Source organism: Massilia consociata (assembly GCF_042432755.1).
In the GTDB taxonomy this organism is placed as follows: domain Bacteria; phylum Pseudomonadota; class Gammaproteobacteria; order Burkholderiales; family Burkholderiaceae_D; genus Telluria; species Telluria consociata.
Genome location: NZ_JBHLWP010000007.1, coordinates 1 through 56503, shown reverse-complemented (window position 1 = coordinate 56503; position 56503 = coordinate 1). Strand labels below are relative to the sequence as shown.

51 protein-coding genes and 1 tRNA gene are annotated in these 56503 nt (G+C 66.0%); 37 read left to right on the top strand and 15 right to left on the bottom strand.

Annotated elements, in window-relative coordinates; genetic code table 11:
* The first annotated feature begins 97 nt into the window (after positions 1–97).
* The 5 genes from ACFFJK_RS06345 (at position 98) to msrQ (ending at position 6036) form a co-directional block, all read left to right on the top strand.
* A complete protein-coding gene (locus ACFFJK_RS06345; protein ID WP_379678331.1) occupies positions 98–772 on the top strand; it encodes a c-type cytochrome in 675 nt (224 codons plus the stop codon).
* A gap of 255 nt (positions 773–1027) precedes the next feature.
* The gene (locus tag ACFFJK_RS06340) at positions 1028–3124 is read left to right on the top strand and encodes a cytochrome c biogenesis protein ResB (RefSeq protein ID WP_379678330.1); all 2097 of its coding nucleotides are present in this window, start codon (positions 1028–1030) and stop codon (positions 3122–3124) included.
* 34 nt (positions 3125–3158) lie between these two features.
* Positions 3159–4322 (top strand): c-type cytochrome biogenesis protein CcsB, encoded by a 1164-nt coding sequence (ccsB, locus tag ACFFJK_RS06335; RefSeq protein WP_379678329.1) that lies wholly within the window; start codon positions 3159–3161, stop codon positions 4320–4322.
* Positions 4323–4430: 108 nt separating this feature from the next.
* On the top strand, positions 4431–5399 hold the full coding sequence (gene msrP / locus ACFFJK_RS06330) for a protein-methionine-sulfoxide reductase catalytic subunit MsrP (RefSeq protein ID WP_379678328.1): 969 nt from the start codon (positions 4431–4433) through the stop codon (positions 5397–5399).
* 13 nt (positions 5400–5412) lie between these two features.
* Positions 5413–6036, top strand: coding sequence for a protein-methionine-sulfoxide reductase heme-binding subunit MsrQ (msrQ, locus tag ACFFJK_RS06325; protein ID WP_379678327.1), 624 nt, complete (start codon positions 5413–5415; stop codon positions 6034–6036).
* Positions 6037–6095: 59 nt separating this feature from the next.
* Here the strand turns inward: msrQ and lysA are convergent, their stop codons facing one another.
* Complete coding sequence (gene lysA, locus ACFFJK_RS06320) at positions 6096–7373, bottom strand: diaminopimelate decarboxylase (RefSeq protein ID WP_379678326.1); 1278 nt, start codon at positions 7371–7373, stop codon at positions 6096–6098.
* Positions 7374–7384: 11 nt separating this feature from the next.
* The gene (lptM, locus tag ACFFJK_RS06315; protein WP_379678324.1) at positions 7385–7570 is read right to left on the bottom strand and encodes an LPS translocon maturation chaperone LptM; all 186 of its coding nucleotides are present in this window, start codon (positions 7568–7570) and stop codon (positions 7385–7387) included.
* 40 nt (positions 7571–7610) lie between these two features.
* Between lptM and cyaY the strand changes: the two genes are divergently transcribed.
* On the top strand, positions 7611–7940 hold the full coding sequence (gene cyaY / locus ACFFJK_RS06310) for an iron donor protein CyaY (RefSeq protein WP_379678323.1): 330 nt from the start codon (positions 7611–7613) through the stop codon (positions 7938–7940).
* A gap of 179 nt (positions 7941–8119) precedes the next feature.
* On the opposite strand, the gene ACFFJK_RS06305 is transcribed toward cyaY, so the two are convergent.
* Positions 8120–10453, bottom strand: a complete 2334-nt coding sequence (locus ACFFJK_RS06305) for a penicillin-binding protein 1A (protein ID WP_379678322.1) — start codon at positions 10451–10453, stop codon at positions 8120–8122.
* A gap of 366 nt (positions 10454–10819) precedes the next feature.
* Here ACFFJK_RS06305 and ACFFJK_RS06300 point away from each other — a divergent pair, with 366 nt between their 5' ends.
* The 8 genes from ACFFJK_RS06300 (at position 10820) to ACFFJK_RS06265 (ending at position 20883) form a co-directional block, all read left to right on the top strand.
* Positions 10820–11884 carry a pilus assembly protein PilM gene (locus ACFFJK_RS06300; RefSeq protein WP_379678321.1) on the top strand — a complete coding sequence of 355 codons (1065 nt, stop codon included), beginning with the start codon at positions 10820–10822 and terminating at the stop codon, positions 11882–11884.
* Positions 11884–12531 carry a PilN domain-containing protein gene (locus ACFFJK_RS06295; protein WP_379678320.1) on the top strand — a complete coding sequence of 216 codons (648 nt, stop codon included), beginning with the start codon at positions 11884–11886 and terminating at the stop codon, positions 12529–12531. The genes ACFFJK_RS06300 and ACFFJK_RS06295 overlap by 1 nt, the downstream gene beginning before the upstream one ends.
* A 4-nt stretch (positions 12532–12535) precedes the next feature.
* Positions 12536–13240, top strand: a complete 705-nt coding sequence (locus ACFFJK_RS06290; protein WP_379678319.1) for a type IV pilus inner membrane component PilO — start codon at positions 12536–12538, stop codon at positions 13238–13240.
* Positions 13237–13779, top strand: coding sequence for a pilus assembly protein PilP (locus tag ACFFJK_RS06285; protein WP_379678318.1), 543 nt, complete (start codon positions 13237–13239; stop codon positions 13777–13779). The genes ACFFJK_RS06290 and ACFFJK_RS06285 overlap by 4 nt, the downstream gene beginning before the upstream one ends.
* Positions 13776–15977: a type IV pilus secretin PilQ gene (locus ACFFJK_RS06280; protein WP_379678316.1), complete on the top strand. Its 2202-nt coding sequence runs from the start codon at positions 13776–13778 to the stop codon at positions 15975–15977. The genes ACFFJK_RS06285 and ACFFJK_RS06280 overlap by 4 nt, the downstream gene beginning before the upstream one ends.
* A 40-nt stretch (positions 15978–16017) precedes the next feature.
* Positions 16018–17985 (top strand): Ig-like domain-containing protein, encoded by a 1968-nt coding sequence (locus ACFFJK_RS06275; RefSeq protein WP_379678315.1) that lies wholly within the window; start codon positions 16018–16020, stop codon positions 17983–17985.
* Between the two features lie 136 nt (positions 17986–18121).
* Positions 18122–19744 carry a bifunctional shikimate kinase/3-dehydroquinate synthase AroKB gene (gene aroKB / locus ACFFJK_RS06270; protein WP_379678381.1) on the top strand — a complete coding sequence of 541 codons (1623 nt, stop codon included), beginning with the start codon at positions 18122–18124 and terminating at the stop codon, positions 19742–19744.
* Positions 19741–20883 (top strand): deoxyguanosinetriphosphate triphosphohydrolase, encoded by a 1143-nt coding sequence (locus ACFFJK_RS06265; RefSeq protein ID WP_379678314.1) that lies wholly within the window; start codon positions 19741–19743, stop codon positions 20881–20883. Before aroKB ends, ACFFJK_RS06265 begins: the two co-directional genes overlap by 4 nt.
* Positions 20884–21075: 192 nt before the next feature.
* Here the strand turns inward: ACFFJK_RS06265 and mutY are convergent, their stop codons facing one another.
* Genes mutY through mutM form a run of 3 tightly spaced genes read right to left on the bottom strand, consistent with a single transcriptional unit; the run spans position 21076 to position 24983 of the window.
* Complete coding sequence (gene mutY, locus ACFFJK_RS06260) at positions 21076–22179, bottom strand: A/G-specific adenine glycosylase (RefSeq protein WP_379678313.1); 1104 nt, start codon at positions 22177–22179, stop codon at positions 21076–21078.
* Complete coding sequence (locus ACFFJK_RS06255; RefSeq protein ID WP_379678312.1) at positions 22176–24092, bottom strand: dynamin family protein; 1917 nt, start codon at positions 24090–24092, stop codon at positions 22176–22178. The genes mutY and ACFFJK_RS06255 overlap by 4 nt, the downstream gene beginning before the upstream one ends.
* Before the next feature lie 45 nt (positions 24093–24137).
* Positions 24138–24983 (bottom strand): bifunctional DNA-formamidopyrimidine glycosylase/DNA-(apurinic or apyrimidinic site) lyase, encoded by an 846-nt coding sequence (gene mutM, locus ACFFJK_RS06250; protein WP_379678311.1) that lies wholly within the window; start codon positions 24981–24983, stop codon positions 24138–24140.
* Between the two features lie 129 nt (positions 24984–25112).
* Here mutM and ACFFJK_RS06245 point away from each other — a divergent pair, with 129 nt between their 5' ends.
* The 6 genes from ACFFJK_RS06245 to ACFFJK_RS06220 all read left to right on the top strand — a co-directional run bounded on the left by ACFFJK_RS06245 (position 25113) and on the right by ACFFJK_RS06220 (position 30844).
* A complete protein-coding gene (locus tag ACFFJK_RS06245) occupies positions 25113–26948 on the top strand; it encodes a tetratricopeptide repeat protein (protein WP_379678310.1) in 1836 nt (611 codons plus the stop codon).
* A gap of 77 nt (positions 26949–27025) precedes the next feature.
* Complete coding sequence (locus ACFFJK_RS06240) at positions 27026–27628, top strand: outer membrane lipoprotein LolB (protein ID WP_379678309.1); 603 nt, start codon at positions 27026–27028, stop codon at positions 27626–27628.
* A gap of 13 nt (positions 27629–27641) precedes the next feature.
* Positions 27642–28535, top strand: coding sequence for a 4-(cytidine 5'-diphospho)-2-C-methyl-D-erythritol kinase (ispE, locus tag ACFFJK_RS06235; protein ID WP_379678379.1), 894 nt, complete (start codon positions 27642–27644; stop codon positions 28533–28535).
* A gap of 73 nt (positions 28536–28608) precedes the next feature.
* Positions 28609–28685: transfer RNA gene (locus tag ACFFJK_RS06230), tRNA-Gln, on the top strand.
* 144 nt (positions 28686–28829) lie between these two features.
* Complete coding sequence (locus ACFFJK_RS06225; protein WP_379678308.1) at positions 28830–29780, top strand: ribose-phosphate pyrophosphokinase; 951 nt, start codon at positions 28830–28832, stop codon at positions 29778–29780.
* A gap of 479 nt (positions 29781–30259) precedes the next feature.
* Positions 30260–30844 (top strand): 50S ribosomal protein L25/general stress protein Ctc, encoded by a 585-nt coding sequence (locus ACFFJK_RS06220; protein ID WP_379678307.1) that lies wholly within the window; start codon positions 30260–30262, stop codon positions 30842–30844.
* A 226-nt stretch (positions 30845–31070) separates the two neighbouring features.
* Here the strand turns inward: ACFFJK_RS06220 and ACFFJK_RS06215 are convergent, their stop codons facing one another.
* From ACFFJK_RS06215 to ACFFJK_RS06205, 3 genes are read right to left on the bottom strand one after another with little or no spacing between them, the layout of a single operon-like run.
* Positions 31071–31658, bottom strand: coding sequence for a DUF2946 family protein (locus ACFFJK_RS06215; RefSeq protein WP_379678306.1), 588 nt, complete (start codon positions 31656–31658; stop codon positions 31071–31073).
* Positions 31659–31662: 4 nt separating this feature from the next.
* Entirely contained in the window at positions 31663–32652 is a 990-nt protein-coding gene (locus tag ACFFJK_RS06210; RefSeq protein WP_379678305.1) for a YheT family hydrolase, read from the bottom strand.
* Positions 32653–32693: 41 nt separating this feature from the next.
* Positions 32694–32888 carry a zinc-finger domain-containing protein gene (locus tag ACFFJK_RS06205; RefSeq protein ID WP_379678303.1) on the bottom strand — a complete coding sequence of 65 codons (195 nt, stop codon included), beginning with the start codon at positions 32886–32888 and terminating at the stop codon, positions 32694–32696.
* A gap of 218 nt (positions 32889–33106) precedes the next feature.
* Here ACFFJK_RS06205 and ACFFJK_RS06200 point away from each other — a divergent pair, with 218 nt between their 5' ends.
* From ACFFJK_RS06200 to ACFFJK_RS06140, 13 genes are all read left to right on the top strand, one after another.
* Positions 33107–33868: an AzlC family ABC transporter permease gene (locus ACFFJK_RS06200; protein ID WP_379678301.1), complete on the top strand. Its 762-nt coding sequence runs from the start codon at positions 33107–33109 to the stop codon at positions 33866–33868.
* Entirely contained in the window at positions 33861–34196 is a 336-nt protein-coding gene (locus ACFFJK_RS06195) for a branched-chain amino acid transport AzlD family protein (RefSeq protein ID WP_379678300.1), read from the top strand. Before ACFFJK_RS06200 ends, ACFFJK_RS06195 begins: the two co-directional genes overlap by 8 nt.
* A 141-nt stretch (positions 34197–34337) precedes the next feature.
* The gene (locus tag ACFFJK_RS06190; protein WP_379678299.1) at positions 34338–35543 is read left to right on the top strand and encodes a phosphoglycerate kinase; all 1206 of its coding nucleotides are present in this window, start codon (positions 34338–34340) and stop codon (positions 35541–35543) included.
* Positions 35544–35617: 74 nt separating this feature from the next.
* Entirely contained in the window at positions 35618–37078 is a 1461-nt protein-coding gene (pyk, locus tag ACFFJK_RS06185) for a pyruvate kinase (RefSeq protein ID WP_379678377.1), read from the top strand.
* A 19-nt stretch (positions 37079–37097) separates the two neighbouring features.
* Positions 37098–38162: a class II fructose-bisphosphate aldolase gene (fba, locus tag ACFFJK_RS06180; RefSeq protein WP_379678296.1), complete on the top strand. Its 1065-nt coding sequence runs from the start codon at positions 37098–37100 to the stop codon at positions 38160–38162.
* A 381-nt stretch (positions 38163–38543) separates the two neighbouring features.
* Positions 38544–39440, top strand: coding sequence for a phosphoribosylaminoimidazolesuccinocarboxamide synthase (locus ACFFJK_RS06175; RefSeq protein ID WP_379678295.1), 897 nt, complete (start codon positions 38544–38546; stop codon positions 39438–39440).
* 4 nt (positions 39441–39444) lie between these two features.
* Positions 39445–39942 (top strand): 5-(carboxyamino)imidazole ribonucleotide mutase, encoded by a 498-nt coding sequence (gene purE, locus ACFFJK_RS06170; RefSeq protein ID WP_379678294.1) that lies wholly within the window; start codon positions 39445–39447, stop codon positions 39940–39942.
* Positions 39943–39948: 6 nt separating this feature from the next.
* Positions 39949–41148 carry a 5-(carboxyamino)imidazole ribonucleotide synthase gene (locus ACFFJK_RS06165; RefSeq protein ID WP_379678293.1) on the top strand — a complete coding sequence of 400 codons (1200 nt, stop codon included), beginning with the start codon at positions 39949–39951 and terminating at the stop codon, positions 41146–41148.
* A 2-nt stretch (positions 41149–41150) separates the two neighbouring features.
* Positions 41151–42197, top strand: coding sequence for an L-threonylcarbamoyladenylate synthase (locus tag ACFFJK_RS06160; protein WP_379678292.1), 1047 nt, complete (start codon positions 41151–41153; stop codon positions 42195–42197).
* A gap of 242 nt (positions 42198–42439) precedes the next feature.
* Positions 42440–43810 carry an SGNH/GDSL hydrolase family protein gene (locus tag ACFFJK_RS06155; RefSeq protein WP_379678291.1) on the top strand — a complete coding sequence of 457 codons (1371 nt, stop codon included), beginning with the start codon at positions 42440–42442 and terminating at the stop codon, positions 43808–43810.
* A 69-nt stretch (positions 43811–43879) separates the two neighbouring features.
* Positions 43880–44422 carry an OmpW/AlkL family protein gene (locus ACFFJK_RS06150; protein ID WP_379678289.1) on the top strand — a complete coding sequence of 181 codons (543 nt, stop codon included), beginning with the start codon at positions 43880–43882 and terminating at the stop codon, positions 44420–44422.
* Entirely contained in the window at positions 44419–44562 is a 144-nt protein-coding gene (locus tag ACFFJK_RS06145) for a hypothetical protein (protein ID WP_379678288.1), read from the top strand. The genes ACFFJK_RS06150 and ACFFJK_RS06145 overlap by 4 nt, the downstream gene beginning before the upstream one ends.
* A 120-nt stretch (positions 44563–44682) precedes the next feature.
* Positions 44683–45576, top strand: coding sequence for a cupin-like domain-containing protein (locus tag ACFFJK_RS06140; protein WP_379678287.1), 894 nt, complete (start codon positions 44683–44685; stop codon positions 45574–45576).
* On the opposite strand, the gene ACFFJK_RS06135 is transcribed toward ACFFJK_RS06140, so the two are convergent.
* The 4 genes from ACFFJK_RS06135 to ACFFJK_RS06120 all read right to left on the bottom strand — a co-directional run bounded on the left by ACFFJK_RS06135 (position 45573) and on the right by ACFFJK_RS06120 (position 50582).
* Complete coding sequence (locus ACFFJK_RS06135; RefSeq protein ID WP_379678286.1) at positions 45573–47672, bottom strand: putative bifunctional diguanylate cyclase/phosphodiesterase; 2100 nt, start codon at positions 47670–47672, stop codon at positions 45573–45575. The genes ACFFJK_RS06140 and ACFFJK_RS06135 overlap by 4 nt on opposite strands.
* A 132-nt stretch (positions 47673–47804) precedes the next feature.
* Positions 47805–48593 (bottom strand): nucleotidyltransferase domain-containing protein, encoded by a 789-nt coding sequence (locus tag ACFFJK_RS06130; RefSeq protein WP_379678285.1) that lies wholly within the window; start codon positions 48591–48593, stop codon positions 47805–47807.
* Between the two features lie 55 nt (positions 48594–48648).
* Positions 48649–49842 carry an acyl-CoA dehydrogenase gene (locus tag ACFFJK_RS06125; RefSeq protein ID WP_379678284.1) on the bottom strand — a complete coding sequence of 398 codons (1194 nt, stop codon included), beginning with the start codon at positions 49840–49842 and terminating at the stop codon, positions 48649–48651.
* 230 nt (positions 49843–50072) lie between these two features.
* Entirely contained in the window at positions 50073–50582 is a 510-nt protein-coding gene (locus ACFFJK_RS06120; protein ID WP_379678283.1) for a flavin reductase family protein, read from the bottom strand.
* Between the two features lie 119 nt (positions 50583–50701).
* Between ACFFJK_RS06120 and msrA the strand changes: the two genes are divergently transcribed.
* Positions 50702–51241 carry a peptide-methionine (S)-S-oxide reductase MsrA gene (msrA, locus tag ACFFJK_RS06115; RefSeq protein WP_379678282.1) on the top strand — a complete coding sequence of 180 codons (540 nt, stop codon included), beginning with the start codon at positions 50702–50704 and terminating at the stop codon, positions 51239–51241.
* A gap of 2 nt (positions 51242–51243) precedes the next feature.
* Here msrA and ACFFJK_RS06110 read toward each other — a convergent pair whose 3' ends face one another.
* Together ACFFJK_RS06110 and pdxH are read right to left on the bottom strand one after the other, a co-directional pair.
* Complete coding sequence (locus ACFFJK_RS06110; RefSeq protein ID WP_379678281.1) at positions 51244–52479, bottom strand: class I SAM-dependent methyltransferase; 1236 nt, start codon at positions 52477–52479, stop codon at positions 51244–51246.
* A 50-nt stretch (positions 52480–52529) separates the two neighbouring features.
* Positions 52530–53726, bottom strand: a complete 1197-nt coding sequence (gene pdxH, locus ACFFJK_RS06105; RefSeq protein WP_379678280.1) for a pyridoxamine 5'-phosphate oxidase — start codon at positions 53724–53726, stop codon at positions 52530–52532.
* 88 nt (positions 53727–53814) lie between these two features.
* Between pdxH and tcdA the strand changes: the two genes are divergently transcribed.
* The 3 genes from tcdA (at position 53815) to cysK (ending at position 56300) form a co-directional block, all read left to right on the top strand.
* The gene (gene tcdA, locus ACFFJK_RS06100) at positions 53815–54705 is read left to right on the top strand and encodes a tRNA cyclic N6-threonylcarbamoyladenosine(37) synthase TcdA (RefSeq protein WP_379678279.1); all 891 of its coding nucleotides are present in this window, start codon (positions 53815–53817) and stop codon (positions 54703–54705) included.
* Between the two features lie 34 nt (positions 54706–54739).
* Positions 54740–55294: an FKBP-type peptidyl-prolyl cis-trans isomerase gene (locus tag ACFFJK_RS06095; RefSeq protein WP_379678278.1), complete on the top strand. Its 555-nt coding sequence runs from the start codon at positions 54740–54742 to the stop codon at positions 55292–55294.
* Positions 55295–55367: 73 nt separating this feature from the next.
* The gene (cysK, locus tag ACFFJK_RS06090; RefSeq protein ID WP_379678277.1) at positions 55368–56300 is read left to right on the top strand and encodes a cysteine synthase A; all 933 of its coding nucleotides are present in this window, start codon (positions 55368–55370) and stop codon (positions 56298–56300) included.
* The last annotated feature ends 203 nt before the right edge of the window (positions 56301–56503 follow it).

Genomic DNA, 56503 nt, shown 5'->3' with positions numbered 1-56503 from the left:
GTTCATTGCTGCTCCGCCCCAGGGGAGTACCAATAAGGCTGCTGCACGGTGTCACTGTAAATCCAAAATCTGTTTTTGACTTTTTCAGGGTGCTTGTATGAATCGTCTGACGTTTCCGCTTTTGAAGTCCTTGTTGGTTGCAACCCTGACTGTATGCGGTAGTGTGTCCACGGCCGCAGCCCAGTCCAACGCACCGGCGGTCGCCAACAAGGCCGACCCGGCCAAAGGCGGCACCCTCTACGATTCGGGCGACGCCGCGCGCGGCTTGCCGGCCTGCCTGTCCTGCCACGGCGCCGCCGGCAACTCGACCATTTTCGCCAACCCGAAACTGTCGGGCCAGATCGAAGCCTATACCCACAAGCAGCTGGTGGACTTCACCACGCCGAACCGCCAGAACCCGATCATGACGCCGTACTCGAAAATGCTGACCGAGGACGAGAAGCGCCACATCGCCGCCTACCTGGCCGTGCAGAAGGCCAAGCCGGGGGCGGCCAAGAACAAGGACACCGTGGAACTGGGGCGCAAGATCTACCGCGGCGGCATCGCCGAGAAGGGCGTCGCCGCCTGCGCCAGCTGCCATGGCGCAGCCGCCAACGGCATCCCGGCCCAGTACCCGCGCCTGGCCGGCCAGCACCAGGACTACACCTACGCCCAGCTCGACGCGTTCAAGAACGGCACCCGCAAGAACAGCCCGCAGATGACCACGCTGGCAGAACGCATGTCGCCGGAAGAAATGAAGGCGGTATCCGACTATATCGCGGGCCTGAAGTAAGCAGCGCCAGTCAGGAACCGCGGCGTTTCCGCTGCTGAATCGGTAGGGTGGTCGGCCGTGCCGGCCGCGCGTTCGGCAAGCAGTTGAGGAGCAGGGTGGTTTGCAGAGGCAGGCTGCACGCACGAACGATCACGCTGCCCGCCGGCACGACCGCGGCAGATCCTCCCCCCTTGCCACCGCGTGGGCGGCATAGCCGCCACCCTACAGTTGCTGTATGCTCTGGTGGATTTGCTGGCTTGACGGAAGCTGTAGAGAATGAGTACCACCGGAATTGAACTGAACACCCGCCGCCGCGCCCTGGCCGAGGCGGTCGAGCTGGTATCGTCGATGCGCTTCGCGATCAGCCTGCTCACGATCGTCTCCATCGCCTCGATCATCGGCACCGTGCTCAAGCAGAACGAGCCGATGCCGAACTACGTCAACCAGTTCGGCCCGTTCTGGTTCGAGGTGTTCGCCAAGCTCGGCCTGTACAACGTGTACACGAGCTGGTGGTTCCTGCTGATCCTCGTCGCCCTCATCGTCTCCACCGCCCTGTGCGTGGTGCGCAACGCGCCGAAGATGGTGCGCGACATGCGCAGCTGGCGCGAGCACGTGCGCGAAGAGTCGCTGCGCAATTTCCACCACAAAGCCGAATGGCAGGCGCCGCTGGACCGCGCAGCATTGGCGGACCAGACTGCCGCGCGCCTGCGCCATGCCGGCTACGGGGTGCGCATCGTCGAGAAGGATGGCGGCACCCTGGTGGCGGCCAAGAAGGGGGCGGGCAACAAGTTCGGCTACATCTTCGCGCACAGCGCGATCATCGTGATCCTGCTGGGCGGCATGCTCGACTCGGAGTTGCCGGTCAAGTTCCAACAGTGGTTCTTCGGCAAGACGCCATTTGGCGGCACTGGCGTGATCGCCGACATTCCGGCCCGGCACCGCCTCGGCGTGTCGAACCCGACCTTCCGCGGCAACACCCTGATCGCCGAGGGCCAGACCACGAATACCGCGCTGCTGCCCCAGGCCTCGGGCGTGCTGGTGCAGGAACTGCCGTTCTCGATCAAGCTCGAAAAGTTCCACATCGATTTCTACTCGACCGGCATGCCGAAGCTGTTCGCCAGCGACGTGATCGTGCGCGACCACGAGACCGGCAAGACCTTCCCGGCCACGATCAAGGTCAACCATCCGCTGATCTACAAGGGCGTGGCGGTGTACCAGTCGAGCTTCGAGGATGGTGGCAGCAAGCTCAAACTGACCGGTTTCCCGATGGCCGGCGCCACGGCGCAACCGTTCCAGATCGGCGGCGCGGTCGGCGCGGCAACCGAGCTGGTGCACGGGGGCGAGACCTATTCGGTGGAATGGTCGGGCTTCCGCCCATTCAACGTCGAGAACCTGGCGGCCAGCCAGGATGCGCGCGCCGTCGCGAAGAACGTCTCGTTCAATGAACAGCTGAGCGCCACGCTCGGCAAGGCGTCGGGCTCCGCGGCCAAGGTGGTCGACACCAAGGAACTCAAGAACGTCGGCCCCAGCGTGCAGTACAAACTGCGCGACAAGACCGGCCAGGCGCGCGAGTTCCTCAACTACATGCAGCCGTTGACGCTGGAGGGGGCGCAGGTCTACCTGGCCGGCGTGCGTTCGAGCCCGTCGGAGAACTTCAGCTTCCTGCGCATCCCGGCCGACGACCAGTACAGCGTGCGCACCTGGATGCGCCTGCGCGCGGCGCTGGCCGATCCGGCGCTGCGCGGCGAGGCGGCCAGGCGCTATGCCGAGCGGGCCCTGGCGCCCGAGCAGCGCCAGGGCGAGCTGGCGCGCCAGCTGGAAGAGTCGGCGGCACGCACGCTGGCGATCTTTGCCGGAGCGAACGAGGGCGAGCGCGGCGGCTTCGTGGGCGTGTCGCAGTTCCTGGAAAAGATTCCGCCGGCCGAGCAGGAAAAGGCCGCCAACATCTTCATGAAGATGCTCAACGGCGCCCTGTGGGAGCTGTGGCAGGCCGCCAACGCCCGTGCCGGCGCGCCGCCGGTCGAGCCGACCGAAGCCAATGGCCGTTTCCTGCAACTGGCCACCAATGCCCTGTCCGACAGCGTCTTCTACGACGCGCCGGTCTACCTGCAGCTCGACGAATTCGAGGAGGTCAAGGCCTCGGTGCTGCAGCTGACCCGCTCGCCGGGCAAGAACATCGTGTACTTCGGCTGCCTGTTGCTGGTAGCCGGCGTGTTCGCAATGTTCTATATTCGTGAACGGCGCATGTGGGTGTGGGTGCGCGACGGGGAGGGCGGCGCCCATGCCCTGATGGCCATGAGCACCCAGCGCAAGACGCTCGACTTCGAGCGCGAATTCGACGACCTGAAAGTGAAATTGCCGCAACGCGCGTGATCGTCCAGATCACCGGCGGCATCTGGAGAGAACGATGGAATTGTCGCAGTCCCAAGCAAGCAAGCCGCAGGCGTATGTCCAGGAACCCGGCTTCTTCCAGCGCCTGAACGCCCTCGACTGGCTGTACGGCGCCGGCCTCCTGGCGGCGGCCCTGTTCGCGCTGAACCGCTACGCGCACCACATGGACATCTACGAGCAGGTGATCCTGGTGCTGACCGCGCCGACCTTCGCGCTGCTCGGCTGGTACTGGAAGCCGATGCGCTGGCTGGTGCCGCTGGTGGCGGCGCTGTCCTTGTGGGCGATCGCGCTGTACGGCGGCAGCCTGGAGGCGGCCAACCAGACATTCTTCCTCAAGTACATGCTGTCGAGCCAGTCCGCCATTCTGTGGATGAGCGCGCTGTTCGTGTTCTCGACGGTGTTCTACTGGGTGGGCCTGTTCAGCCGCTCGGCCTTCGGCTCGGTCGGCAGCAAGATGTGCTGGGCCGCGGTGGTGCTGGGCTCGGTCGGCATGATGGTGCGCTGGTACGAGTCCTACCTGATGGGCCCGGACGTCGGCCATATTCCGGTGTCGAACCTGTACGAAGTGTTCATCCTGTTCGCGATCATCACCGCGATGTTCCACCTCTACTACGAAGAGCGCTATGCGACGCGCCAGCTCGGCCCCTTCGTGATGCTGATCATCGCGGCCGCGGTCGCCTTCCTGCTGTGGTACACGGTGTCGCGCGACGCCGCCCAGATCCAGCCGCTGGTGCCGGCGCTGCAGAGCTGGTGGATGAAGATCCACGTGCCGGCCAACTTCATCGGCTACGGCACCTTCGCGCTGGCTGCCATGGTCGGCACCGCCTACCTGCTCAAGTCGCACGGCATCCTGGCCGACCGCCTCCCGAGCCTCGAGTTGCTCGACGACGTCATGTACAAGTCGATCTCGGTCGGCTTCCTGTTCTTCACCGTCGCCACCATCCTGGGCGCGCTGTGGGCAGCCGAAGCCTGGGGCGGCTACTGGTCGTGGGACCCGAAGGAAACCTGGGCCTTGATCGTCTGGCTCAACTACGCGGCCTGGCTGCACATGCGTCTCATGTCGGGCCTGCGCGGGCGCGTCGCGGCCTGGTGGTCGGTGGTGGGCCTCCTGGTGACGACCTTCGCCTTCCTGGGCGTGAACATGTTCCTGTCGGGGCTGCACTCGTACGGCGAACTGTAATTGTCCCGGCAGGCCGGGGTGGGCGGCGCCGGCTGCGTGGGCGCCCTAACGCTGGCTTAAGGGAAAGTGGTGTAATGTGAAACCTCACATTGTCCGTGGGGTTGTGCCATGTTGATCAAGAGACCTGGCGAGGGCGGGATCATCCTGCCGTCCGAGATCACGCCGCAGGAGGTCTACGAAGACCGCCGCCGTTTCATCGCCCGCATGGCGGCCACCGCGGCCGTCGGCACCGGCATCTGGGAGATGGCCAACCGCGAAGCCTTCGCCCAGGGGCAGCAACTGGCCGCGGCCAGGAATGCCGCCTTGTCCACCCAGGAAAAGCAGACCTCGTTCAAGGACGCCAGCTCGTACAACAATTTTTATGAGTTCGGCCTGGATAAGGGCGACCCGGTCAAGAATGCGCACACGCTGCGCACCCGGCCCTGGACAGTGACCATCGACGGCGAAGTAAAAAAGCCCGTCACGCTCGACATCGACCGCATCCTGAAGCTGGCCCCGCTGGAAGAACGCATCTACCGCCTGCGCTGCGTCGAGGGCTGGTCGATGGTGATTCCGTGGGTCGGTTATTCGCTCTCGAACCTCTTGAAACAGGTCGAGCCGCTAGGTTCCGCGAAATACGTCGAATTCACCACCCTGGCCGACCGCCGCCAGATGCCGGGCCTGCGCAGCCCGGTGCTCGACTGGCCGTATGTGGAAGGCCTGCGCATGGACGAGGCCATGCACCCGCTCACGCTGCTGGGCCTCGGCATGTACGGCCAGGTACTACCGAACCAGAACGGCGCGCCGGTGCGCCTGGTCGTGCCCTGGAAATACGGTTTTAAATCGGCCAAGTCGATCGTGCGCGTGCGCCTGACCAGCCGCCAGCCGCGCACCGCGTGGAACGATTCGGCGCCGAGAGAGTACGGTTTTTATTCGAACGTGAACCCGAACGTCGACCACCCGCGCTGGTCACAGGCGAGCGAGCGCCGCATCGGCGAGGACGGCTTCTTCCAGCGCAAGCGCAAGACCCTGATGTTCAACGGCTACGACCAGGTGGCGTCGCTGTACAGCGGCATGGACCTCAAAAAGTTCTTCTGAAGGAGAGCAAGCCGTGGCGTTCAACCCGTCCAACAAGCAGGTCGGCTGGCTGAAAGCGGCGGTGTTCGTGCTGGCGCTGCTGCCTTTCCTGCGCATGGCCTGGCTGGTGGCGCAGGGCGTGCCGGTCGAACCGCTCGAATACCTCACGCGCGGCACCGGCGACTGGGCCCTGTATTTTCTCTGCATTACCTTGGGCGTGACGCCGCTGCGCCGCCTCACCGGCTGGAACTGGACCGTGCGCCTGCGCCGCATGCTGGGCTTGTTCGCGTTCTTCTACGCGCTGCTGCACTTCACCTGCTTCTTCTGGTTCGACCATTTTTTTGACGTCGCGGAAATGCTCAAGGACGTGGTGAAGCGACCGTTCATCACGGTCGGCTTCATCGCCTTCGTGCTGTTGATTCCGCTGGCGGCGACCAGCACCAATGCGATGATCAAGAAACTGGGCGGCAGGCGCTGGCAGTGGCTGCACCGGCTGGTCTACCTGATCGCGCCGCTGGGCATCCTGCATTTCTGGTGGATGAAGGCGGGGAAGAACGATTTCCAGGAGCCGATCATCTTTGGCGCGATCGTGGCGCTGCTACTGGGGTTGCGGGTGTACTGGAGCGCGGCGAAGAAGACACAGGCCGCGCGGGCGTAGGGTGGACGGCTCTGCCGGCCACCCTGCGGTGAACACTGTGCCACGAGCGTGGCACAGGTTTATTTCAGCATCGTTTCCAGCGCAAACAGGTCGGCCGGATTCTCGCGCTGGCGAATGACGTGGACCCCGTCGCCGTCGACGATCACCTCGGCCGCGCGCCCGCGCGTGTTGTAGTTCGAAGCCATCGTCATGCCGTAGGCACCCGCGGTCATGATCGCCAGCAGGTCGCCCGGTTCGACGGCCAGGTCGCGCTCGCGTGCCAGCCAGTCGCCCGATTCGCACACCGGGCCGACCACGTCATAGGTCAGCTGTTCGCCTTCGCGCGGCACCACCGGCTGCACGCCCATCCAGGCCTGGTACAGGGTCGGGCGCATCAGGTCGTTCATGGCGGCGTCGACGATGGCGAAGTTCTTTTCCACGCCCGGCTTCAGGAATTCGATCTTGGTGAGCAGTACGCCGGTGTCGGCCACGATCGAGCGGCCCGGCTCGAAGATCACCTTGATCGGCTTGCCGTCGTGCTTGTCAAGGCGCCAGGCGTCGATGCGCGCGAACAGGCGGCCCAGGTAGTCGCCCACCGGCACCGGTGGCTTGTCGCCTTCGGCGCCGTAGTTCACGCCCAGGCCGCCGCCGATGTCGAGGTGGTGCAGATTGACGCCGTCGGCGGCCAGGGTGTCGATCAGCTCGATCAGCTTGTCGAGCGCTTCGAGCAGCGGGGCGTCGTCCAGCAGCTGCGAGCCGATGTGGCAGTCGATGCCGACCACGTCCAGGTGCGGCAGCGACGCGGCGGTGCGGTAGGTCGCGAGCGCGTCGTCGAAGGCCACGCCGAACTTGTTGGCCTTCAGGCCGGTGGCGATGTACGGGTGGGTCTTGGCGTCCACGTTCGGGTTCACGCGCAGCGACACCGGGGCGCGCTTGCCCATGCTGCCGGCCACCTCGTTGAGGCGGTGCAGTTCGGGAATCGACTCCACGTTGAAGCACAGGATGCCCTTCTCCAGCGCCAGCTTCATTTCCTCGACGGTCTTGCCGACGCCCGAGAAGATGGTCTTGCCCGGGTCGCCGCCGGCGGCGATCACGCGCAGCAGCTCGCCGCCCGAGACGATGTCGAAGCCGGCGCCTTCGCGCGCCAGCAGGTCGAGGATGGCCAGGTTCGAGTTGGCTTTCATTGCGTAGCACACCAGCGCGTCACGGCCGGTGCAGGCATCGGCGTAGGAACGGAAATTCTCCAGCAGCGCGGCTTTCGAATAGACATAGGTCGGGCTGCCGAATTGTTCGGCGATGGCGGGCAGGGCGACGCCCTCGGCGTGCAGGACGCCGTTCTGGTACTGGAAGTGCGACATGTGGATAAGGATTACTTGGTCGGGGCCGGGGTCGAGGCGTTGTTGGATGGAACAGGTTGGGCCGGCTGCTCGGGAACAGCCACTGGAGCAGGCTTGGCGGGCGGGGTCGGCATGTACAGCGGACCCGTCTGGCCGCAGCCGGCCAGGGCGGCGGCGACGAGGCCGGCGCCGGAAAGCAGTGCGATGGTGGACTTCACGATTAGAATGGGGGTTTATTGGCAGACTTTGGAGTGTAGCATGACCGAATCCGAATTTTTGGCGCTGGCCGAAAGCACCCTGGACCGCATCGAAGAGGCGTTCGACCGCCTGAACGATGCCGACGTGGTCGACGTCGAATGCAAGCGCAGCGGCAACGTGCTGGAAATCGAATTCCTGCGCAATGGCTCGAAAATCATCGTCAACAGCCAGGCGCCCTTGCAGGAAATGTGGATGGCGGCGCGTGCCGGCGGCTACCACTACAAGCGCGTGGGCGAGGAGTGGCGCAACACGCGCGACGACACCGAGCTGTTCGCGGCGCTGTCCGAATGCGCGACCCAGCAGGGCGGCGCGCCGGTGGCGCTGGGCTGATATTGCAGGGTGGACGGCGTGTGATCCACCTCGCTGGGCCAGCGTGCTCAGCGCGTCCGGCGCGACGCTAAAAATCGTCGCGTCTGCTCAAGCGGGATGTGAACGCATGGTCGGCAGAGCCGACCTCCCTACAAAAATGGCGGCCCAAGGGCCGCCATTTTTTACCAATTGGTCAAAAATCAGAACAGCTCGTTCCTGACCGCGTCGCGCTGCTTCTGCTCGGCCGGCGCCGGCGGCGGGCCGACGTCGAGCGACTGCACGCCGGTGCCCGGCGGGTTCTCGGCGTAGTAGTACTCGCCGTTGTACAGCACCAGTCCCGGCGGTACCTCGCGCTCGACGTTTTCCTCGCCCTTGAGCGCCTTGCCCATGTAGTTGATCCAGATCGGCAGGGCCAGGCCGCCGCCGGTTTCGCGGTTGCCCAGGTTCTTGGGCTGGTCGTAACCCATCCAGGCGACACCCACGATCTTCGGGTTGTAGCCGGCGAACCAGGCATCGATCGAGTCGTTCGTGGTGCCGGTCTTGCCCGCCAGGTCGGTGCGCTTGAGCGACAGCGCCTTGGTCGCGGTACCGAAGCGCACCACGTCGCGCAGCATGCTGTCCATCAGGAAGGCGTTGCGCGCGTCGATCACGCGGTTGGCCTCGATGCCGGCGCGGTCCGGCCGGGCCTCGGACAGCACCTTGCCGTCGCTGTCGGTCACCTTCGAGATGATGTAGGGGCTGATGCGGTAGCCGCCGTTGGCGAACACCGCATACGCGCCCGCCATCTGCAGCGGCGTGGTCGAACCGGCGCCCAGCGCCAGCGTCAGGTAGGCCGGGTTGCGCTCCGGCTCGAAGCCGAAACGGGTCGCGAATTCCTGGCCGTAGCGCGCGCCGATCTTGTTCAGGATGCGGATCGAGACCATGTTCTTCGACTGCGACAGGCCGCGCCGCATCGTCATCGGGCCTTCGTAGCGGTTGTCGTAGTTTTTCGGCACCCAGGGTTGGCCGCCGGTCTGGCCGGCGTCGAAACTGATCGGGGCGTCGTTGACGACGGTCGCCGGCGACAGGCCGCGCTCGAGCGAAGCCGAATAGATGAAGGGCTTGAACGAGGAGCCCGGCTGGCGCCAGGCCTGCGTCACGTGGTTGAACTTGTTGCGGTTGAAGTCGAAGCCGCCCACCAGCGCCCGGATCGCGCCGTCCTCGGTGCTGGCCGCAACGAAGGCCGATTCGACTTCCGGCATCTGGGTGATGATCCACTTCGATTCGTCGTCCTGCATCACGCGGATCACGGCGCCCCGGCGCAGGCGGCGGTTCGGCGCGGCCTTCTCGGACAGCCAGGATTTGGCGAAGGCCAGGCCGGAACCGCTCATCTTGATGGTCTCGCCGGAAGCGATGGTGGCCGTGACCTGGCTCGGCGAGGCCTGCAGCACGATGGCGGCGACGATGTTGTCGCTGTCCGGATGCTCGGCCAGTTCGGCCTCGATGGCTTCGTCGGCGTCCTGCTTGTCCTTCGGGATGTCGATATAGGACTCCGGCCCGCGGTAGGGATGGCGGCGCTCGTACTCCATCACGCCGCGGCGCACGGCGAGGTAGGCCGCGTCCTGGTCGGCCTTGGTGATGGTGGTGAACACGTTCAGGCCGCGCGTGTAGGTGTCTTCCTTGAACTGTTCATAGACCAGCTGGCGCGCCATCTCGGCCACGTACTCGGCATGCACGCCGAAGGCGGTGCTGTCGGTCTTGATCTTGAGCGGCTCGTTCTTCGCCTGCTCGTACTGGGCGTCGGTGATGTAGCCGAGCAAGTGCATGCGCTGCAGGATGTACTGCTGGCGCGTCCTGGCGCGGGTCGGGTTGACGACCGGGTTGTAGGCCGACGGCGCCTTCGGCAGGCCGGCCAGCATCGCGGCTTCGGCCACGCTGATCTCGCTCAGGTCCTTGCCGAAGTAGATCTGGGCCGCCGACTGGAAGCCGAAGGCGCGCTGGCCCAGGTAGATCTGGTTCATGTACAGCTCCAGGATCTGGTCCTTCGAGAGGTTCTTCTCGATCTTCCAGGCCAGCATCGCCTCATAGGCCTTGCGCTTGAAGGTCTGCTCCGACGACAGGAAGAAGTTGCGCGCCACCTGCTGGGTGATGGTCGAGGCGCCCTGGCGCGTGCTGCTGGTGGCGTTCTTGAACGCGGCGCGCAGGATGCCCCAGTAGTCGACGCCGCTGTGCTCGTAGAAACGGTCGTCCTCGATCGAGAGCACCGCCTTCTTCATCACGTCGGGGATGTCCTTGAAACGCACCAGGGTGCGGCGTTCCTCGCCGAATTCGCCGATCAGGACGTTATCCGCGGTGAAGATCCGCAGCGGCATCTTGGGGCGATAGTCGGTGATGGTGTCGAGCGCCGGCAGGTTCGGGTAGGCCATCGCGAGCGCGAACACCACCACCAGCACGCCGATGACCGCCAGGCCGCTGATGGCGCCGAGGGCCATCAGGATCAGGCGTTTCGGGCTGTATTTCGACGAGGCTGACGCCCCGGCTTGTTTCTCTTTCATGCTGGCTTTCGCTTTGTAGAAATTTTCTTCGTTGAACCGCCTCATTATAAGGCAGCCGTTTCCCAACCCGAAACGAGTTCGCCCAGAAACACGCCGAAGTCGGACCGAATCGGCCGCTCAACAATATCAAGCTGGAAACGGTCGTGGCAGGGCTGATAACACCCCTCGTTAGAGTGTGGCGCGCACGCGCCGGATTGTCATGTTCCTGCGCAGAAATATCTTGTCTGGGTGCATCCTTTTCGCTACGATCTAACGCGGTGCCTCATATATGTGCACTAAGTATGTGTTTATAGAGGCAAATATCCCCGCGCGGGCGTTCAACATCACATCCTGCGACGTCAGGAGGGGCAGCCAGGGAGTACGCTCGTGATCAATCTAGGTTCCTTGTTCGGAAAGTCCAGTCCGCCCTTGGCCGGGCTCGACATCAGCACATCGGGCGTTCGCCTGGTCGAGCTGGCCGACGCCGGCAAGGGCGAGGTGCGCCTGGAGCACTATGCCGCCGAACAACTGCCGCGTGGCGCGGTCGTGGACGGCAACATCGAAAACATCGATGCCGTGGCCGAGGCCGTGCGCCGCGTCCTCAAGAAAAGCGGCACCAAGGCCAGGCACGTCGCCCTCGGCATGCCGCCGGCCGCCGTCATCACCAAGAAGATCATCCTGCCTGCCGGCCTGTCCGAAGACCAGCTGGAAGTGCAGGTGGAGTCGGAAGCCAGCCAGTACATCCCGTTCGCGCTCGACGAAGTCAGCCTCGACTTCGACGTGATCGGCCAGGCGCCGAGCTCGGCGGAAGACATGGAAGTCATGCTGGCCGCCGCGCGCCGCGAAAAGATCGAGGACCGCGTGGCGATCGCCGAAGCGGCCGGCCTCACCGCCACCGTGATGGACATCGAGTCCTACGCCGCCCGCGCCGCCCTCGATCGCGCCGCCGCCGCCAAGCCGGGCCGGATCGTGGCGCTGTTCCAGATCGGCGCCCAGTCCACCCACGTTTCGGTGCTGCAGGACGGCGACACGCTCTACGAGCGCGAGCAGCCTTTCGGGGGCACCCAGCTCACCCAGGACATCGTGCGCACCTACGGGCTGTCGTTCGAGGAAGCGGAAACCCGCAAGCGTGCGGGCGACCTGCCGGAGAACTTCCGCGCCGAGCTCCTGGCCCCGTTCCTGGAAAACGCCGCGCTCGAGATCACGCGCGCGATCCAGTTCTTCTTCACGTCCACGCCCTATACCCGGATCGACCAGTTGTACCTGGCCGGCGGCTGCGCCGCGCTGCCCGGCCTGCTCGAACTGATCGGCAGCCGCACCCGCATCGCCAGCAGCATCGTGGCGCCGTTCGAGGGCATGTCGTATGGCCCGCAGGTGCGTGAACAGCAACTGCGCCAGGAAGGCGCGGCCTACCTGGTCGCCTGCGGCCTTGCACTGCGGAGGTTCGACTGATGATCCGCATTAACCTGTTACCCCATCGGGAAGCCAAGCGCAAGCAGAAACAGGCGGCGTTCGTGGCCCTGATGGCCGCTGGCGGCATCGCCGGCGCCGCCGTGGTCCTGCTGGTGGGCGCCTACAACGCCAGTCGCATTGCGGTCCAGAACGAGCGCAACCTGGTGCTCAAGACCGCCAGTGCCGAGCTCGACAAGAAGATCGGCGACATCAAGACGCTGAAGGAAGAAATCGAAGCCCTCAAGGCGCGCCAGCAGGCGGTCGAAGACCTGCAGGGCGACCGCAACCAGCCGGTCTACCTGCTCGACGAACTGGTGCGCCAGACGCCCGAAGGCATGTACCTGAAGTCGTTCCGCCAGGACGGCCAGAAGGTGGCGCTGGCCGGCTATGCCCAGTCGCAGGAGCGCGTGGCCGAGCTGCTGCGCAACGTGTCCGGCGCCTCGCCCTGGCTCGAACGCCCCACGCTGACCGAGGTGAAGGTCGCCACCCTGGCGCAAAGCAAGACCGGGCGCAAGGTCGTCGAATTCACGATGGACGTTGCGATCAAGCGCCCGCGCGACCAGGAAGAAGGCGCCGGCGACGAGAAGGCGGACGCGGAGCTGGCGGCCAGGAAGCCGCTCAAGCAGTCCGGCAGGAAGGCAGGCTGAGCACATGAATATCGATATCAAGGACCTCGGCGCCCAGCTGTCCTCGCAGTTCCAGAACCTGCAGGGCCGCCCGCCCGGCCAGTGGCCGCTGGCGCCGCGCGTGCTGTGCGCCGCCGGCGTGATGGCGGCCGTCGTCGGCCTCGGCTACTTCTTCTACTGGGACGGCCAGTTCGAGAAGCAGAAGAAGGGCGCCAGGGAAGAAGCCACGCTGCGCGCCGAATACAAGAACAAGATGGCCCAGGCCATCAACCTCGAGGCCCTGCAGGCCCAGAAGGCACAGGTCGACCAGTACGTGGCCCGCCTCGAGAAGCAGCTGCCGAACAAGTCCGAGATGGCGGACCTGCTGTCGGACATCAACCAGGCCGGCGTCGGCCGCGGCCTGCAGTTCGAGCTGTTCAAGCCGGGCCAGGAAGTGGTGCGCGACTACTACGCCGAGCTGCCGATCGACATCAAGGTGAGCGGCAGGTACAACGATGTCGGCGCCTTTGCCGCCGACATGGCCAACCTGCCGCGCATCGTCACGCTCAACAACATGTCGGTCACGTCGAAAGACGGCGTGCTGTCGCTCGAAGCCGTGGCCAAGACCTTCCGTTACCTCGATCCGGACGAGATCAGCGCGCAGAAGAAGGCGCGCGACGACAAGAAGGGCAAAGGCAAGGGCAAGAAGGGCAGCAAGACCGCCAAGCAAGACAAGGGAGCGGCCACATGATGCGCCCGCAAATGCTGTGCGCCCTCGGCGCCGCGCTGCTGCTCGCCGGATGCGGCGACGGCGACGTGAAGGAAGTGCGCAACTGGATGGAACAGGTCGAACGCGACACCAGGCCGGCCGTCAAGCCGCTGCCGGAACCGAAGCAGTTCGTCCCCTACGCTTACAATCCGGGCGGCGCGACCGAACCGTTCAGCCAGGACAAGCTGCTGGGTGAAATGGCGCGCGTGTCGGCGGCATCGGGCAACCCGCTGCAGCCGGACGACACGCGCCAGCGCGAGCTGCTCGAGAATTACCCGCTCGACACGATGCGGATGGTCGGCACGCTGCAGAAAGGCGGCGCCAATTATGCGCTGGTGCAGATCGATGCCGCGATCTACCAGGTCAGGGCCGGCCAGCGCATCGGCCAGAATCACGGGGTGATCACGCGGATTAGCGAAGGCGCGATCGACATCAGGGAAGTAGTGCAGGACGCCACCGGCGACTGGGTCGAGCGCAAGGCGACGATCGAGCTGCGGGAAAGCAAGGAGACCGGGAAATGACGCCACATAAGAACAATAGTCGCACCGTCCGCATCGCCGTGCCGGGCTGGCTGGCGCGCTGCGTCCGGCTCCCGCTGGCACTGCTGGCGCTCGGCGCGGTGCTGGCCCAGGCGCAGGCCCATGCGCAGGCCAACGCGATCGAGTCGATCACGGCCAACCAGCAGGGCGCCAACGTCGTCCTGAACATCGCCATGCGCGAAGCCCTTGCCAAGCCGCCGATCGGCTTCTCGATCACCAACCCGGCGCGCATCGCGCTCGACTTCGGCGCCACCGCCAACGCCACCGGCAAGACCGCGCAGGACATCAACCTCGGCGACGTGCGCGGCCTGAACCTGGTGCAGGCGGGCGAGCGCACCCGCCTGGTGCTGAACCTGGCCCGCCCGCTCAGCTATGCAGCGGCCGTCGATGGCAAATCCGTGATCGTCACCGTGGAAGGCTCGGGCGGCGTGGCGCAGGCGGTGAACGCGTCCGGATTGCCGGTCGCCGCCGCACCGGCCGCCGCGGCAGGACGGCAGATGCTGCGCAATCTCGACTTCCGCCGCGGCACCAACGGCGAAGGCCGCGTCGTGGTCGACCTGCCCAACGGACAGGTCGGCGTCGACGTGCGCCAGGTCGGTAACCAGATCCTGGTCGACTTCCTCAAGACCGGCCTGCCGGAAACCCTGCGCCGCCGCCTCGACGTGACCGATTTCGGCACCCCGGTGTCGCGCATCACCACGCTTGCCCAGGGCGAGAACGTGCGCATGACCATCGACGCGCAGGGTCTCTGGGAGCAGTCGGTCTACCAGAGCGACACCCAGCTGGTGGTCGATGTCCGCCCGATCAAGGAAGACCCCAACAGGCTGGCGCAGGGCAGCACCGGCTACCGCGGCGAGAAGCTGTCGTTCAACTTCCAGAACGTGGAAGTGCGCGCCGCGCTGCAAGCCATCGCCGACATCTCCGGCCTGAACATCATCACCAGCGATTCCGTCACCGGCAGCCTGACCCTGCGCCTGCGCGAGGTGCCATGGGACCAGGCACTGGACGTGGTGTTGCAGGCCAAGGGCCTGGACATGCGCAAGAACGGCAACGTGCTGTGGATCGCGCCGAAGGAAGAACTGCTGACCAAGGAAAAGCTCGAGCTCGAGCAGCGCGCCCAGATCGCCGACCTCGAGCCGCTGCGCTCGGAGATCTTCCAGCTGAACTACCAGAAGGCCGAAGCCTTCCGCACCGTGTTCGGCCTGGACGCCAACGGCGCGGCCAGCGCCGACAGCAAGAACCGCGTACTGTCGCGGCGCGGTAGCGCGATCATCGACGCGCGCACCAACCAGCTGTTCATTACCGACATCGCCTCGAAGATCGAGGACATCCGCAAGCTGATCCAGAAAACCGACGTCGCCTCGAAACAGGTGCTGATCGAGGCGCGCCTGGTGGAGGCGAACGACGGCTTCTCGCGCAACCTCGGCGCCAAGCTCGGTTTTGCCGACCTGCGCACCCTGCGTGGCGGCGACTCGGGCTGGCAGGTCAGGGGCAACGAGCGCGTTGCCATCGGCGGCAACCTGACCGGCGTCGGCCAGGTCACCGGCCAGACCCCGGATGAGGGCGATGGCTATACCAACACCACGATGGTGAACCTGCCGGCCGCGAACATCGGCGGCGTGGCGCCGTCCTCGCTGGCCTTCAGCCTGTTCTCGTCGGCCGCCAACCGCTTCCTGAACCTCGAACTGTCGGCGCTGGAGGCCGATGGCAAGGGCAAGATCATCTCGAGCCCGCGCGTGGTCACCGAAGACAAGCAGATCGCCGTCATCGAGCAGGGTATCGAACTGCCGTACCAGGTCGCCACCAGCAGCGGCGCGACCTCGATCACCTTCAAGAAGGCCAACCTGCGCCTGGAAGTGACGCCGCAGATCACGCCGGACGGCAACGTCGTGCTCGACGTCGATGTCAACAAGGACTCGAAGGGCGAGGAAACCCGCGCCGGCTTCGCGATCAACACCCAGCACGTCAAGACCAAGGTGATGGTCGAGAACGGCGGCACGGTGGTGCTGGGCGGTATCTACCAGCAGACCGAACGCAACAACGAGACCAAGGTGCCGCTGCTCGGCGACGTGCCGCTGCTCGGCTACCTGTTCAAGACGACCGGCCGCGAAAACACCAAGACCGAACTGCTGGTGTTCATCACGCCGAAGATCGTGGCCGACGCCGCGGCGGGGCGCTGAGCCGCACAATCAACCGACAATCGATAAGAACGACAACAACATGAACAACAAGAACAACTACACCCGCGCCAGCCTGGCGCTGCTGCTGGCGGCAGCGCTGTCGGCCTGCGGCGGCGGCGGCGGCAATCCGGGCGCCACGACCGGCAGCGGCGGCACTGGCGGCACCGGCGGCGGCACCGGCGGGTCCGGCCCGGTCGTGCCGGCCGGGCCGACCGTGACCACGAGCTTCGTCAACGCGAGCGGCCAGGCAAGCAATTCGCTGACGGGGGCCACCCCGCTGACCGTGCGCGCCGTGGTGCGCAACCAGGCCGGGCAACCAGTGCCCAACGCGATCGTCTCCTTCGCAACCGACCCGGAGCTGGCCGTGTTCTCGCCGAGCGCGGGCACCAGCCTGACCGACGCCAGCGGCGTCGCCACCGTGACCCTGCGCACTGCCAGCCTGGCGGCAGGCGGCGCCGGCAAGGTGACCGCGACCGCGGTCGTTGCCGGTACCACGGTAACCAGCGAAGCCAATTATTCGGTCGGGGCCACCGCCTTGACCTTCAGCGCACTGCGCCTGTCGAAGCCGAGCATCGCGGCCTACGACTCGACCGACATCGCGGTCGACGTGCTGGCCAACGGCGCCTTGTACACCGCACAGGGCGTGACCGTGCGCCTGACCTCCGCGTGCGTGGCGGCCGGCAAGGCGACCCTGGCGGCGACTGCGACGACCACGGGCGGAACGGCGAAGGCGGTGTACCGTGACCAGGGTTGCGGGAACAACGACATCATCACGGCATCCGCCGATGGCGTCACCACACCGGCAACCGCATCGCTGCAGATCGCACCGCCTGCAGCGGCATCGGTGCAGTTCGTCTCTGCGATTCCAGACGATAAATCGATCGTGATCCAGGGGCAGGGCGGCATCAACCGCACCGAAACCGCGACCTTGCGCTTCCGCGTATTCGATATCTTCGACCGCCCGCTGGTGGGCCAGCGCGTCGACTTCAGCGTGGCGCCGGAAGGCGCGGTGACGCTGAACAAGCTGACCGACACCACCGACCAGAATGGCGAAGTCATCACCACCGTGAATTCGCGCAGCACCCCGACCACTTTCCGCGTCCAGGCGACCCTGCCGCAGACGGCCACCGCCTCGCGCCCCAACATTTCGACCACGTCCGATTCCATCGTCGTGACGACCGGCTTGCCGGTGCAGCGCTCGGTCTCGCTGAGCGTGGGCACCTCCAACCTGGAAGGCTGGAACTACGACAGCGGGCCGCTCGTGCCTGCGACCACGTTCAACATCCTGTTGGCGGACCAGTTCGGCAATCCGGTCGCCGACGGCACCCCCGTGGTGTTCCAGACCAACATGGGAGCAATCGGCTCGTCCAGCAGAGGTGGATGCAACACGCTCAACGGGGGCTGCTCGGTCGAGTTCCGTACGCAAAACCCACGCCTACCGCTGCCGAACACCCCGGTCACGCCGTGCAATACCGGTCCCGGTTCTTCGCCCGACGCCACCCGCCGCGGTGTGGCCACGATCTGCGCCAGCACGACCGACGGCACGGTGACGCAGTTCGCGAAATCGGCGGTCTTCTTCAGTGGCCCCTATGCGGAGCACGTCTTCCTCGGTGATGCGACCACGGCGCTGCCGAGGAATCAGACGGTCGCGATCGGCCCGGTCCCGGCAGACGTTCCACTGGTCTTCACGCTGCAGCTGAACGACCTGAACCTGAATCCGATGCCGGCCGGCTCGACCGTCCAGGTCACCGGGATCGCCAACGGCAGCGTCGTCGGCGTCGTCCCGGGCACCGTCCCGAACATCCTGCCGCACAATGCGTCGGGCGTCGACGACCCGACCGGCAACACGGTTGCCGGCCGCCAGGGCTCGACGCACCGGTTCACGATCAGCAGCAGCGGCACCAAACCGTGCACGGCCGGCAGCGTGGCGACCTTCGACGTGACGGTCACGACGCCGAAAGGCAACACCACCCTGATCCCGTTCCGGGTCACGTTCAGCTGTCCCTGATCGCTTCACGCGTAGCATTTGAAGCAAGAGGTTTGACGCAAAAAGAGGCGGCCGGTCTATACTGGCCGTCTTTTTTATTTCTGCGGACCTGGCAGTGCCTCATCCCAAGAACAACAACATCTTCCTCGTCGGCCTGATGGGAGCCGGGAAGACCACCATCGGGCGCCAGCTGGCGCGCCGGCTCGGCAAGCGCTTCGTCGATTCCGACCACGAGATCGAAGCCCGCACCGGCGCCTCGATCCCCTGGATCTTCGAGATCGAAGGCGAGGCGAGTTTCCGCCGGCGCGAAGCGGAGATGATCCGCGAGCTGACCGCCCAGGACGGCCTGGTGCTGGCCACCGGCGGCGGCGCCGTGCTGGACCCGGCCAGCCGCGCCCTGCTGGCCGAGCGTGGCACCGTGATCTACCTGCGCGCCGCGATCGGCAGCATCCTGCAACGCACCTCGCACGACAAGAACCGGCCGTTGCTGCAGACGGCCGACCCGCGCGCCAAGCTGGAAGCGCTGCTGGCCCAGCGCGATCCGCTCTACCGCGAGATTGCGGACCTGACCGTCGACACCGGCCGACCTAACGTACAATCGATGGTACAGACCATTTTGGACCAGCTCGCGGCGCTCGGTACGGCACACGCGCAGCGGCTGGCAAGCGACCCGATGAACGAACCGCACCCTACCATCCTCAACGTCGAACTGGGCGAGCGCAGCTACCCCATCGTAATCGGCCCGAACCTGCTGGACGACGGCGCGCTGCTGGCGCGCCACATCGACGGCGGCAAGGCCGCCATCGTCACCAACACGACCGTCGCCCCGCTGTACCTGGCGAAGGTCGCCGGCGCGCTGCGCGCCGCGGGCCGCGAGGTGGTCGAGATCGTCCTGCCGGACGGCGAGGAACACAAGAACTGGCAGTCGCTGAACCTGGTGTTCGACGCGCTGCTGGCCAACAAATGCGACCGCAAGACCACCCTGGTGGCGCTGGGCGGCGGCGTGATCGGCGACCTGACCGGCTTTGCCGCGAGCAGCTACATGCGCGGCGTGCCGTTTGTCCAGGTGCCGACGACGCTGCTGTCGCAGGTCGATTCCTCGGTGGGCGGCAAGACCGGCATCAACCACCCGCTTGGCAAGAACATGATCGGCGCCTTCTACCAGCCGCGCGCCGTGATCGCCGACACCGCCACGCTCGATACGCTGCCGCCGCGCGAACTGTCGGCCGGCCTTGCCGAGGTGATCAAGCACGGCGCCATCCTCGACGCCGACTACTTCGCCTGGATCGAGCGCAACATCGACAAGCTGGTGGCACGCGAGCCGGAGGCGATGGCCTACGCGATCGCGCGCTCGTGCGAGATCAAGGCCGACGTGGTGCGCAAGGACGAGCGCGAAGGCGGCCTGCGCGCGGTGCTCAACTTCGGCCACACCTTCGGCCATGCGATCGAGTCAGGCCTCGGCTACGGCAACTGGCTGCACGGCGAAGCCGTCGGCTGCGGCATGGTGATGGCGGCCGACCTGTCGGCGCGCCTCGGCCTGGTCGACGGCGCCACCGTCGACCGCGTGCGCGCCCTGGTAAAGGCGGCCGGCCTGCCGGTCGTGGCGCCCGACCTGGGCGAACAGCGCTGGATCGAACTGATGTCCGTGGACAAGAAGAACGAGGGCGGGGCGATCAAGTTCATCCTGCTCAAGCCGCTGGGCAGCCCGTCGATCACGACGGTGCCGCTCGAAGTCCTGAAGGCCACGCTGGCCGCCTGCGTGCACGCATCAGAGGAATGATCGCCATGGACTTCGACGCACGCCTCGCTCCCTACGCAGCCCATTCGTCGAAGTCGCGCGGCCGGACCCACATCGAGCCGCCGGCAGGTTCGCGCAGCGAGTTCCAGCGCGACCGCGACCGCATCATCCACTCGACGGCCTTCCGCCGGCTCGAGTACAAGACCCAGGTCTTCCTCAACCACGAGGGCGACCTGTTCCGCACCCGCCTGACGCATTCGATCGAGGTGGCCCAGATCGGCCGCACGCTGGCGCGCAGCCTGCGCCTGAACGAAGACCTGGTCGAAGCAACAGCGCTGGCGCACGACCTCGGGCACACACCCTTCGGCCATGTCGGCCAGGACGTGCTCAACGAGTGCATGAAGGACTACGGCGGCTTCGAGCACAACCTGCAGAGCCTGCGCGTGGTGGACGAGCTGGAAGAACACTACGGCGCCTTCAACGGCCTGAACCTCACCTTCGAAACGCGCGAGGGCATCCTCAAGCACTGCTCCCTGGCCAATGCGCGCCAGCTGGGCGAGCTCGGGCGCCGTTTCATGGACCGCAGCCAGCCCAGCCTGGAAGCGCAACTGACCAACCTGGCCGACGAGATCGCCTACAACAACCACGACATCGACGACGGCCTGCGTTCCGGCCTGCTCACGATGGCGCAGATGGAAGAAGTGGAGCTGTTCGCGCACCACCGGCATACGGTGGAAACCCAGTATCCGGGGTTGCCGGGCCGGCGCGCGCTGTACGAGACAATCCGCCTGATGATCACGGCCATGACGGCCGACCTGGTCGAGACGTCGGCGGCGCTGATCGCCGAGGCCCAGCCGCAGAGCATCGACGACGTGCGCGCGTCACGGCCCCTGATCCGCTTCTCGGACCAGATGCGCGCCGAAACCACGGCGCTCAAGCGCTTCCTGTACGCGAACCTGTACCGTCACTTCCAGGTCAACCGCATGCGCGTGAAGGCCAGCCGCATCGTGCGCGAACTGTTCGACGCCTTCCTGGCCGATCCGGTGCTGCTGCCGACCGATTACCAGGTCGAAGGGGACCCGATGCGGCAGGCGAGGAAGATTGCGGATTACATTGCGGGGATGACGGACCGGTATGCGATCCGGGAGCACAGAAGGATTTTTTCGCTGGACCATTTTTGAGCAGCGTGCCACTTGCCTTCGGCCCGCTCCTTTCGCCCGTCGTTCCGGCGAAGGCCGGTACCCAAGTTCGTTGCGTCATGTTGGCAGGTGCACGCAAGCGTTAGTGGAATGCCCGCAAAATTGGATCCCGGCCTGCGCCGGGATGACGGTCTCCAGGCTAACGAAGGAATAAAGGTATCGAGTTGCGGCCTTTCACCCAAACAAGCCCGGCTGCGATAAATCCACCAGCAGCTTCTTGACCGGCGCCGGCAGCGGCGCATCGGCGATCGCGTGCAAGTCCCACCACAAGTGCCTGCCGGTGGCGCCGCCGCGGGCGTTCAAACGCACCTGCCACGGCGCGATGTGCAGCTTGTAGTGCGTGAACACGTGCACCAGTGGGCTGAGCGCCTGCACCTCGTCCACCGTCCCGAACTGCGCCGCCGCCGCAGCCACCTCGGCCGACGCTACCGCTTCCACCTCGACTCCCAGGTGCCCGTCCACCTCCGGCAACGACAGCAGCCCGCCCCAGATGCCCGTGGATGGCCGTTGTTCCAGCAGCACCTGGCCGCGGTCGATCACCACCAGCAGCGCCGCGCGCTTTTCGGGACTCGTCTTCTTCGGCTTGCGTACCGGCAATTCGGCCGTGCGGCCGGTCGCGTAGGCGACGCAGCGCGCCTGCAGCGGGCAGCGCGGGCAGTCCGGGCGGCTGCGCGTGCACAGCGTGGCGCCCAGGTCCATCAGGCCCTGTGTGTACGCTTCGATGCCTTGTTCCGGCAGCAGCGCATCGGCACGCCGCCACAGCGCTTCCTCGACGCGCTTCTCGCCGGGATACTGGTCGATGCCGAACACGCGCGCGAACACGCGCTTGACGTTCCCGTCCAGGATCGCGGCCCGCGCGCCGCTCGAGAAGGCGGCGATCGCCGCAGCGGTGGAGCGGCCGATGCCGGGCAGGTCGGCCAGCAGTGCCGGGCCGCCCGGGAACACGCCGCCGTAATCGTGCACCACGCGCCTGGCGCAGGCATGCAGGTTGCGCGCCCGGGTGTAGTAGCCCAGGCCGCTCCAGTGCGCCATGACGTCGTCGAGCGGCGCCTCGGCCAGCGCCTGCACGGTCGGGAAGCGCTCCAGGAAGCGCGCGTAGTAGCCGAGCACGGCGGCGACCTGGGTCTGCTGCAGCATGATCTCGGACAGCCAGATGCGGTAGGCATCCGTCGTGTTCTGCCACGGCAGCGTGTGGCGGCCGTGGCTGCGTTGCCAGTCGATCACCGCTTGCGAAAAGGTCGGGTCGGCCAGCTGGTCGAATTCGGTCAGGCGTTTCATGTTTCCGTTTCCAGCTCGGTTGCCGCCAGCGCGGCGACCTGCGCCGCCCTGCCGGCCAGGTCGGCGCGCGTGGTTTCCAGGGCTTGCCGGGTGGCCTCCAGCGCCGCGATCTTCTGCTCCAGGCTGTCGGTCGCGTCGAGGATGCGCTGGATCGAGGCCTGGCGGCCGCGCAGCCCGTCGCGGTGCTGGCGGATCGCCGCCTCCAGCGGCGCCATGATCACCTTCAGCCAGTTCTCCGCGTCGAGGTTCGCGGCCCGGAAGATGCGGCGCACGCGCGAGGCGATCGAATCGAAGAAGCGCGCCAGCAGGGTGGCGCGGCTGGTCATGAGCAGGGTCGCGGTGCCGAACTGCTTCAGGAACAGCGCTTCGACCTCGTCGATCTCGCGCCGGTAACGGGCGAAGGAAAGCGACATCGGGCTGGCCAGCGCCAGTCCGTGCTCGGCCGAGAACTTGCGAACCATGGTGTCCATCATGGCGCCGATCTCGTCGATCTTCGCGCAGGAGGCGTCGAGGTTCGCGCGCACCGCCTCGAAGTAGCCGCGCACCGGCGCGCGCATGCCGGTCGCGAAGCGCGCCGCCTGCATGGCCGCGCGCACGGCGTCGGCCTGGTCCTGGACGGCGTCCATGCCCAGTGTCGAGTACAGCTCGGTCGACAGGCGGGCGAAGACCGCGCGCGTGCCCTGCAGCTTGAACAGGCTGGCATCGAATTCCTTCTTCTCCAGCTCCACGCGGCGCATCATGTGCGCGATCACACCCTGGTTCTTGCCGCGCAGGCTGCGCAGTTCCTGCAACTGCTCGACCAGGTCGCGCGTGCGCGTGGCCGCCAGTGCCCGCTCGCCGGCGGCGAGCAGGTCGAGCTCGAGGTGCAGCTGGCGCTGGACGATCTCCTTGCGCGCCGGGATCAGGTCGTGGAACAGCGCCGCCTCCAGCGTGCCGAGGCGGCTGCGCTCGAACAGGGCCATGTCGCCGTTGATCTTGCCGACCAGTGCCTTCTGCGCCGACACCGGATACACGCGCGCGCCCTCCAGGCCGAGGAGCTGGGCCACGTCCTGCTGCTGGCGCGCGATCTCGGCGTCGTTCTCGAGCGGCGTTTTCAGCTCGTCCCACATGGCGTCGATCTTGTTCAGCACCGCCAGCCGCCCCGGTCCGGCGCCGATGTGGGTGCGCCAGACATCGATGTCGCTCTTGGTCACGCCGGTTTCGGCGGCTAGGATGAACAGCACCGCGTGCGCATTGGGGATCAGGTTGAGCGTCAGCTCCGGCTCGGTGCCGATCGCGTTCAGGCCCGGCGTGTCGAGGATTACCAGGCCCTGCTTGAGCAGCGGGTGGGGCAGGTTGATGATCGCGTGGCGCCACTGCGGGATCTCGACCCGGCCGTCGGCCCCGAGGCTGGTGGCGGTGTCCGGGTCTTCCGGGTCCCACAGGCCATACGCTTCGGCCTCGGACGGCGCCACCCGGCGCGTGCGGCTCAGCTGGTGGAAGGTCTCGTGCATCTGCTGCGGCGTGTCGAGATCGAGCGGCAGCACGGTCCAGCTGGCGCTGTCGTCGCGATAGTCGCTGGTGGACAGGTGCCCGGCGCGGGTCTCGATCGGCAGCAGGCGGATGCAGGGCGGCAGGGCCGGATCGTACAGCAGCTCGGTCGGGCACATCGTGGTGCGGCCGGCGCTGGAAGGCAGGATGCGCTGGCCGTAGTCGGCGAAGAAGATCGCGTTGATCAGCTCGGTTTTTCCGCGCGAGAACTCGGCCACGAAGGCAACCGACAGGCGATCGTCACGCAGCCGGGCCAGCGCCCGTTCGAGCTGCTGCTCGCCGGCGCCGTCGATCAGCGCGGCATCGCGCAAGGCGGCGCCATAGCCTTCCAGCGCCTGCGCGACGGACGCGCGCCAGGCGCCATACTGTTGAAAATCCTGCATGTTCCTAAGCCTGTTAACTGGCACAGCCAATCCTACGGTTCCAGCCTAACGCTGGCATTGCACGCAATAGAACGTCGAGCGCTGCCCCTGCTTGATCTGGCGGACCGGTTCGCCACAGTTTCTGCATGGCACTCCAGCACGATCATAGACGAAATATGTCTGCTGGAAATAGCCGGATTGTCCGTTTACTGCAATAAAGTCTCTCAAGGTGCTGCCGCCCTGGACGATGGCCGCGGCCAGGATCTCCTTGATCGCCTCGGCCAGCCGGTCGTAGCGGGCACGGCTGATGCGCGACGCCGGCGTCTTCGGGTTGATCCCGGCGCGGAACAGGCTTTCGCAGGCGTAGATGTTGCCGACCCCGACGACGATGTCGCCCGCCAGCAGCACCTGCTTGATCGGCGCGCTGCGCTTGCGCGTCTCGCGCCACAGGAGCTCGCCGGAAAAGCGCTCGCCAAGGGGCTCGACGCCGAGGCCGCGCAGCAGCAGATGCGCTTCGAGCTCGCCTTCCTCCTTGCCATGCCAGAGGACGGCGCCGAAGCGGCGCGGATCGTGCAGGCGCAATACCTGCCGTCCCTCGGGCCCGCCGTCGGGCGCCATGACGACGAGGTCGAAATGGTCGTGCTTGCGCGGCTCGATCCCCGGCGGCAGCACGCGCAGGTGGCCGGACATGCCCAGGTGGACGATCAGGCTGCCGTGCTCGAAATGGATCAGCAGATACTTGCCGCGGCGGCCCGTGCCGATGATGCGGCGGCCCGCGAGCAGGTCGGACAGGCCGGGCGGGAAGGGCCAGCGCAGGCCTTCGCGGCGGACGATGGCCTGTTCGACGACGCGGCTTTCGATATGGGGCGCGACACCGCGCCGGGTGACTTCTACTTCTGGCAGTTCAGGCATGGGGGAGGGGATTCGTGTAAAGTCTTTGGCAACGAGTTTGCTGCTGCAATTCGTCCAACCGGCGTTGCAGTGCACGCGGGCGCATGCTCCAGCGTAGAATCAGACAACATCTCACATCCCGGACTTGCCTTGAAAAACGCTTTCGTCATTGTAACCCTCTCCAGCCTCCTGGCGGCGTGCGCTGTCGCGCCGCAACAGCAGCCGGCATCCGCCACGGCGTCCAGCACCAGCGCCGCCGACGAGCCGCTCGGACAGGAGCAGGAAGAGACGGCAGAGGCCACGGCGGCGGCCGATGAAGAAGAGGCGCAAGCCAGGGCGCGCGCCGAGCTCGAGGCGCGCCTGCCGAAGGTCGCGCTGACCAGCAGCATGCTGAACCAGCTACTTAAGGCCGAGTTCGCGTTTCGCAAGGGCGACTGGCAGGGCCCGTACCTGACCATGCTGTCGCTGGCGCAGCAGACCAAGGACCCGCGCCTGGCGCGCCGCGCGGCCGAGATGGCGGTGGCGGCCAAGCAGGCCGACGACACCCTGGCCGCGGTGCGCCTGTGGCGCGAACTCGACCCGGCGTCGGACGAGGCGACCCAGTATTTCGTCGGGATGGTGGTCACATCGGGCAACATCGCGGAAGTCGAGCCGATCTTCGTGCAGCGCCTCAAGGAGGCCCCGGCGAACCGCCGCGGCATGCTGCTGTTCCAGATCCAGCAATTGCTGGGCCGCGCCGAGGACAAGGAAGCGGCCGGCGCCATGCTCGAGCGCGTGATCGCGCCCTACAACGGCACCATGGAAGCGCATGCCGTGCGTGCCCACGCGGCGCTGGCACGGGGCGACCGCGACACCGCGCAGGCCGAAGCCCGGGCCGCCCTGGCGGCCAAGCCCGATTCCGAGATCGCGATGCTGATGCTGGCCCAGACCATCGGCGACGATGCCCAGGTCGCGCCGCTGCTGGAAGCCTTCCTCAAGGCGTATCCGGACGCCCGCGAGGTGCGCGCCGCCCATGCCCGCGTGCTGGTCAACCAGAAGCAGTACCCGCAGGCGCGCGCGCAGTTCGAGGCGCTGCTCAAGGCGAAACCCGACGACGCCGGCAACCTGTACGCGCTCGGCGTGCTGGCTACCCAGATGAACGACACGCAGGCGGCCGAAGGCTATTTCACCCGCTTCGTCGAGGTGCTGGGGCACAATCCGGAAGACGACCGCGACCCGACCCGGGCCTTGCTGATCCTGGCCCAGCTGGCCGAGGAACGCGGCGACTTCCCCGCCGCGCTCGGCTGGCTCGAGAAAGTGCCGGCGGGCACCGAGCCGCAACTGCTGTTCAGCGCCCAGCTGCGCCGCGCGGGCCTGCTGGCCAAGCGGGGCGACCTGGCCGGCGGGCGCAAGCTGCTGGCCAGCCTGAAGCCGAGCGAGCCGGCGCAGCAGGCCCAGGTGGCCGTGGCCGAAGCGCAGCTGCTGCGTGATGCCGGTCACCTGCTCGAGGCCTATTCCCTGATGGAGGCGGCAGCCAAGCGCTTCCCGAAGAACCCGGACTTGCTGTACGACTTCGCCCTGCTGGCCGAGAAGATCGGCCGGGTCGACGTGATGGAGAAGCAGCTGCGCGCCGTGATGGCGCAGGCGCCGGACAACCACCATGCCTACAACGCCCTCGGCTATTCGCTGGCCGAGCGCAACGTCCGCCTGCAGGAAGCCTATGCGCTGATCGCCAAGGCGCTCGAGATGGCGCCGGGCGACCCCTTCATCATGGACAGCATGGGCTGGGTGCAGTACCGCCTGGGCAAGCTCGACGAGGCCGAGAAATACCTGCGCCAGGCCTATGCGCTGCGCCGCGATCCGGAGATCGCCGTGCACCTGGGGGAGGTGCTGTTCCAGAAGGGGCAGCACGCCGAGGCCCAGCAGCTGTGGCGCGAAGCACGCGCCAAGGACCCGAAGAACGACACCCTGCGCAGCACGCTGGCGCGGCTGCGCCAGACCTTGTGAAATAATCCAGGCTTTTAACGGACCTGCCGGCCGCCATGCGCGTGCCGGCGCACGTTTCTATCACCCTCCCATTTCCGATGCCGATCTCCCGACGCCTGACCCTGCTCGCCTTTGCCGCCACGCTCGCCACCCTTGCCGGCTGCGCCACCACCAGCACCAATGTCTCGCCGGTTGCCGCCTACCGCGACACCATCGACCTCAACGGCCGCCTGTCGGTCAACTACCAGAAGGATGGCAAGGTCGAATCGCTGACCGGCAACTTCGACTGGAACCAGCGCCCGGGCCACGTCGACGTCGAACTGGCCTCGCCGCTGGGCCAGACGCTGGCGACCATCGCCGTCACGCCGCAGGCGGCCACGCTGACCCAGGCCGGCCGCGCCCCGGTGACGGCCAGCGACATTGACGCCCTGACGCAGCGGACGCTGGGATGGCCGCTGCCGGTGTCCGGCCTGCGCGACTGGCTGCAGGGTTATGCGGTCGACGCCCGGGGGCAGCGTTTTGCCGCTTCCCCGGCCAACAACAGCGTGACCACGGGCGACGGCTGGCGCCTGCGCTTCGTCGAATGGCAGGACGCAAACGCCGCGCAACCCAGGCCGCGCGTCATCCATGCCGAGCGCGCCGCGGCAGGCGATATCCAGGACCTGGCGATTCGCATCGTCGTCAATCCGGCGGCCAATTAAGGTGCAGACTTCCATGCGTTCGCTGCACCATTGCCCGGCCCCGGCCAAGCTCAACCTGTTCCTGCACGTCGTCGGCCGCCGCGCCGACGGCTACCACCTGCTGCAAAGCGTGTTCCAGCTGATCGACCGCAGCGACACCCTGCATTTCGACCTGCGCGACGACGAGCGCATCGTGCGCACCAACGAGGTTCCCGGCGTGCCGGAAGAGCAGGACCTGATCGTGCGCGCCCTGCGCCTGCTGCAGGCGCAATACCGGCGCCGGCATGGACGCCTGCCGCCGGGCATCGAGGTGACGGTCGAGAAGATCCTGCCGATGGGCGGCGGGCTGGGCGGCGGGTCGTCCGATGCGGCCACCGCGCTGATGGCGGCCAACCACCTGTGGCAGGCCGGGCTGACGCAGCAGGAGCTGATGGACGTCGGCTTGCCGCTGGGGGCGGACATCCCATTCTTCCTGTTCGGTCAGGCCGCGTTCGTCGAGGGCGTCGGCGAGGCGCTGCAGCCGGTCCCTGGCCCCGATTGCTGGTACGTGGTGGTCGAGCCGGGCGTGTCGGTGCCGACCCCGGCAATTTTTTCTGCGCCGGATTTGACGAGGGACACAAGGCCCGTTACAATAGCGGACTTTTCCAGCAGCCTCGCTGTTTCAGGCAGGCAGTTGAGCTTCGGGAAAAATGATTTGCAGGACGTGGCTGAGCGCCTGTTCCCGCCGGTAGCAGAGGCGGTGGCATGGTTGGGCAGCTACGGCGAGGCCAGGATGACTGGCTCGGGAGCGTGTGTGTTTTGCGCGTTTTCCGGCGAGCGCGATGCGGACCAGGTTCTGGCACAGGTGCCGGGAAAGTGGAAAGCGTGGAAAGCGCAGTCGCTAGGAAGTCACCCGATGAAATCGCTCTTGCAAATCAACGAGTTGTAGAATAAAATTTTGCCTGTCGCGACGTTAGACGTTAAAATACGTAGAATGTAACGGCAAGCAGTTCAGGTCGTGTAGGGGAATCGCCAAGTTGGTTAAGGCACCGGATTTTGATTCCGGCATTCCAAGGTTCGAATCCTTGTTCCCCTGCCAAAGTTTTCCCGGCTGTCGAGGCGTATTCCTCCAGCGGGTCAAAACAGCGGTGCAGCGCTCTTCGCGAACCGCACAAGCTAATCAGCCGGTACATCCGGCTGATTGTTTTTCCAGTGTCAACGTTTATCTCTTGGGACTCCCTCCATGGCTTACGAAAACCTGATGGTTTTTACCGGCAACGCCAATCCGGCACTAGCAGAGGGGGTCGCTAAGAACCTCGGCATTCCTCTCGGAAAAGCAGTCGTTTCGAAGTTCTCGGACGGCGAAGTCATGGTCGAGATCAACGAGAACGTGCGCGGCAAGGATGTCTTCGTCCTGCAATCGACCTGCGCACCGACCAACGACAACCTGATGGAACTGATGCTGATGGTCGACGCGCTCAAGCGCGCATCGGCCGGCCGCATCACCGCCGCCATCCCGTATTTCGGCTACGCCCGCCAGGACCGCCGCCCGCGCTCGGCGCGCGTCGCGATCTCGGCCAAGGTCGTTGCCAACATGCTGGAAGAAGCCGGCGTCGAGCGCGTCCTGATCATGGACCTGCACGCCGACCAGATCCAGGGCTTCTTCGACATCCCGGTCGACAACATCTACGCATCGCCGCTGCTGCTGGGTGACCTGCAAAAGCGCAACTACGACGACCTGCTGGTCGTCTCGCCCGACGTCGGCGGCGTGGTCCGCGCCCGTGCACTGGCCAAGCGCCTCGGCTGCGACCTGGCGATCATCGACAAGCGCCGCCCGAAGGCGAACGTGTCGGAAGTCATGAACATCATCGGTGAGGTCGAAGGCCGCAACTGCGTGATCATGGACGACATGGTCGACACCGCGGGCACGCTGTGCAAGGCCGCCGAAGTGCTCAAGGAGCGCGGCGCCAAGAAAGTCGTCGCCTATTGCACGCACCCGGTGCTGTCGGGTCCGGCCATCGACCGTATCCAGAATTCGCCGCTCGACGAGCTGGTCGTCACCGACACCATCCCGCTGAGCGCAGCCGGCGCCGCCTGCACCAAGATCCGCCAGCTGACCGCCGCACCGCTGCTGGCCGAGACCTTCAAGCGCATCGTGAAGGGCGACTCGGTGATGTCGCTGTTCGTCGACTAAAGCAACAGAACGCTGTTTTCACGGCGCGCCTGGCTGATCCAGCCGGCGCGCCGTTGACGTATCAAGGACAAGTACATATGTCGTGCCCGCCTGCGCGGGGACGATATTCCCGGCGGTGCCGGGGGTATTGGAACTTGGGTCCCCGCCTGCGCGGGGACGACATTCCCGGCGGTGCCGGGGGGAATGGAACTTGGGCCCCCGCCTGCGCGGGGACGATATTCCCGGCGGTGCCGGGAATAATGGAACTTGGGTCCCCGCCTGCGCGGGGACGATATTCCCGGCGGTGCCGGAGGTAATGGAACTTGGGTCCCCGCCTGCGCGGGGACGATATTCCCGGCGGTGCCGGGAATATCGATTTCTTGAGCGCGCGGTATGGCGCTCGTTCACGACTGCCCCTGGTCGCGGGGGCGGTCACCACTGGGTTACCGGGCTGGTGCAATAGCGCTGGCATTCGGACCCGTTTATTTTTGGAGTTTCACATGAAAGTAGTCGCATTCAACCGCACTCAGCAGGGGACCGGAGCGAGCCGCCGCCTGCGCAACGCCGGCCAAACCCCGGGCATCATCTACGGTGGCGCCGAAGCCCCGCAACTGATCGCCCTGGACGGCAACGCGTTGTTCCACGCGCTCAAGAAAGAAGCTTTCCACGGTTCGATCCTGGACCTCGAAATCGAAGGCCAGACCCAGCAAGTCCTGCTGCGCGACTTCCAGATGCACGCATACAAGCAACTGGTCCTGCACGCTGACTTCCAGCGCGTCGACACCTCGAAGCCGATCCACACCAAGGTCACCCTGCACTTCGTCAACGCCGAGATCTCGCCGGCCGTCAAGCTGAGCGGCGCCGTCATCTCGCACGTGGCGAACGAACTGGAAGTGGCTTGCCTGCCGGGCAAACTGCCGGAGTTCATCGAAGTCGACCTGAGCAAGCTGGAAGCCGGCCAGTCGGTCCACGTGAACGACCTGACCCTGCCGGAAGGCGTGACCGCGCTGACCCACGGCCAGAACCTGACCCTGGTGACCACCTCGATCCCGCGCGGCGCCGCTTCGACCGAAGCTGCCCAGTAATACCTCCTTCGCAAGCCGCGCAAGCGGCGTGCAGGAAAAAACCCGCCGAGGCTTGTCCGGCGGGTTTTTTGTTTCCAGAACCGCCGTGGTTTTGTCTAGCAGTGTTTGCTTTTCGTAGGTGGGCGGCTCCACCTGGCATGGCGCAGGTCCGCGCCATATTTGCCGCCCCCGCGTTCAATGCACGGATGCGGGCCGCAGGTCGCCGGAGCAGCGCGGCAGCGCCGCCCTACGTGCCGGGCAGCTGCACGTAGCCGAAGCGGCGCGGCAGGGCTTCCGTTGCCAGCCGCTCCACGCGCACACGCCGCTCCGCCACCGGCAGCACCAGTTCGGCGGCATCGTCCTCCAGCCAGGCCATGATCGCCTCGATCGAAGCGGGCCGGCCGTCGAGCTCCATGCGGGCCAGCACCTGCGCCACGTCGCGGTCGTCCAGCTGGGCCACGACGTCGCCGGCCTGCAGCACCAGCGCGCCGGCATCGGTCATGAACACCTCGTCCGGGAGAGCCAGCGCCTGTCCGGTCTGCAGCACGAAGCCCTGCACGGGATCGGTGCGCGCGATGAAAGGCGTCGCTTCCAGGTTCACGTATACCCGTTGCGGACCGTTCTGGAAATACCAGCGGCCCTTGTCGTCGTGCCCGTAGTTGCGGTTGATGAAACCGACCAGCGCCGCATTGGTCAGCTTGTCGCCCGGCGCATTCGCGCGCTGGGCCGCTTCGTCGCGCATGCGCCAGTTGCCGCGCGCATCCAGCGCCAGCCAGCCATAGCAGTGCGGCACGTTCGGCCACTTGGCCATTGCCTGTTTTACGATGTCGTCCATAGTCTCAAGCTTCGCATGGTTCGTAAGCGGCGGGCGCGCGCAATGCAGGCGTACCGGCAAGCTCGTCGAAGAAATGCAGGATACGGCGCGGCAGCCAGTCGATCCGGCCGGGGAAGGGCCCGACCGCAAAGCCGACGTGGCCGCCTTCGTCAGGATACTCCAGCGTCACGGCCTGCGATGCGGTTTGCGGCAAATGCGCGCCCGGCAGGAAGGGATCGTTGCGGGCGTTGAGCACCAGGGTCGGCACCGTGATGGCGTCCAGCACGTGGCGGGCGCTGGCGCGGTGCCAGTAGTCGTCGGTGTCGCGGTAGCCGTGCAGCGGCGCCGTCACCACGTTGTCGAACGCGTACAGGTCGCGTGCGCCGAGCAGGGCCTTGCGGTCGAACAGGCCGGGGTAGCGTTCCAGCTTGGCCAGGCATTTCGGCTTCAGGGTTTGCAGGAACATGCGCGTGTACAGCATGTTGAAACCGGACGACAGCGCTTCGCCGCCGCGCGCCAGGTCGAGCGGGGCGGAGATGGCGCAGGCCGCCTCGACAATCCCGGCGCCGTGGCCCGATTCGCCCAGCCAGCGCAGCAAGGCATTGCCGCCCAGGGACACGCCCGCCACGAGCACCGGGCCCGGGGCACGCGCGTGCAGCGTGCGCACGATCCAGTCGACTTCCAGGGCATCGCCGGAATGGTAGAAGCGCGGCATCAGGTTGGCTTCGCCCGAGCAGCCGCGAAAGTGCGGCACCGCGCCCGACCAGCCGCGTTCGCGCAGCATGGCCATCAGCGAACGCGCGTAATGGCTGTCGGAGGAGCCTTCCAGCCCGTGGAACAGCACCACCAGCGGCTTGCCCGGCTGGCCGTCGACGAAATCGACGTCGATGAAGTCGCCATCGGGACTCGGCCAGCGCTCGCGCCGGTAGGCGACCGGGGGCTTGGCAACGCAGGTCGCCGGGTAGATGGTCTGGAGGTGGCCGCCGGGCAGCCAGGCAGGCGCGCGATAGTGCATGCGAGTGGGGTGCGGCCGGAGCCGCACCGCGGGAGAGCAGATCAGTGGTGCTTCATCACCGTACCCGGCGCCAGGCGGTACTGGGTGCCGCAGTACGGGCATTTCGCTTCGCCGTGGTGGTCGAAGTCGAGGAAGATGCGCGGGTGCGAGGACCACAGCGGCATGGCCGGATTCGGGCAATGCGCCGGCAGGTCCTTGGCCTCGAGCTCCACCACGGGCATCGTCTTTTGGTTCATCTGGTTCTCCGTCAAGCGAAAGTTGGACAAAGACACGATTCTACCGGATTCACCCTGCATACCGAAATGATCGGTAGAATATCAGGCTGATCACAATCGAGCCGACGCGCTTGCCGTTTCCTGTGCCAGCCCGCGTCGCCCCTTTACATGCGTTTCATGCCCGACCGTTTCAAGCCCGTCGCCGCATCTGCCCGTCGCGGCAGTTGCAGGAAAACCACATGAGCCAGGCCGAGCCGCCTGGCCGGCCCCATCCGGCCGCAACGGACATGCCCGAGGCGCACGACTCCGCTGCCTGGCGAGAGGGTTTCAAGACCGGCCTGCCCACCCTGTTCGGCATCGGCGCCTGGGGCCTGGTGGTGGGCATCGCGATGGTCAAGAGCGGGCTCACCGCCGCGCAGGCAGTGGGCATGACGTTGCTGGTGTTCGCCGGTTCCGCCCAGCTCGCGTCACTCCCACTGATCGCGGCCGCTGCCCCGATCTGGGTCATCTTCGCCACCGCGCTGGTGGTCAACCTGCGTTTCGTCATCTTCTCCGCGCTGCTCGGCCCGCATTTTTCGCACCTGCCCTGGAAGCAGCGCTTCCTGCTCGGTTATGTCTCGGGCGACCTGACCGTGGCGATGTTCCTGCAGCGCTATCCGACCGCCGAGCGCGTCGCCGGCAAGCTTTCGTACCTGAAGGGATTGATGTACCCGAACTGGTTTGCCTGGCAGGCCGGTTCGCTGGTCGGCATCTTCCTGGGCAGCGCCATTCCTTCCGAATGGGGGCTGGGCTTTGCCGGCACGCTGGCGATCCTTTGCATCATGGTCCCGCTGATCATCAACAATGCGGCGCTGTGCGGCGTGGTGGTGGCGCTCGCGGTCTCGGTGCTGGCCCACGGCCTGCCGTACAAGCTCGGCCTGCTGCTGGCCGTCGTGGTCGGCATGGCCACCGCGATGACGGTCGAAGAGACCTTCGCCAAGAGGAAGGTCAAGCATGGCTGACTGGGAAATCTGGGTCACCATCGGCGTGCTGTGCGTGGCCACCGCCGCCACCCGCAGTTCGTTCTGGCTGATCGGCCACCGGGTGACGATCCCGCCACGGGTGCAGGAGATGCTGCGCTATGCGCCCGCCTGCGCGCTCGCCGCCATCATCGGGCCCGACCTGTTGATCGATACGCAGGGCCAGGCCCAGCTGACGCTGGCCAATCCCAAGCTGCTCGCCGGCCTGGCGGCCCTGGCCTTCTACCTGTGGCGGCGCAGCATGCTGCTGACCATCCTGTTCGGGATGGGCGCCTTCACGCTACTGCGCCTTTTCGGCCCTTCCGCCTAGCCAAAGCCCGGCAAGGCTGCTGCGCCCCGCATGCAAATCGAGGGTGCCGCCGGTGGTCCGCACAGCTGCCGTTTGCAACGGTTTTTCGAGGTGCGCTCATGTACAATGACGTTTTTTCACTATTTCACTGTTGAAAAGCCAATGGACGACGTTCTCAGTTTCACCCGCTTGCAAGACCTGATCGACCGCGATGCGCTGCAGAACAAGCGCGTCTTTATCCGCGCCGACCTGAATGTACCGCAGGATGACGCTGGCAATATCACCGAAGACACCCGTATTCGCGCCTCCGTGCCGGCGATCCAGGCCGCAGTCAAGGCCGGCGCCGCCGTGATGGTCACCTCGCACCTGGGCCGTCCGACCGAGGGCGAGTTCAAGCCGGAAGACAGCCTGGCGCCGGTCGCCGCGCGCCTGTCCGAGCTGCTCGGCCAGCCGGTCGAACTCAAGCAGAACTGGGTCGATGGCGTGGATGTTGCGCCGGGCCAGGTCGTGTTGCTGGAAAACTGCCGCGTCAACAAGGGTGAAAAGAAGAACAACGATGAGCTGGCAGAGAAGATGGCCAAGCTGTGCGACGTCTATGTGAACGACGCCTTCGGCACCGCGCACCGTGCCGAAGCCACCACCCACGGCATCGCTAAATTCGCTCCCGTCGTCGCTGCCGGCCCGCTGCTGGCGGCCGAACTCGACGCGCTGGGCAAGGCCCTGGGCCAGCCGAAGCGTCCGCTGCTGGCCATCGTGGCCGGTTCGAAGGTGTCGACCAAGCTGTCGATCCTGCAGAGCCTGGCAGGCAAGGTGGACAACCTGATCGTCGGCGGCGGCATCGCCAACACCTTCATGAAGGCCGTCGGCCTGAACATCGGCAAGTCGCTGCACGAAGCCGACCTGCTTGGCGAAGCGAAGCAGATCATCGACATGATGGCCGCGCGTGGCGCCCAGGTGCCGATTCCCGTGGACGTGGTCTGCGCCAAGGAATTCAGCCCGAACGCCGCTGCGACGGTGAAAGACGTGGCGGACGTGCTTGATGACGACATGATCCTCGACATCGGCCCGAAGACCGCCGCCATGCTGGCCGAGCAGGTCGCCAAGGCCGGCACCATCGTCTGGAACGGACCGGTGGGCGTGTTCGAGTTCGACCAGTTCGCCGAAGGCACCAAGACGCTGGCCATGGCGATCGCCCAGTCGAATGGCTTCTCGATCGCCGGCGGTGGCGACACCCTGGCGGCGATTGCCAAGTACGACATCGGCGACCAGATCGGCTACATCTCGACCGGCGGTGGCGCCTTCCTCGAGTTCCTGGAAGGGAAAACCCTGCCGGCAGTCGAGATCCTGCTCCAGCGTAACGCCAAGTAATGTCAGCGCAGCCCCGGGGGCTGCGCTTCTCTTTCAGAACCAAGGATTTCACACCCATGCAAGCTGCGCGTCCCATGTACAACGCCACCAAGATCGTCGCTACCATCGGCCCGGCGTCGACCGACTTCGATATCCTCGTCAAAATGATCGGTGCCGGCGTCGATGTCGTGCGCCTGAACTTCTCGCACGGCAAGGCGCAGGACCACATCGACCGCGCTGCGCTGGTGCGCCGCGCTGCCGCCGAATGCGGCGTCGAGGTGGCGATCATGGCCGACATGCAGGGGCCGAAGATCCGCGTCGGCAAGTTTGAGCAAGGCAAGATCTTCCTGAACAATGGCGACAAGTTCATCCTGGATGCCAAATGGGGCGAGAACGGCGAGCTGGGCAACCAGGAACGTGTCGGCCTCGACTACAAGGCATTGCCGCGCGACGTCAGGCCGGGCGACAAGTTGCTGCTCAACGACGGCCTGATCGTGCTGATCGTCGACAAGGTCGTCGGCCACGAGATCTGCACCACCGTGAAGGTCGGCGGCGAGCTGTCGAACAACAAGGGCATCAACCGCATGGGCGGCGGCCTGACCGCGCCGGCCCTGACCTCAAAGGACATGGAAGACATCAAGACCGCGATGAGCTTCCAGGCCGACTACCTGGCCATTTCCTTCCCCAAGAACGCCACCGACATGGAAATGGCGCGCCAGCTGGCCAACATCGCCGGCGAACCCTACGGCCACAAGCCGATGATGATCGCCAAGATCGAGCGCGCCGAGGCGATTCCCGTGCTGCAGGAAATCCTGGACGCCTCGGACGGCATCATGGTCGCGCGCGGCGACCTGGCGGTCGAGGTGGGCAACGCGGCGGTACCGGCGCTGCAGAAGCGCATGATCAAGATGGCGCGCGCTTCCAACAAGCTGGCGATCACCGCGACCCAGATGATGGAGTCGATGATCGTCAACGCGGTGCCGACCCGCGCCGAAGTGTCGGACGTGGCCAACGCCGTGCTGGACGGCACCGACGCCGTGATGACCTCGGCCGAGACCGCATCGGGCAAGTACCCGGTCGAGACGGTCGAGATGATGGCCGCCATCTGCCTCGAGGCCGAACAATCCGAATACAACAAGCAGGACGCAGATTTCCTGAATGTCCAGTTCACCCGCATCGACCAGTCGATTGCCTACGGCACCCTGTTCACGGCGCACCACCTGAAGGTGAAGGCGATCGTGGCGCTGACCGAATCGGGCTCGACCGCGCTGTGGATGAGCCGCCACTCGATCGACACGCCGATCTTCGCACTGACCCCGCTGCAAACGACGCAGCGCAAGGCGTCGCTGTACCGGAACGTGCGAGCATTCCACCTTCTGCAGGAAGGGGGCAGCCACGCCGTACTGCGCAAGGCCGAAGAGGTCCTGATCCGCGAAGGCATGGTGCGCAAGGGCGACCTGATCGTCGTGACCTGGGGCTCACCGATGGGCCAGGCCGGCGGCACCAATGCGCTCAAAATCGTGCGCGTGGGCGAGCTGGACGAAATAGTTTCTTAATTGTTTGGAGTAATCAACCATGGCACTCGTATCGCTGCGTCAACTGCTGGACCACGCCGCCGAAAACGGCTACGGCCTGCCGGCTTTTAACGTCAACAACCTGGAACAGGTGCAGGCCATCATGGCCGCCGCCGACGCCACCAACAGCCCGGTCATCATGCAAGCCTCGGCCGGCGCCCGCAAGTATGCAGGCGAAGCCTTCCTGCGCCACCTGATCGACGCCGCCGTCGAAGCCTACCCGCACATCCCGGTCGTCATGCACCAGGACCATGGCCAGTCGCCGGCGGTCTGCATGGCCGCGATCCGTTCGGGCTTCAGCTCGGTGATGATGGACGGTTCGCTGGAGGCCGACGGCAAGAGCGTTGCTTCGTACGAATACAACGTGGAAGTCTCGCGTGAAGTCGTGAAGTTCGCGCACTCGATCGGCGTGACGGTGGAGGCCGAACTGGGCGTGCTCGGTTCGCTCGAAACGATGAAAGGCGACAAGGAAGACGGCCACGGCGCCGACGGCACCATGACCCGCGAGCAGCTGCTGACCGATGTGAACCAGGCCGCCGACTTCGTGGCCAAAACGCAATGCGACGCGCTGGCCATCGCCATCGGCACCTCGCACGGCGCCTATAAATTCACCCGCAAGCCGACCGGCGACATCCTGGCGATCGACCGCATCAAGGAAATCCACGCCCGTATCCCGAACACCCACCTGGTGATGCACGGCTCGTCGTCGGTGCCGCAGGAACTGCTGGCGATCATCCGCGAATTCGGCGGCGACATGAAAGAAACCTACGGCGTGCCGGTCGAAGAGATCCAGGAAGGCATCAAGCACGGTGTCCGCAAGATCAACATCGACACCGACATCCGCCTGGCCATGACCGCTGCGATCCGCAAGTACATGTTCCAGAACCCGTCGAAGTTCGACCCGCGCGACTACCTCAAGCCGGCGCGCGAAGCCGCCACCGAAATCTGCAAGGCGCGCTACCTGTCCTTCGGCTGCGAAGGCATGGCCGCCAAGATCAAGCCGATCCCGCTGGAGAAGATGGCCGAGCGCTACAAGGCGGGCGAGCTGGCGCAGATCGTGCAGTAAATCTGAAGTAGGGCTGTGCAGCGGATTTCAGTACGCTGCACAGCAGGACTCACGTATCAAGCTTTACCACCGCCTCTTATCAACGTCATCCCGGCGCAGGCCGGGATCCAATTTCGCCAGCACACCGACACCGTTACTGCACCAAATCACGGAGAAACCTGGGCACCGGCCTGCGCCGGTGCGACGGTCTTCAGTGGAGTAATGAGTGCATTCGAAGTCGGCCTTTACACAAAATTGGGCTCCCGCCTTCGCGGGAGCGACGGAGCAAGGGCCGGTGGTCTTTGCCGAATTGACGTAAAATTACGCACTGGCCCAGGCCACCCCCAGACCTGACCCATCGACCGGCACATTCCCCGGTCCCGTTTCCCTGATATCCCATCTATGAACAGCCTCTACCAATCCACCATCCAGTCCCTGCCACTGCTCGGCCGCGGCAAGGTACGCGACAACTACGCTGTCGGCGACGACAAGATCCTGATCGTCACCACCGACCGCCTGTCGGCCTTCGACGTGGTCATGAACGAGCCGATTCCCGGCAAGGGCATGGTGCTGAACCAGATGAGCGACTTCTGGTTCGAGAAGCTCGGCCACATCGTGCCGAACCACCTGACCGGCGTCGCGCCGGAATCGGTCGTCGCGCCCAGCGAAGTGGAGCAGGTGCGCGGCCGCGCGGTCGTGGCCAAGCGCCTCAAGCCGATCCTGGTCGAAGCCGTCGTACGCGGCTACATCATCGGCTCGGGCTGGAAGGATTATCAGGAAAGCGGCGCCGTCTGCGGCATCCAGCTGCCCGCCGGCCTGCGCCAGGCCGACAAGCTGCCGCAGCCGCTGTTCACCCCGGCCGCCAAGGCCGACATCGGCGAACACGACGAGAACATCTCCTTCGAAGAGATGGAAAACCGCATCGGCAAGGAGCTGGCCGCCAAGATGCGCGACATCAGCATCCAGCTGTACACCACCGCTGCCGAATACGCGGCCACGCGCGGCATCATCATCGCCGACACCAAGTTCGAATTCGGCCTGGACGACAACGGCACCCTGCACCTGATGGATGAAGTGCTGACCGCCGACTCGTCGCGCTTCTGGCCGGCCGACTCGTACGCGCCGGGCATGTCGCCGCCGTCGTTCGACAAGCAGTTCGTGCGCGACTACCTCGAGACCCTGACCGACTGGGGCAAGACCGCGCCGGCGCCAAGCCTGCCGCAAGACGTCATCGAGAAGACCCAGGCCAAGTATTTCGAAGCCATCGAACGCCTCACCGGCGAGAAGCTGAAGGCGTAAGCAGATGAGTGAACAAGCAAAACCTCTCGTTGGCGTGATCATGGGTTCGTCCTCGGACTGGGACGTGATGAAGAATGCGGTCGACGTGCTGAAGCAGTTCGGCGTGCCCTTCGAAGCGCAGGTGATCTCGGCGCACCGCATGCCGGACGAGATGTTCACCTATGCCCAGACCGCACGCGAGCGCGGCCTGCGCGCGATCATCGCCGGGGCGGGGGGCGCCGCCCACCTGCCGGGCATGGTGGCCGCCAAGACCATCGTGCCGGTGCTCGGCGTGCCGGTGCCTTCGAAGTACCTGCGCGGCGAGGATTCGCTGCTGTCGATCGTGCAGATGCCGAAAGGCGTGCCGGTGTCGACCTTCGCCATCGGCGAGGCCGGCGCCGCCAATGCCGCCCTGACCGCGGTGGCGATCCTGGCTGCCACGGACGAGGCGCTGGCGCAGAAGCTGCTGGCCTTCCGCCGTGAACAGACCGCGGCCGCCCAGGCCATGACCCTTCCCGTCTGATGCAGCATGAGTGATTCCGCAGTCAAGCAAGTATCTCTGCCCACCGCCAATCCCTCGGCCTGGCTCGGCGTGATGGGCGGCGGCCAGCTCGGCCGCATGTTCGCCCACGCCGCCCAGGCGATGGGCTACAAGGTCGCCGTGCTCGAACCTGGCAAGGACTGCCCGGCCGGGCAGGTCGCCGAGCGCCTGATCACGGCGAGCTATACCGACCCCGCGGGCCTGGCCGAACTGGCGCAGACCTGCGTGGCCGTCACCACCGAATTCGAGAACGTCCCGGCCGACAGCATGGCTTGGCTGGGCGAGCGCAGCTTCGTGGCACCAAGCGCGTCCTGCGTGTCGATCGCGCAGGACCGCATCGCGGAGAAGCGCTTCTTCGTGGAGTGCGCACCGCGCTCCGGCGTGATGCCGGCGCCGCACAAGACCATCGCTTCGCACGCCGACATCGACGCCATCGACGACGGCCTGCTGCCGGGCATCCTGAAGACCGTGCGCATGGGCTACGACGGCAAGGGCCAGGTGCGCGTGCGTACCCGCGAGGACGTGCGCGCCGCGTTCGACGCGATGAACGGCGTGACCTGCCTGCTGGAGAAGATGCTGCCGCTGGCCTATGAAGTGTCGGTGCTGACCGCACGCGGCCATGACGGCGTCTCGGTGGTGTACCCGATCGCCGAGAACGTGCACCGCGACGGCATCCTGTTCACGACCACCGTGCCGGGGCCGAACGTTTCTGAAGCCTGCGCGAAGCAGGCGCAGGATGCGGCGCGCGCGATCGTGGACCAGCTGGGCTACGTCGGCGTGCTGTGCATCGAATTCTTCGTCCTGCAGGACGGCACCCTGGTCGTTAACGAGATGGCGCCGCGCCCGCACAACAGCGGCCACTACACCATCGATGCCTGCGTCACCAGCCAGTTTGCGCAGCAGGTGCGCGCGATGGCGCGCTTGCCGCTGGGCGACGTGCGCCAGCATTCGCCGGCCGTGATGCTCAACATCCTGGGTGATGTCTGGTTCGAGGGCGGCAGTGACGTGCCGCGTGAACCGGCATGGGACCGCGTGCTGGCGCTGCCGGGCGCGAACCTGCACCTGTACGGCAAGGACGACCCGCGCCGCGCGCGCAAGATGGGCCACGTCACGTTTGTTGCGCCCACGCTCGCCGAAGCACAGGCCAGCCTGCGCGAAGCCTGTACGATCCTGGGCATTCCGGAGTGAGCATGGACAAGCAGGACCTCGACCAGGCCGCCATCGACGCGGCCGCAAGCGCGCTGGAAAGCGGCGCGCTGGTCGCCTTCCCGACCGAGACCGTGTACGGCCTTGGCGCCGACGCCGAGAACCCGGCGGCGGTTGCGGCCATCTATGCCGCCAAGGGCCGCCCGCAGGACCACCCGGTCATCGTGCACCTCGCGCCCGAAGCGCCGCTCGACTACTGGGCGGCCGGCATCCCGCGCGAAGCCCGGGCGCTGGCCGATGCCTTCTGGCCCGGTCCGCTGACCATGATCCTGAAACGCGCGCCGCATATCCCGGACGCGGTCAGCGGCGGCCAGGACACGGTCGGCCTGCGCTGCCCCTCGCATCCGGTGGCGATCGCGCTGCTGCGCGCCTTCAAGGGCGGCAAGGGCGGCGTCGCGGCGCCTTCGGCCAACAAGTTCGGGGCCGTCAGCCCGACCCTGGCCCAGCACGTGCGCGACGAGTTCGGCCAGGACGGCACGGTGGCCATGGTGCTCGACGGCGGAGCCTCCCAGGTCGGCATCGAATCGACGATCGTCGACCTGTCGCGCCTGGCGACGCACGGCCCGGTGTTGCTGCGCCCGGGCCACATCAGCGCCGACGCCATCGCCGCGGTGATCGACCAGGCGCCGGCTGCGCCCGACATCGCCGCCCCGCGCGCTTCCGGTACGCTCGAGTCGCATTACGCCCCGCACACGCCGGTGGCCATGCAGGACAGCGCCACCTTGCGCCAGACGCTGGCGCAACTGGCGGGGGCAGGGCGCACAGTGGCGCTCATCCATTACTCGGATGTACCGCTCACCGACAAGCCGGCAACCCACGCCGCGCTGCGCCTGCCGGCCACCCCGGACGGTTTTGCACATGCCTTGTACGCGGCCCTGCGCGCCATGGATGGCCACGGCGCCGACGTGATCCTGGTCGAAGCGCCACCCTCGGGAGGCGCCTGGCTGGGGGTGAACGACCGCCTGCGCCGCGCGGCCCACGGCTCGACCGGCATCGTGCACGGCCTGCTCAACCGCGAACCACTCCCCTGAGCATGCGGCCCGGGCAGAACGCCTGTCTTAAGGGGCGTTCTGCCACATTTCAGTGCTAAAAAACCACTTCTTTCCGGCATGATCGCGGGGCTATAATCGCCTCCCGGTCATGTTGCTTTTGTGACCAAGAACTGACGAATAAGCAACTATTTTCCTATACAAGCAAGTTGAACACTGGCATATTATTCGGACACGAATAGTACGGCCGTTCGCCTCAGAATAATTCCAACTCAGGAGACATAATGCGTCAAACCAAACTCGCGCTCGCGCTGTTGACGGCGGCCGTACTGGCTGCGTGCGGCGGAACCAGCCCAGGCGGCGGCGACCAAACGCAGAAGCTGACGTTCACCCAACAGGTATCGTTCGGCGACAGCCTGTCCGACGTCGGGACCTACGCCGTGGGTGCGGTCAAGACCGCTGGCGGCGGCAAGTACACCATCAATGGCGACGGCACCTCGAAAAGCCCCGACCTGAACGGCAAGGTCTGGGTGGAATTCCTGGCGGCCGAGCTGAAGCTGCCGGCGCCCTGCGCCGCCCAGACCGGGCTGGCGGGCGACGCCGCACTGGGCTTTTCCATCCCGGTGGCCCAGCACCTCAACTGCTTCAACTACGCCCAGGGCGGCTCGCGCGTGACCAATCCGGTCGGGCCGGGCAACCCGGCCACCGGCTCGTCGATCGGCCAAACCACCTTGCCGCTCGTCGCCCAGATCGCCAACCACCTGTCCCGCACGGGCAACAAGTTCAGCGGCACCGAGCTGGTCACCGTCCTGTCGGGCGGTAACGACGTGCTGATGGCGTTGAGCACCATGCAGGCCCAGGCCACCGCCGCCGGCAATACCGCCGGCGCCCAGACCTTCGCGACTTCGCTGGCAATGCAGCTGGCCGCCGGCGCCAGCAATCCGCAGGCGGCCGCCCAGGCAATTGGCGCGGCGATCGCGGCCGAGAGCGCACGTCCTGGAAATACCAGCCAGACCATCGTCGCCGCCGCAGTCGGTGCCGCCGCGACCCAGCCGGGCAATGCCGCCGTCGCCCAGGCGTCGGTGTACGGCCCGATGGTCGCCAAGGCCCAGGCCGATGCGACTGCCGCCGGCGCCAAGGCCGGCGCCGACTATGCCGCCGCCAACGGCCCGAAGCTGGTGCAGGAGCTGGGCACCGCCGGTGCGCAGATGGCGGCGCTGGTGAAGAACGAGATCGTCGGCAAGGGCGCCAAGTACGTCGTGGTCGCCAACCTGCCGGACGTGGCCAGTGCCCCGGCCGCCAAGTCGCGCACCGCCGACATCCAGCAACTGATCGCCGCCATGGTCAATGCCTTCAATACCCAGCTGAAGTCCGGCCTGGGCGCCGACGACGCGCGCATCCTGTACGTCGACCTGTACACCGTCAGCAACGACCAGGTGAAGAATCCGGCGCCGTACGGCCTGACCAATACCACGAGCCCGGCATGCGGCCCGAACCCGCTCGGCACCACGTCCCTGATCTGCACTCCGTCCAACACGATCGCCGGTGATGTCAGCCGCTACATGTTCGCGGACGACATTCACCCGACGCCGTTCGAGAACAACCTGGTGGCGCGCTACGTCCTCAAGGAAATGGCCGTCAAGGGCTGGCTGTAAACGTCACGCTGCAAGACGCGAGGGGCCCGTCCTGGAGGGGCGGGCCTTCATCAAAAATCAGGAGAAAAGATGAAAGTACGTTTTCATAGTGTCGCCAAGGTGCTGGCCGTCGCTGCCGCGCTGGCCTGCGCCTCGACGGCATCGGCCCAGTCGGCTGGTCAGTTCACCGCCAAGTTCGGGCTCAACCAGCTGACCCCGAAGGTCGAGAGCGGCGACATCAGCGCGCCGGCCCTGCCGGGCACCAAGGCCGACGTCGGCAAGGACATCCAGCCGGTGCTGGTCTTCGCCTACGGACTGACCGACAACATCTCGCTCGAAACCTGCCTGGGCACGCCTTACAAGCACAAGATCTATGGCGCGGGCGCGATCGCCGGCACCGGCGAGCTGGGTTCGGTCGAGGCGCTGCCGCCGACCGTGTTTGCGCAGTACCGCTTCGGCGCTCCGAGCGCGACCTTCCGCCCCTTCGTCGGCATCGGCGCAACCTACGCCTATTTCATGAAAGAGCGTGGTTCGGCCAGGATGACCGCGATCACCAACCCGGGCAGCGGCGTCCCGACGACCTTCAGCATCGACAACAAGTTCACGTACACCGGCCAGATCGGCTGGCCGTGAACTTCACCGAGAAGTGGTTCGCCGACGTCACCGTCAACAAGAGCCGCCTGCGCACCGACGTGAACTTCTCGACCGGCCAGAAGCAGCACATGAAGCTGGACCCGGTGGCCGTGGTGCTGGCGGTCGGCTACAAGTTCTAAGCAGCAGTTGTCGCTTCACCCGAGGCCCGCCGCGTGCGGGCTTTTTTTGTGGTGCGGCGTTTCTTTCTGCGCTGCGCTATGGTGACGCACCGGCGCTGCCGGAATACATGGTAGGGAAGTATGTCAACAGAAAAAAGTTCGTCGCGGCTGCCACCCAGGCCTGCAGTGCCCATAACGCCTGAAGAAGCGCGCGCCCTGCAGCTGGCGCGCGAGCAGCGCGATGCGCAGGTGCGCGGCGTGGCCTCGATCGGGGAAATGCGCGAAGCCATCAAGGAAGCTGCGCGCGGCCTGCCGCCCCTGGCCGAGGTGCCGCGCCTGGGCCGGCTCGATGCGGCGGCCTTCCGGGCCCGGGCCATGCGCGGCCAGCCTTTCATCATCACCGGACTGGTCGGCCGCTGGCCGCTGTCAGCCATGGGCCCCGAGGTGTTGCGCGACCGTTATCCCCACCTGCGGGTACGTGCCCGGGTGGGAGACTACGTCGCCACCGCATTCGCGCCGGACCGGGCGATGCAGGACATGTCGATGGGCGACTACCTGGCGCTGTCCTTTGCCGGCACCGAGGGTTTGCCGCCCTACGTCGGCAACCTGGAACTGCGCGAGCTGAACGGGCTGTGCCACTGGCCGGCCTACTTCGGCAAGATGGGCCCGCCGCGCTTCTGGATCGGCCCGGCACGCACGGTGACCCCGCTGCACTGCGATTTCGACGACAACATCTTCGCGCAGATCTGGGGAACCAAGCGCATCTTCCTGGCGCCGCCGCACCACGATGAATTTTTATACGTGCGCGAGGCCAATCCGGTCTTGTTCGGCTCGCCCTTCGATCCCGAGTCGCCGGACTTCGACGCGTTCCCGCTGGCGCGCCGGGCGGCCCTGGTCGAATGCATCATGGCGCCGGGCGAGATGCTGTACGTGCCGGCAGGGTGGTATCACCAGGTGCGCGCGCTGACGTTCTCGCTGTCCGCCAACCGTTGGGCGCGGGGGCGGCCGCTCGTCCTGGCCAGAAGTGCGCTTTAATGCACGGAACGGGCGTACTGGGTGAAATGCTCCGAACTCAGCGCATGCTGGTACAGGAATCCCTGGTAGATGAAGCAGCCGGCGTCCGACAGGAACTGGCGCTGCCCCGGCGTCTCCACGCCTTCCGCGATCACCTGCAAGCCCAGGCTGTCGCCCAGCGCGATGATCGAGCGCACGATCGAGGCGTCGTTCTGGTCGGTGAGCACGTCGCGCATGAAGGACTGGTCGATCTTGAGCTGGTCGAGTGGCAGCTTGCGCAGGTAGGCCAGCGACGAGTACCCGGTCCCGAAGTCGTCGAGCGAAAAGCTGATGCCGCGCCGCTTGAGCGTGGCCATCGTGTGCGCCGTATGCGTGAAGTCGCTCACCACCAGGCTTTCGGTCAATTCCAGCTTCAGGCCGGACGGCTGCACGCCGGTCTGCTCGAAGATCTGCTGCAGCATCGGCACGAAGTCCGGCTCGGTGAACTGGCCGGCGCTGACGTTCACCGACAGGGTCAGGCCGGCCGTGTCCGGGAACCGCTGCCAGCGCGCCAGCTCGGTGCAGGCGGTGCGCAGCACCCAGCGTCCGATGTCGATGATCAGGCCGCTTTCCTCGGCGTTCTGGATGAACTCGGCCGGGTACAGCAGCTTGCCGTCCGGCAGGCGCCAGCGCAGCAGGGCCTCGGCCCCGATCACGCGGTTGCTGCGGTCGAGTTGCGGTTGGTAGTGCAGCACGAATTCGTTGTCGCGCAGCGCACGCCGCAGGCCGTTTTCCAACTCGGCCCGGGCCGACCAGGCCGCCTGCACGGCCGGGTCATGGAAGCGGTAGGTGTTGCGCCCGCACGCCTTGGCCTGGTACATCGCGGCATCGGCCTGGCGCAACGTCGATTCGACCGTGTCCACCGTGCCGCACATGGTCGCCACGCCGACGCTGACCGAGACCGAATACGTCATCTCGGCCAGCTGGAACGGCGCCGCCATCGCGGCCACCACCTTGGCCGCGACTGTTTCGGCCTGGGCCGCCGCGCCTTCGCGCGTGTCTTCCAGCGGCTGGATCAGGATCACGAATTCGTCGCCGCCCAGACGCGCCACCATGTCCGCTTCACGCACGCAGTGCTCGAGGCGGCGCGCCACCGCCTGCAGCAGCATGTCCCCGGCCGCGTGGCCCTGGGAATCGTTCAGGTACTTGAAGTTGTCGAGGTCGCAGAACATCAGGGCGCCGCACTTGCGCGTGCGCGCGCTGCCCAGCAGGGCGCGGCGCAGGTGGTCGAGCAGGCTGGCACGGTTCGGCAGGTCGGTCAGCGCATCGAAGAAGGCAAGGCGGTAGATCTTGGCTTCGTTGTGCTTGCGCTCGCTGATGTCGGTGCTGATCACCAGGATCTTCTGTGGCGAGCCGAAGGCGTCGTCGGGAGCCAGCAGGGTCCAGCGGGTATCGGTTTCGATGCAGACGCCGTCGCGCCGCATGTGCGCCAGTTCGCCCGACCATTCGCCGCTGGAGAGCGTGGTCTCGTAGGCCGTGTGGTAGGCCGCGAGGTTTTCGCACAGCAGCTCGCTGAACTTCTTGCCGCGCGCCTCATGCGCGCTCCAGCCATAGAGCCGCTCGGCCCCGTTGTTCCAGTAGGTGATGCGCGAATTCATGTCCATGGCGACGATCGCATCGCGCGCCCGCTGCAGATAGGAAGCCTGTTCGCGGACCAGCATGTCGGCGTTGCGCAAGCGTGTGTAGTCGGACAGGAAACCTTCCAGCAAACGCATGCCGGCCTGCGGCGAGGCTGCGCCTTGCTCGCAGACCCACTTGATGTGGCCTTCGGCGCAGCGGATGCGGTAGGTCAGCTGGAAGCTCCGGCCTTCCGCCAGCGCCAGGGCGATGCCGCGTTCGACCAAGGGCCGGTCTTCGGGCAGGATCAGGCTGGCGTAGGACAGGCCGGGCCGGGCCATGAAGGCCGCCGCCGGGTAGCCGGTGAGTTGTTCCATGCCTTCACTGACGAATTCCATCGTCCAGTCGCCATCGTTCAGGCAGCGATAGGCTGCCCCCGGCAGGTTTTGGAGCAGCAATTCGAGCGACAACGCCTGCGTGTTGCCGGCAGCTGGCGCCTGTTGTGCGTCCGCGTCGCTCATCGGGCCTCGCGAAATGGGTTGAGCTACGTCTAGTTATTCAACGTCAGTAACTATCGTAACGCAAATCTCTCCCGTATTGACGGCGCGCGATTGAAATCCTAAAAGAAAGTGTTGCAGAGGAACCGAGTCCACTTATCCCCATGTTTCCCGCAGGACATCGCGGAACAATCCCGACAACAAGGGCATCACCTCTGGGCGTTTGTCGCACGTCACGCACAGCGTTTCCTGGCGGCCGAGTTCCGACACGATGAAGCGCTGGATGGCCGGCAACTGCGGCGCCAGTCCCAGTTCCGGCGCATGGCGTTTGGCCTCGAGCAGCGCGTCGATGGCGTCGCGCAGGGCCGTGTCGGTGTCGATCAGTTGCAGCAAGCGTGCAAATTCGATCGGCGCCGGGCGACGGTGCTCGAGCAGCCAGCGCACGGACAGCAAGGGGCGCAGGACATAGAAATATTTTTTCAGCGGGACGCGCTCGGCCTGCAGGTAACCGCGGAAGTTCGTCTTGGCCATGCTGCGATAGTGGTGCACGCCGCGTTCGATCGAATAAACCTGGGGAAGCAGGGCGCGCGCCCGTTCAGCGAAGACGCCGGTGCTTTCGTAGACCAGCGGCGACTGCAGCCATTCGACGAAGCCGGGATTGGACTTGGAAAACAAGCGCAAGGCCTTGCGCAGGTCCCAGCCGTTGATGTCCATGTCGTCGACGATCGGGTATTCGATGACGTCGCGCTGTTCTTCCAGTCCGACCGACAGGTACCATTCCGGCCGGTTCACGTAGATGAAGCGGCCGTCGTAGTCGCTGTCGGGCGAGGCGAAGCCCCAGGCGCGGCTGCCGGACTCGACGGCAAGCAGCACCCGGACATCGTGCTCCGTTTCGGCTGCCCGCAGGCGCCGGCGGACCTCCGACCGGATGCCGGCAGCGATCACGGGCGGTTTCCCCTGGAGCGTGCCCGCACCGCGCGGCGGCACGGGCGCGGGTACATCAGAACGCGGCGATGCCGGTCTGGGCACGGCCGAGGATCAGCGCGTGGATGTCGTGGGTGCCTTCGTAGGTGTTGACCACCTCGAGGTTGACCATGTGGCGGATGATGCCGAACTCGTCCGAGATACCGTTACCGCCAAGCATGTCACGCGCGGCGCGCGCCACGTCCAGGGCCTTGCCGCACGAGTTACGCTTCATCATCGAGGTGATCTCGACGGCGGCGGTGCCTTCGTCCTTCATGCGGCCCAGGCGCAGGCAGCCCTGCAGGCCGAGCGTGATTTCGGTCTGCATGTCGGCCAGCTTCTTCTGTACCAGCTGGTTGGCGGCGAGCGGCTTGCCGAACTGCTTGCGGTCCAGCACGTACTGGCGCGCGGTGTGCCAGCAGGCCTCCGCCGCGCCCAGCGCGCCCCAGGCGATGCCGTAGCGGGCCGAGTTCAGGCAGGTGAACGGGCCCTTCAGGCCACGCACGTCCGGGAAGGCGTTTTCTTCCGGGCAGAACACCTCGTCCATGACGATTTCGCCGGTGATCGAGGCGCGCAGGCCGAACTTGCCGTGAATGGCGGGGGCGCTTAGGCCCTTCCAGCCTTTTTCCAGCACGAAGCCGCGGATCGCGCCTTCGTCGTCCTTGGCCCAGACCACGAACACGTCGGCGACCGGCGAGTTGGTGATCCACATCTTGGAGCCGCTCAGGCTATAGCCGCCCTCGACCTTGCGGGCGCGCGTGACCATCGAGCCCGGGTCGGAACCGTGGTTCGGCTCGGTCAGGCCGAAGCAGCCGATCCATTCGCCGGTGGCCAGCTTCGGCAGGTATTTCTGTTTCGTCGCTTCGTTGCCGAATTCGTAAATCGGCACCATCACCAGCGAGGACTGCACGCTCATCATCGAGCGGTAGCCGGAGTCCACGCGCTCGACTTCGCGCGCGATCAGGCCGTAGGCGACATAGTCCAGGCCGGGGCCGCCGTATTGTTCCGGGATGGTCGGGCCGAGCAGGCCGAGTTCGCCCATTTCGCGGAAGATGTCCGTGTCCATGTGCTCGTGGCGGAAGGCCTCGAGGATGCGCGGCTGCAGCTTGTCCTGGCAGTAGCTGGCGGCGGCGTCGCGCACCATGCGCTCTTCGTCGGTCAGCTGGCTGTTCAGCAGCAGCGGGTCGTCCCAGTGGAATGCGGCTTTACGGGGCGAATCGGAATGGTTCATGGATCATCCTGTCTCGGTAGGTTCTTGTACGAAAGGCTCGCCGGCTGGACGCGCTCGTCCACAGGGCCGCGCCAGAGCCTGACCATTATAGGAATGACCCGCCGCTGCATCTTTTGAAACTGCGACAGCCATTTTCATTTTTGCTCGGCCGCCAACAGGCCCGCCTGGCGACATCCCATTGCTGTGTTGCAACGGGTCTCGGCAGGCGCGACAGGAGGGAAGAAGCAGGCTCAGCGCTGCGGCGTGGTGCCGAACTGGCCGCCGTGGAACAGCAGGGCCTGCTGCGGGTGGACCGCGCATTGCTCGACTTCGCCGACGAAAATGACGTGGTCGCCTTCGGGATAGCGGCTGCGGTTGTGGCACTCGAACCAGGCCGACACCCCCTTCAGGATCGGCTGCCCGGTGCGCGACAGCTCGTACTCGACGCCCTCGAAGGGGTTGTCGGTGCGGCGCGAGAAGCGCATGGCCAGCTCCTGCTGGCCGGCGGCGAGCACGTTGATGACGTAGTGGGAATTGCCGCTGAAGATGGGCAGGCTGTTGGCGCCGGCACCCAGGCTCCACAGGACGAGCGGGGGCTCGAGCGAGACCGAGTTGAAGGAACTGGCGGTCAGGCCGCGGAAAGTGCCGTCGGCAAGGCGCGTGGTGATGACGGTGACACCGGTAGCGAATTGCGACAGGGCGTGGCGGAAATGGGCCGAATCGAAACCACGCACGGTGGCGCGGGGAGCACGTGTATTCATAGGATGCGCCATTATGCCACTGTCGCGCCCCCGACTGCTTCCAATCCTGAGCGCACTGCATAAAACACTGCTTTGCGTTACATTAAGAACCATCAAAACTGACGAATTCAAGGTGTGTGATGAACGAGCAAACAGCCAGTGAGGTGGCCATCCTGGGCGGCGGATGCTTCTGGTGCCTGGAAGCGGTCTACCTGGAAGCGCGCGGCGTGACGCGCGTCGAGTCCGGCTACATGGGTGGCCACGTGCCGAATCCGTCCTACGAGCAGGTGTGTTCGGGCAGCACCGGTCACGCCGAAGTCGTGCGGCTGGCGTTCGACCCGAACGTGATCAGCTACCGCGACATCCTGGAAATCTTCTTCACCATCCATGATCCGACCACGCCCGACCGCCAGGGAAACGACGTGGGGCCGCAATACCGCTCCGTGATCTTCACCACCTCGCCCGAGCAGGAAGCGACGGCGCGCAAGGTGATGGCCGAGATGGCGGCGGTGTGGGATGCGCCGATCGTCACCCAGCTGCTGCCGGCGGAGACCTGGTACAAGGCCGAGGACTATCACCAGAACTATTTTGCCCAGCACCCGCTGCAGGGCTACTGCGCGTTCGTGGTGGCGCCGAAGGTGGCCAAGTTCCGCAAGACCTTCGCCGAACGCCTCAAGTAGCGTCAGGGATACATATACCGCCGCGACCACGGCATCCCGGCCGGGTCGCCCCCCGCCTTGCCGCACACGATCTGGTACAGGCTGATGCGGTCGTGCGCGAACGCGTACGCGCATCCGGCCAGGTACACGTGCCAGATGCGGAAGCGCTTCTCGTCCGTCAGCGTCCGGATGCGCGCGGCATTGCTTTCGAAGTTGTCGGTCCAGAGCGCGCAGGTGCGGGCATAGTGGCGCCGCAGGTTTTCCACGTCGCGCACTTCCAGCCCGCCTTCCTGCATCGCCCGCACCACGGTGCCCAGGTGCGCCAGTTCGCCGTGCGGGAACACGTATTCGTCGATGAACTCCCCGCCGCCGTAGGGCGTGGCGCCGTTGTCCACGTTGGTGGTCGTGATCCCGTGGTTCATCGCGATGCCGTCCGGCCCCATGAGCTTGTTGATGCGTGAAAAATACTCCGGCAAGTGCTGCACGCCCACGTGCTCGAACATGCCGACGCTGGCGATGCGGTCGAACTGCCCGGCCACGTCGCGGTAGTCTTCCAGCCGGATCTCGACCTGCCCCTGCAGGCCGGCGCGCGCGACGCGTTCGCGCGCAAGCCGGGCCTGGTTCTCGGACAGCGTGATGCCGACGCAGCGTGCGCCGAAACGCGTTGCCGCACGCAGCACCAGGGCGCCCCAGCCGCAGCCGATATCCAGGAGCAGCTGGCCGGGCCGCAGGTCGATCTTGCGCAGGATGTGGTCGATCTTCTGCTGCTGCGCCGTGGCCAGGTCTTCATCGCCATTGTCGAAATAGGCGCAGGAATACACCATGGCCGGGTCGAGCCAGGCGGCATAGAATTCGTTGGAGACGTCGTAGTGGTAGCGGATGGCCTCGGCGTCCTTTTCGCGCGTGTGCGGCACGCTGCGGCGCAGCGCCTCGACCAGGCGGTTGCGCTCCTTGCCCAGGTTGGCCGCCAGCGCGTTGCCCACGCTGATGATGTCGGCCGCACGGCCCTTGACGTCGATGGCGCCCTCGACGTAGGCCCGCCCCAGGCTGTAGAGCGAAGGGGAGCGCAGGTAGCGCAGGGCGGAAGGGCCGGGGACGCGGATGGTCACGCGCGGGGATTCCACGCCTGACCCGTCGGCGCCCGGCGCGCCGGACGAAAATTCGAGTTTCTGGCCGTTCCAGAGCTCCACCCGCAAGGGGAGGGACAGCTTGCCACGCAGGCCCGCACTCCAGGCCGACAGCATCATCTGTTCGAACACGGTCACCTCCGGCGTCGACGGCCGGCGTGCAGCGTGCGCCGCGCCCGGCCCTAGGGTTGCAAACGCTGGCGCGTCCAGCTGCCGTCTTCCTGCCGCTCGTAGACGATGCGGTCGTGGAAGCGCGAGCGGCGTCCCTGCCAGAATTCCAGGCGCTCGGGAACGAGGCGGAAACCGCCCCAGTTCTCCGGGCGCGCCGGATCTTCGCCAGCCTGCCGCGCCACCGCCTCGTAATTCTGTTCGAGCTCGGCGCGGCTCCCGATCGGAGCGCTCTGGTGCGAGGCAATAGCCGACAGGCGACTCTTGAGCGGCCGGCTGCGGAAATACCGGTCGCTTTCCTCGCTCGACGTGCGCTCTACACGTCCTTCGATACGAACCTGGCGTTCCAGTTCAGTCCAGAAGAACAGCAGGGCTGCGTAAGGACAATCCTTCAGTTCCTGGGCCTTGCGGCTGTCGTAGTTGGTGTACCAGGTAAAGCCGCGCTCGTCGAACTGCTTCACCAGCACGATGCGCGAGCTCGGCCGGCCATTCGCCGCCACCGTCGCCACCGACATGGCGTTCGGTTCGTTCACCTGTGCCTTCAGCGCCTGCTCGAACCATTGCGTGAACTGGAGCATCGGGTCGTCCATCACGTCGGATTCGTTCAGGCTGGCCTGGCCGTAGTCCTTGCGCAGGTCGGCGACCGCCTGGCCGACCGAGGCTGCGCTTGGCGTCTCGCCTCCAATGCCCCGGCGGCGCTGCATCGCCCCGCCCAGCTGGGCCATCTGTTCCGGCGAGAACAGGCGCAGCGCCATCGGCGCCATCGTGCTTTCCTCGCGCTCCATGTGGGCCGCATAGCGCTGGCAGAAGCGCTGCACGGCGCTGGCCGACAGCGCCGCCGAGCTGCCGTCGGCGATGGCCGTGAGCTGCTCGTGCAGGTCCTGCCACAGCGCGTCCATGTCCTTGTGGTCCTGCAGGATCACCGGCGCCAGCGCCTGCAGGGTGGCGGCGTCCTCGCCCTGGGCGACGGCGCGCAGCATCGGGATCAGGTCCTGCTCCTCGTCCTCGTGGTGCAGGTGCGCCGCCTTTTCGAAATACTTCAGCACCGCGGTCGCGGCCTGGCGTGCCTGCTCGTCGGCGCCGAATTCGGGCAGGTGGGCAAGCAGCTTGTCGAGGGTCGCCAACTGCTTGCGGATGCGATTGTGGCAATGCTTGAGGACGGCGATCGGCTGGTCGAAATCGGGAGCGGTGTCGTGGAGGAGTGAGGTCATTGGCGTTTTGTTGACACACGAGAAGAATTTGGTTGACTGAGAACTATTTTAAGGGCTTTGCACGGGCGACGTCCGTTAAAATGGCGGGATGAACCTCATCGATACTCCTGCTCTTGCAGCTACCCTGGACGACGAAATCGACTTTGCGCGCCGCTTCGGCGGGATTGCGCGCCTCTATGGCGAGCGTGCACTCGAACGCTTCCGTGCGGCGCACGTTTGCGTCATCGGTGTCGGCGGTGTCGGTTCGTGGATCGTCGAGGCGCTGGCGCGCAGCGCGGTCGGCCACCTCACGCTGATCGACCTCGACAACGTGGCCGAATCGAACATCAACCGCCAGCTGCAGGCGCTCACGTCGACCATCGGCATGCCGAAGATCGAGGCGCTCAAGGAGCGCATCGCCCAGATCAACCCGTTTTGCAAGGTGACCCTGGTCGAGGATTTCATCGACCCGGACAACATCGAGACGATGATCGCCGGTAAAGGTTTCGACTACGTGGTCGATGCCATCGACGGCGTCAAGTCCAAGGCCGCGCTGATCGCGTATTGCAGCGCCAACAAGCTGCCGCTGGTCGTCATCGGCGGCGCCGGCGGCCAGATCGACCCGACGAAGATCGAAGTGCGCGACCTCGCCCGCACCGAGCAGGAACCCTTGTTGAAAAAAGTGCGCAAGATCCTGCGCGCGCACTATGGTTTCGCCAGGGGCGAAAAGCAGAAGTACCACATCGACGCCGTGTTCTCGATGGAGCCGCTGCGCTACCCGGAGAGCGGCGATGCCTGCGCGGTCGACCCGAACAGCGTCACCGGCCTGAATTGCGCCGGCTTCGGCTCGAGCATGGTGGTCACGGCCACGTTCGGCATGGTGGCGGCCGGCCACCTGCTGCGCAAGCTGGCGGACGCGGCCAACGCCGAGCCGCAGGACGCTGCGCAGGCCCATACTCAACAGCAAACTGTGCAAGCGGAAGAGGCCTTGCTATCATAGGATCAGTTTTGATCCTTTTGATGGAAGAGCCAACATGATCCGTCGTACCGCATTCGCCGCCCTGATGCTGGCAGCCGCAGTTGCCGCCCCTTCTGCAGTCGCCCAGGACACCACCGCCACCCAGCAGGACGCCGCCAAGCCGACCGGCCAGCCGGCGCCCGAGCAGCAGGCGGTGCCCCAGGCAACCCAGCCGCAGGACGTCCAGCCCCAGGCCGAGCCGGCCGTGCCGGCCGCCCCGCAGCCGCAGGTCGAGATCATCGACCGCGTGGTCGGCAAGGGCAAGGAAGCCACCATCGGCAGCAACGTCACCGTGCACTACACCGGCTGGTTCCACAAGCCGCTGGCGCCCAAGCAGCGCGGCAGGAAATTCGATTCCTCGCTCGACGCCGGCCGCACGCCGCTCGAGTTCCAGCTGGGTGCGGGCCGCGTCATCAAGGGCTGGGAGCAGGGCGTGGCGGGCATGAAGGTGGGCGGCAAGCGCACCCTGATCATCCCGAGCGCGCTGGCCTACGGCAAGCGTGGCGCCGGCAGCGACATTCCGCCGGATGCCGACCTGATCTTCGATGTGGAACTGCTGAACGTCAAGTAAGTCTAAGAGCCCCTGACGCTTCCTCGTTCGGAAGCGCCGGGCGCTCTACATCAACAACGTGTGGGAGACTGGTATGCGCATTGCAAACGATGTCACTGAGCTGATCGGCAACACCCCACTGGTACGAATCCGCAGGATGGCGCAGGGCGCCGCCGCCGAGATCGTCGGCAAGCTGGAATTCCAGAATCCCGCGCACAGCGTCAAGGACCGCATCGGCCTGGCCATGATCGAGGCCGCCGAGCGCGCCGGCCGTATCAAGCCGGATACCGTGATCGTCGAACCCACCAGCGGCAACACCGGCATCGCGCTGGCGATGGTGTGCGCCGCGCGCGGCTACCGTTGCAGGCTGGTGATGCCCGAAACCATGAGCAACGAGCGGCGCATGCTGCTGCGCGCCTACGGCGCCGAACTGGTGCTCACACCCGGCAGCGAAGGCATGCTGGGCGCGATCCGGCGCGCCGAGGAACTGGTGGCATCCGACCCGAACTGCTTCATGCCGCAGCAGTTCAACAACCCGGCCAACCCGGAAATCCACCGCAACACCACCGCCGAGGAAATCTGGCGCGACACCGACGGCAAGGTCGACATCCTGGTGGCCGGCGTCGGCACCGGTGGCACCATCACCGGCGTGAGCGAAGTCATCAAGGCGCGCAAGCCGGGTTTCCAGGCCATCGCCGTGGAGCCGGAAGCCTCGCCCATGCTGTCGAAGGGCAGCAAGGGGCCGCACCCGATCCAGGGCATCGGCGCCGGCTTCGTGCCGCAGGTGCTCAACACCGGCATCTACGACGAAGTCATCACCGTGAAGAACGACGATGCCTTCGAGACCGCCCGCGCCGCGGCGCGCGAGGAAGGGCTGCTGGTCGGGATTTCGTCCGGCGCCGCCTTGTGGGCCGCGATCCAGGTGGCGCGGCGGCCGGAAAACGCGGGCAAGCTGATCGTGACGATCATTCCGTCGTTCGGCGAGCGGTATCTCAGCACCGCCTTGTACGCCAATCTGGCAGGCTAAGGTACGCGCTGGTTTACAGCGGGTGAACAGAGCCGATGCTATCTTTTAGCCAGACCATAAGCACGACATCCCGGCGCAGGCCCTAACGTACATCCACATTCCTGAAACATCGATTCGGCGTATGCTGACGCGATGGTTTCAGGATTGTGGAGGCGGCCGTGAGTACGGAAGAGCTGTTAGCTGATGAGCACTGCATTGGCCTG

Bases quoted from the DNA above. Each gene is read 5' to 3' on its own strand.
- ACFFJK_RS06345 (WP_379678331.1), top strand. From the start codon at position 98: ATGAATCGTCTGACGTTTCCGCTTTTGAAGTCCTTGTTGGTTGCAACC.
- ACFFJK_RS06340 (WP_379678330.1), top strand. From the start codon at position 1,028: ATGAGTACCACCGGAATTGAACTGAACACCCGCCGCCGCGCCCTGGCC.
- ccsB (WP_379678329.1), top strand. From the start codon at position 3,159: ATGGAATTGTCGCAGTCCCAAGCAAGCAAGCCGCAGGCGTATGTCCAG.
- msrP (WP_379678328.1), top strand. From the start codon at position 4,431: ATGTTGATCAAGAGACCTGGCGAGGGCGGGATCATCCTGCCGTCCGAG.
- lysA (WP_379678326.1), bottom strand. From the start codon at position 7,373: ATGTCGCACTTCCAGTACCAGAACGGCGTCCTGCACGCCGAGGGCGTC.
- cyaY (WP_379678323.1), top strand. From the start codon at position 7,611: ATGACCGAATCCGAATTTTTGGCGCTGGCCGAAAGCACCCTGGACCGC.
- ACFFJK_RS06305 (WP_379678322.1), bottom strand. From the start codon at position 10,453: ATGAAAGAGAAACAAGCCGGGGCGTCAGCCTCGTCGAAATACAGCCCG.
- ACFFJK_RS06295 (WP_379678320.1), top strand. From the start codon at position 11,884: ATGATCCGCATTAACCTGTTACCCCATCGGGAAGCCAAGCGCAAGCAG.
- ACFFJK_RS06290 (WP_379678319.1), top strand. From the start codon at position 12,536: ATGAATATCGATATCAAGGACCTCGGCGCCCAGCTGTCCTCGCAGTTC.
- ACFFJK_RS06285 (WP_379678318.1), top strand. From the start codon at position 13,237: ATGATGCGCCCGCAAATGCTGTGCGCCCTCGGCGCCGCGCTGCTGCTC.
- ACFFJK_RS06280 (WP_379678316.1), top strand. From the start codon at position 13,776: ATGACGCCACATAAGAACAATAGTCGCACCGTCCGCATCGCCGTGCCG.
- ACFFJK_RS06275 (WP_379678315.1), top strand. From the start codon at position 16,018: ATGAACAACAAGAACAACTACACCCGCGCCAGCCTGGCGCTGCTGCTG.
- aroKB (WP_379678381.1), top strand. From the start codon at position 18,122: ATGGGAGCCGGGAAGACCACCATCGGGCGCCAGCTGGCGCGCCGGCTC.
- ACFFJK_RS06265 (WP_379678314.1), top strand. From the start codon at position 19,741: ATGATCGCCATGGACTTCGACGCACGCCTCGCTCCCTACGCAGCCCAT.
- mutY (WP_379678313.1), bottom strand. From the start codon at position 22,179: ATGAAACGCCTGACCGAATTCGACCAGCTGGCCGACCCGACCTTTTCG.
- ACFFJK_RS06255 (WP_379678312.1), bottom strand. From the start codon at position 24,092: ATGCAGGATTTTCAACAGTATGGCGCCTGGCGCGCGTCCGTCGCGCAG.
- mutM (WP_379678311.1), bottom strand. From the start codon at position 24,983: ATGCCTGAACTGCCAGAAGTAGAAGTCACCCGGCGCGGTGTCGCGCCC.
- ACFFJK_RS06240 (WP_379678309.1), top strand. From the start codon at position 27,026: ATGCCGATCTCCCGACGCCTGACCCTGCTCGCCTTTGCCGCCACGCTC.
- ispE (WP_379678379.1), top strand. From the start codon at position 27,642: ATGCGTTCGCTGCACCATTGCCCGGCCCCGGCCAAGCTCAACCTGTTC.
- ACFFJK_RS06225 (WP_379678308.1), top strand. From the start codon at position 28,830: ATGGCTTACGAAAACCTGATGGTTTTTACCGGCAACGCCAATCCGGCA.
- ACFFJK_RS06220 (WP_379678307.1), top strand. From the start codon at position 30,260: ATGAAAGTAGTCGCATTCAACCGCACTCAGCAGGGGACCGGAGCGAGC.
- ACFFJK_RS06215 (WP_379678306.1), bottom strand. From the start codon at position 31,658: ATGGACGACATCGTAAAACAGGCAATGGCCAAGTGGCCGAACGTGCCG.
- ACFFJK_RS06210 (WP_379678305.1), bottom strand. From the start codon at position 32,652: ATGCACTATCGCGCGCCTGCCTGGCTGCCCGGCGGCCACCTCCAGACC.
- ACFFJK_RS06205 (WP_379678303.1), bottom strand. From the start codon at position 32,888: ATGAACCAAAAGACGATGCCCGTGGTGGAGCTCGAGGCCAAGGACCTG.
- ACFFJK_RS06200 (WP_379678301.1), top strand. From the start codon at position 33,107: ATGAGCCAGGCCGAGCCGCCTGGCCGGCCCCATCCGGCCGCAACGGAC.
- ACFFJK_RS06195 (WP_379678300.1), top strand. From the start codon at position 33,861: ATGGCTGACTGGGAAATCTGGGTCACCATCGGCGTGCTGTGCGTGGCC.
- ACFFJK_RS06190 (WP_379678299.1), top strand. From the start codon at position 34,338: ATGGACGACGTTCTCAGTTTCACCCGCTTGCAAGACCTGATCGACCGC.
- pyk (WP_379678377.1), top strand. From the start codon at position 35,618: ATGTACAACGCCACCAAGATCGTCGCTACCATCGGCCCGGCGTCGACC.
- fba (WP_379678296.1), top strand. From the start codon at position 37,098: ATGGCACTCGTATCGCTGCGTCAACTGCTGGACCACGCCGCCGAAAAC.
- ACFFJK_RS06175 (WP_379678295.1), top strand. From the start codon at position 38,544: ATGAACAGCCTCTACCAATCCACCATCCAGTCCCTGCCACTGCTCGGC.
- purE (WP_379678294.1), top strand. From the start codon at position 39,445: ATGAGTGAACAAGCAAAACCTCTCGTTGGCGTGATCATGGGTTCGTCC.
- ACFFJK_RS06165 (WP_379678293.1), top strand. From the start codon at position 39,949: ATGAGTGATTCCGCAGTCAAGCAAGTATCTCTGCCCACCGCCAATCCC.
- ACFFJK_RS06160 (WP_379678292.1), top strand. From the start codon at position 41,151: ATGGACAAGCAGGACCTCGACCAGGCCGCCATCGACGCGGCCGCAAGC.
- ACFFJK_RS06155 (WP_379678291.1), top strand. From the start codon at position 42,440: ATGCGTCAAACCAAACTCGCGCTCGCGCTGTTGACGGCGGCCGTACTG.
- ACFFJK_RS06150 (WP_379678289.1), top strand. From the start codon at position 43,880: ATGAAAGTACGTTTTCATAGTGTCGCCAAGGTGCTGGCCGTCGCTGCC.
- ACFFJK_RS06140 (WP_379678287.1), top strand. From the start codon at position 44,683: ATGTCAACAGAAAAAAGTTCGTCGCGGCTGCCACCCAGGCCTGCAGTG.
- ACFFJK_RS06135 (WP_379678286.1), bottom strand. From the start codon at position 47,672: ATGAGCGACGCGGACGCACAACAGGCGCCAGCTGCCGGCAACACGCAG.
- ACFFJK_RS06125 (WP_379678284.1), bottom strand. From the start codon at position 49,842: ATGAACCATTCCGATTCGCCCCGTAAAGCCGCATTCCACTGGGACGAC.
- ACFFJK_RS06120 (WP_379678283.1), bottom strand. From the start codon at position 50,582: ATGAATACACGTGCTCCCCGCGCCACCGTGCGTGGTTTCGATTCGGCC.
- msrA (WP_379678282.1), top strand. From the start codon at position 50,702: ATGAACGAGCAAACAGCCAGTGAGGTGGCCATCCTGGGCGGCGGATGC.
- pdxH (WP_379678280.1), bottom strand. From the start codon at position 53,726: ATGACCTCACTCCTCCACGACACCGCTCCCGATTTCGACCAGCCGATC.
- tcdA (WP_379678279.1), top strand. From the start codon at position 53,815: ATGAACCTCATCGATACTCCTGCTCTTGCAGCTACCCTGGACGACGAA.
- ACFFJK_RS06095 (WP_379678278.1), top strand. From the start codon at position 54,740: ATGATCCGTCGTACCGCATTCGCCGCCCTGATGCTGGCAGCCGCAGTT.
- cysK (WP_379678277.1), top strand. From the start codon at position 55,368: ATGCGCATTGCAAACGATGTCACTGAGCTGATCGGCAACACCCCACTG.